This is a genomic window from Vibrio sp. D431a (assembly GCF_030248655.1).
Taxonomy (GTDB): domain Bacteria; phylum Pseudomonadota; class Gammaproteobacteria; order Enterobacterales; family Vibrionaceae; genus Vibrio; species Vibrio alginolyticus.
The window spans coordinates 1-57,671 of record NZ_JAHGAP010000016.1; the positions used below are offsets into that span (position 1 = coordinate 1).

Below are 57,671 nucleotides of genomic sequence, written 5' to 3' on the forward strand. Positions count from 1 at the left end.
TGAAAACAAAAAAGCAGAACCGAGGTTCTGCTTTTAGTCGGTGGAAACATCTCATTTACTTGGTCTGATGAAGCTCATACTTGTGCAGCATTGCTTGCTGGTGCCCAGCAATTTCCGCCACTTGCTCAGAACTCTCAACCATAGACTCAAGCTGCAGCTTTGTGCGTTCGCCAAGATCAGAAATATGTGTGATGGATTGAGATACATCTGCCGTCGCTCGTTCTTGTTCTTCTGTAGCAACTGAGATTTGCTCAACACGTTCTTGAATGTGCTTAACCGCGAGGTTGATATCAGAGAATGTCGATTTCACTTCATTGCTGGACTGTAGCGCGTGGGTCATTTCTTCTCTTGAATCATTAACTGCTTGGCGCGAGCGCTCTGCGGCAGTAATAAGCTCGCTCATCATTTCTCGGATGTTCGTAGTTTGTTGAGAGGTATCACTTGCAAGTTTGCGAACTTCATCAGCGACAACCGCAAATCCACGCCCTTGCTCACCAGCACGGGCAGCCTCTATTGCCGCATTGAGAGCAAGTAAGTTGGTGTTGTCCGCGATCCCACTGATCATATCCACCATTTCACGAATCTGTTTAACACGCTGGTCTAGCTCTAACATTGACTGTTCATTTACATCCAAAGAGCTTTCTAATGACTCCAAACGTTCGCGGTTTTGTTCCACGACTTGAACCCCTTTTTCAGTGTGTTGGGTTGCAAGGAGCGAGTCCTGTGAAGATGCATTTGTCACCATTGCTATTTCACGAATAGAGGCTTCAAGCTGCGTTATGGTCGTGATCATACTCGACAACGCTTCATTTTGTGTTGCCAACCCATCACTTGTTTGTTCGGCTGCACTGTGACTTACTTCTGCCGTCTGATAAAGCGTTTCACAATTGCGCGTCACCGTTTGAATGGAGTCATGTGTGGAATCGATTACTTGATTCAACTTTCGTGCTACTTCTTTCAGCTCATAAGGGCCGACTTCTTCTGCCTTGTCACGAAAATCATGTTCGGTAAGTGCTGAAAGACGCGTTAGTACATTCCTTAACCCTCGGTTTGTCCATGACTTGAGACTAAACCAAGTAACCAGAATAATAAAAGAAATCACACACGCCGCAAACACGAGCACAACGCTGACCGATTCAATGGTCTCGTTGACCACCCGCTCTTTTTCATCGATCAACTGACCAGCGGTTTGGGAGATTTGATCAAGTAACCGCATGGTTTCATCCGCAAGCATCGAAGCCTGTTTAAACTCTGAACGTTGCAATTCCCCTTGTTCTAGTTTGGCGAGGATCAAACGCAGCACGCCCTTTTCACTAAAGCCTTGTTTCACCATCTCATATGGTGCGGTTAAGCTTGCATATTCACTTACTTCAGGATGGAAAGATTGGAAGTCTTCATAGGCGAGTTTAATACCTGCTATGCGATTTCGCATTTCTCGGTATTCTTTTTCGGCTTTGTTTAATTCTGAGTGCATCATCATGACTAAGAACGTACTTTCCATTGAGCTTGCAGAAGCAATGAAACGGTTAGCGGCATCGCTCGACTCAGGATTATCAGCACTAAGAAACGAACTGATTCGATTCATTTCCGGACCGATAGAGCTAAGCCCATAGCGAAACCCACCAACAGCGGCATCAATATCCATTTGAATTTGTATCACCGAAGATTGCTTCAACAAAATGGACTGCGTGATGTTATGTAAACGCGCTAGTTTGGTGTCTAACTCCTCCGAGAGTTGCTGAGCTACACCAGACGCTTTCACAACCAAAGTTGTGCTTTGAGTTGCAAGAGAGTCGATTTGCTCTTTTATGAGAGGCAACTCTTTCGGCTCAGTAATCTGCATACCATGGTTGAGTAGCTTAACCATCTCCAATACATTCCTGGTTAACTTTGCGTTTGCCATCGCGATTGGTAATGCTTTTTGCGACAAGTCTTCAAATTGTTCCCCTACCTGTTCCATTCCTTTGAAACTTGAGACAGAAAGGGCTATAACAAGAGCAATGATAGTTAAAAATGTTGCACTGACAGCCTGAATCAGTGAAAGTGATGTGCGTGAGCGTTTTCGCTTTGCCATAATCAATTTTTATTCTTTCTTAAGGTTGAATCGGTTCTGCAGTGATTCCGTCACATTTGTGAGACAAAACCGTGATTTGCAGCCCATACTATGGATTGGTTATGACACTAATATTTCAGTTGTGAGTCATAGAGATGACAGGTGGTGATTTGCGTCGAGTATATTTTCCTTTGATAATCAGTGTGCTACTAAGCGCCTGCTCTTCTGGGCCTGAGCCTAGTGAGCAATCACAGGTGACAACACCTACAAATCAGCTATTGTCGGACAACCCTGACTTGTTCGACTTTTACACAGAGTGGCACGGCACGCCTTATCGCTTAGGCGGGACACAGAAATCTGGAATTGATTGCTCAGCATTTGTACAAAAAGCGTTTATTGAGGCTTATCAGCTCTCGTTACCAAGGACAACGAAGCAGCAATCAAAGCAAGGTGTGGAGTTAAGTTGGACGGATGCCAAGCAAGGGGATCTAGTGTTTTTTAAAACAAGACGTACAACTTATCATGTCGGAATTTACTTGGGTAACAAGCAGTTCATGCATGCATCGACGTCTAGAGGTGTGATTATTTCAAGAATCGACAACCCATACTGGGCATCTAAGTTTTGGCAAATAAGAAGAGTTACAATGTAACTCCTCTCACTCTTTAACCGGACATTGCTGTAAGTTAAAACAATATCAGTCGTAAGTCGCAACAGCATTATCGAACAGATTTTTGACCAGAGCGATGTATTCATCAAGGAACGTGATCTGTTCATTGGTCGCTTTTTTATGCCATACCCCAGCCAATATCTCACCAAGATCTTCAACAACTGCATCAGCCTCTTTCAACAATTTGAAGCGTACGCTCGAGTGAAGTTCTGGATTTTGCTCAAAAATCGCCATGATGTTTGAAGCCACCATATCGGTGACAACATCTTCGATGCTTTCGGATCCAGTGTCGCCAATTTCGGTCGTAAAAATATCTAGATTTAGAGACAAGTGCTCGATAAGAGCGAGATATCCATCGGTTTCTAAAACCACTGTTTTTCTCCGTTTATTGCAAGCCTTCGAAGCTGAAAGCAGAATAGTTTCAATAGTAAGACATGCCGAGAAAATTTCATTAACTTATTTCATATTAACAAACATTCACGAACCAACTGGATGATTTTCAAACAATTGAGCTTTGCTTCACTGAATTCGGATACAGGGTTTCTTCAAACCTTTTTATATTTCAGTCATTTTCATGCAAACAGGTTTGGTTACGACCATTTTCTTTTGCACGATACAGCGCAGCATCGGCACTCTTTAACCATTGAGTGTGAGTTTCAAAATAAGGCTTATACTCGCAAACACCAATACTTATCGTGTAATTAATCAAAAAATCTTCCACTTTCACGATCTCTTGCTCAATTCTTTTGCGCAAACGCTCTGCGAAATAGCAAGCTTGCTCCTGGTTTGTGTGAGGAAGTAGTACCGTAAACTCTTCACCACCAAAACGACCGCAGATGTCACTGCTTCTTGCTGTTTTTCTCAACAAGGCAGAGGTTCGACGAATGACTTCGTCCCCTGTCGGGTGACCATAAGTATCATTCACCTTCTTAAAGTGGTCGATATCGAATATTACTAATGAGCATGGTCCGTCGATAACTTTTAAGTGAGCAAACTCATCTTTCAATGATTGCTCCCAATAAGCGCGATTAAATAAACCTGTTAAACCATCTTTGCGACTGATTTCCGACAAATGTTGATTTGTTTCTTTCAAATGAATGCGATTTCTCGCAGTTTCAGAAACATCATTGACTTGAATCGCTATGTGGCTGACCTCTCCTGAGAGCCCAATTAACGGCGTGATCACGATATCTTGATACATAAAATCACTGCTGTTTGAAACCGGAGAAAAATTGTTGAACTTAAAAAGGTACGGTCTGTTTTCCCAGCTAGAAAAAGAACGAGTTTCCAGATCGGCGGCAGCTTTTATCTTGGTTTCTAGCCAAGTTCTTGGCAGCTCTTCAAAATGCTCAAATAAACATTCACCAAGAATTTCTTGTGATAGAACGCCACTGTATGACTGCATAAAACTGTTCCACACACACACTTTATACTCTTGATCCAAAACAATAAGCCCTGAATCCATCGTATCGAGAATTTGTGTGACCCAATGAAAGTCTGCTATGTCCAGCGTGATATCGGACATTAGATTAGCTCCATGATTTCATAGATTATTTCTACGGATGGCTTATCAATTAAAAACAGTACCTCGCACTCGAAATCGAGCGCTTCTGCCATGTAGGTGTATTCGATAGTAAAGAGCTCGCCCAACTCGCCTTGCTCTTCACAATAAGGTGTTAAGGTATCCACAATGCCTGGCTGACGAAGTGAGAACTGCTTGTCGAGTTGATCGCCCAACGATGTGAGAAATGACGAAACCAGTAGGTTAGAGATATTCAAGATGATTTCATTATGAGGCGTAAACTCAAGGAGGTAACCTAATTTTTCCCCAATCTGATTGATATCCCTACCACGTAAGCACACCAGTGCCTCTCCGTGAATACCACCACCGACAAACCTCTGCGCTACCGCAACGGAACTGTCACGCCCAACCACATCAACCAGTGTCATATGAAGCTCGCCGTAGGACAAAGGTCCAACATGAGGAACAGGAAGTTGGATGAACTCATGTAAATGGTCGGCCATAATCGCAGCCCCTTTACCAAGGGCAATGTTCGCAATTTCACGGAATTTGGCTAGTAAGGAAAGCTCTTCGCAACCCTGGTTTTTAGAATCAACCGAATGACTAGGTTTGAACGCATAATGCAGCCCTAATTGTTCGTATAGTGGGAGCACCTGCTCTTCTGTCAGAGGCTTAGCGATAAAAGCTTGAGCACCAAGATCGAGACAGCGCTGTTTTGCCTCTTGTTGAACATCTCCAGAAATAATGACGATTTTGGTCGGGTACTGACTAACAGGTAATGATTCGAGGACCTCAAAACCATCCATTATGGGCATCGTTAAATCGAGAAACAAAATATCGATATTTTGCTCAGCAAGAATATTAAGCGCCTCATAACCATCTTGCGCTTCAATAAGATGCAATGATGTATCTTGTACGATAGAACGCGCAATAAGCTTTCTTGCAACAGCTGAGTCATCACATATCAGTATTTTCATGCCACCAATGGAACTAACGTCAAAAAAATCATAATACCTGTTGTAAACGTTCATCTCCATATGCTAAGCCAACAAATCAGAGGCTTATAAGCGATTTGATTCACATTTATACAAATTGACTACACTAAGAGGAAGGTTTCTTTACTAAGTATGCTCAACATAGCGCCAACTCCCTGCTATTTATCCTAAACTATTGGTGGTCAAATAGATTCGCGAGGTTTTGTATGTGGCAAGCAATATCGCAACAGCTTTCTGATACTTTATTGTTCGATTACCAGATCACGGAAAAAGTAAGGCTGTCTGGTGGGGATATCAGTGAAAGCTACATGATCAATGATGGCGAGCAACGTTATTTTGTGAAAATTAACGACCGCGAGTTTTTGTCTAAATTTGAGGTAGAAGCTGAAAGCCTGCATCTTTTGCGTGAAACATCCACCCTATTTGTACCTGAGGTGGTATTGGTTGGTAAAACCAAAAATGCCTCATTCCTAATTCTTAACTACCTTCCAACGAAACCATTAGAAGATGGTCCCAACAGCTTTAAATTTGGGCAGCGATTAGCTCACCTACACCAGTGGGGCGAGCAAAAAGAGTTTGGTTTTGATACCGACAACTATCTCGGTTCGACTCTACAGCCCAACAAATGGCACAAGAAATGGTGTGTATTCTTTGCTGAGCAACGTATAGGATGGCAATTACAGCTCCTTAAAGAAAAAGGCGTCACCTTGGTTGATATCGATGACTTTATCGATGTCGTAAAACAGCGGCTAGCAAACCATGCTCCGGAACCTTCTTTGTTGCATGGCGATTTATGGAATGGAAATGCGGCACTCACTGCATTCGGTCCTATCTGTTACGATCCTGCGTGCTATTGGGGGGACAGGGAGTGTGATATTGCGATGACAGAGCTTTTTGGTGGATTTCAACCAGAATTTTATCAAGGCTACGAATCGGTTATGCCACTTTCTTCAAGCTATGAGGAACGTAAAGATATCTATAACCTTTACCATGTTCTCAACCATTGTAATTTGTTTGGCGGCCATTACTTGGAACAGGCTCAACTGGTTATTAATAAAATCATTTCTTATTAATTTGGAAGCCACTGCATATTTCAAGATGTAAAATCTCGAGGCACATCACTACAGAAAATCACCCTAAGCTCAAGGTTGAGTTTGGGGTCAAGTTTTGTACTTATTTCGACTCAATTAGCAACAACTCTGCCTAATATCAAAGGAGACTTAACTTTGGATTGTGCCTATTTTCCTTGTAGGCAAAGTAAGTAAAGGGCTGTACTTCATTGATGAATAGTGTGTTTAAAAGCCCTGCGAGATTAGGAGTTGTTGTATGAAAAATTATACCGAAAGGTATGTAAAGTGCCCGCATTGCGGACACTCTATCGGCATTACATTAGATGCAAGTAATGGTGACCAAGAGTTTTATGATGATTGCCCAGCTTGTTGCCACGCTATCCACCTAAATATGCGAGTGGATGAGTTACAAGATAAGGTCGAACTATTTATCGATGACAATTACGAATAACAGCTCGAGCATGTGAACATCAGAAATATAAAAACGCTTAAATGAAAAAGGAGCACTAGGCTCCTTTTTCTCATTCTAAAGCTGTTTTGCTGCAAGAACGCGCTCAACAGTATCAACAATTGCTTGAGTCTGAGGATCAAACTCAATATTAACACGCTCCCCTACTTGTCTCACTCCGAAAAGCGTTCGCTGCAAGGTTTCTGGAATTAGGTGTACCGAAAAACGACACGCTTCAACTTCACCAATAGTTAGCGAGCAGCCATCTAAACCAATGTAACCTTTCGCTAATACATATTTCATTGATTCTTGCGGCAGTTGGAACCAAATCGTGCGGTTATTGGGCGTATCGATGATATCGACAATATCTGCCGTTAAACTAATATGACCAGACATACCATGCCCGCCTATTTCGTCACCAAACTTAGCCGCGCGCTCAATGTTTACGCTATCCCCTTCCACCAGCCGACCTAAATTAGTAAGAGCCAATGTCGCTTGCATTAAATCAAAACTGATAAGGTTGCCTTCGATCTTAGTCACAGTTAGACAACATCCGTTGTGTGCAACGGATGCACCAATTTCTAACCCTTTACAAAGTTCATCGCTTAACTCGACAACGTGCGTTTGAAAGCGTTCTTTTTTATCAATTTTAACGACCTTCGCCGTACCCTGAACTATTCCTGTAAACATTTCTTTTTACCTATTGATTTAATACCAACTGTAGTCGAAGACTAAGCCCTAAACACTGCGCTACAGGTCGGAAATAAAGACCGCAGACGATAAAGCCATGGCTTAATGAACACTGGTTTGTTCTCATGCATACTTCAACATTACCATGATTTGCTGCTGTTCTCAGTAAAAGCGTATCCTTAGCTTGGAGAGCGTCCAGTCAGTGTTATCGACTATTCACTACCTAGCTATGGAATATAAACATACAATTGTTTATCATTTGCGCGGAGTTTCTCCGAGGCATTTTTTCACCTTATCGTGACTAAAATCAACCATCAGATCCGTTCACCACATCTTTTGCCCTCGAGTACTCTCATTCTTTCAACTTATTGTTCCGCTCTGGAGTATTTTTCGTGCATCGCTATAAAGAAGAAGCATCAAGTCTTATCAAATTGGCGACCCCGGTATTGATCGCATCTGTCGCTCAAACTGGTATGGGGTTTGTTGATACCGTAATGGCTGGCGGCGTTAGCGCCACCGACATGGCTGCGGTTTCTGTCGCTTCAAGTATTTGGCTACCATCCATTTTGTTTGGGGTGGGTTTATTAATGGCATTGGTCCCTGTTGTCGCACAGTTAAATGGCTCTGGTCGTAGAGTGAAAATCCCGTTTGAAATTCAGCAAGGCGTCGTTTTGGCATTGCTGATCAGTGTGCCGATAATTGCAGTCCTGCTTCAAACCCAGTTTATTCTCGGGCTGATGGATGTTGAAGCACTGATGGCTGAAAAAACGGTGGGATACATTCATGCCGTTATACTAGCAGTACCCGCTTTTTTACTTTTCCAAACGCTTAGAAGCTTTACGGATGGTATGTCATTGACGAAACCGGCAATGGTTATTGGCTTTATCGGTTTGCTGCTCAACATTCCTCTAAACTGGATTTTCGTGTACGGCAAGTTTGGTGCACCTGAATTAGGCGGTGTTGGATGTGGTGTAGCAACCACGATTGTTTACTGGGTCATGTTTGCCATGCTATTGCTGTATGTGATGACATCAGAGCGGTTGAAAAGCATCAACCTATTTGGAGAATGGCATCGTCCACAATGGAAAGCGCAAGTTCGTCTATTCAAGCTCGGCTTTCCTGTTGCAGCAGCGCTGTTTTTTGAAGTGACACTGTTTGCTGTTGTTGCACTGCTCGTTTCACCACTAGGTCCTATCATTGTGGCAGCGCATCAAGTCGCGATTAACTTCTCCTCGTTGGTATTTATGCTACCAATGAGTATTGGTGCAGCAGTAAGCATTCGTGTCGGCCATCGACTTGGTGAAGAAAACGTAGATGGCGCGCGCGTAGCGTCACGAGTCGGCATTATGGTTGGTCTAGCATTGTCCGTTCTCACAGCGATTTTAACCGTATTGTCTCGTGAGTGGATCGCCGAGCTTTACACTAGCAACCCAGAGGTAATCACTCTAGCGATGCACCTGCTCGTATTTGCCGCTGTTTATCAATGTACGGATGCGGTTCAAGTGATCGCAGCTGGTGCATTACGCGGCTATAAAGACATGCGAGCTATCTTCAACCGTACTTTTATTGCTTATTGGATTCTTGGGCTGCCAATTGGTTACGTCCTTGGCCGTACAGACTGGATTGTCGAGCCAATGGGAGCACAAGGCTTCTGGCTTGGTTTTATCATCGGCCTATCTTCTGCGGCCTTTATGTTAGGCGTCAGAATGCGTTGGATGCATCGCCAAGAGCCAGAAGTGCAATTGAACTTTTCAGTTCAATAAAAAGTAAAAAAAGCCAGCTTCCGCTGGCTTTTTTGATCGAATAATCACACGGTTGAGTATACTTATAACAAGATTATGAAGCGGTTGATTTTGCTCTCTAGACAACGGATACGAAGTTATAAAAAAGGATATTTGTGCGGTCTATTTTATTGTTCTTAATCTTGATTCTTAATGGTTGTGATAACTGGTTCAATCCAGAGAACGCCATGTTTGATAAGTATCATCAACGTGTAGCCAATGTATTGGAAGCTCCTGCTATTCCAATAACATTACAGTCTACGGTAACGATTCCTGCGAAACGCGTTTTGTTCGAGCCATTGCCAAGGCTATCTATTGGCCTGCTAGAGAGCTATCAATTACGACAGTGCGGACTCTTTAATTTACTTGCCGAGAAAAACTCACAACTTGGAAAGGTGCAGGATGCCTTTCATGATTTTGATTATCAAACTGCCCTTTTAAGAGTCATGAATCGATGTTTATCCGAATTTCCACTTAGCGATGAAGAACGCGCGACATTGACAGAGCTTTACGCAACCAAGTGGCAACATTTAGACATTCATCTCGACAACTTACTACTCGTAAGTGATGCCATGCAAAAGCAACTAACTGCCTCTGATTGGCTATCTCAAGACACGACGAATGATATTGCACGCATTAACGATGTCTATCGTATTTTCAGCGAAATGTATGATTTACCCCACCGCGCGGTCTCACGTCTACCCGATGTGGAAGTTACGCAATATCAAGAAGAGTTAGAGAAATCTCGTTTACTCGGACGACTTTACTATTCAATGGTAAATACATCCCTTTGGTTAAAAGCGACAACTCAGCTACTTGAGCAGAACCAGAGCAATGTATTGTGCGGGCCGAACAGAGACACCACTCAGTTCCGCTACTTAAGAAATGTCTTTCAATCCATTTACGTTGAAGAAGTGCAACCTTATTTGGCTTATTTAGACAGTACCTATCAACAACTTAATGATGGTGCCACTTTGGTGGAGAACCGTATGCAACTCCATGGTCACCAGTATGGCATCATTGAGGCACATAGGACATTTAGGCAAGAAACCCTAAACCACGTTCAGTTTTGGCAGGGTCTCTTCAAACGATGTGGCGTAACCGTTGGCAACTAGTAAGTGCAGAGCGTTCTATTCCTTCAACCTTTCACGCAAGAATCGAGCAAAACGTGGTTTACCAGTATGTGTAAAACCGTTATATCTAAATGTAATGGTTGAACCAATTTTCGGAGGCTGGCGACGCACTTCATCGGTAAATCCGCTACCGATGTAAAACTCAATGCCATTTGGTAAGCGAACTAACATTGCTCCCATCATACCTAATAAGCGCCCTGTTCCTGGCTTATAACCCACAACTAACGCTTCATCATCTGCGTATCGTTTTAGTTTAAGCAAATCACTACCGCGTCCAGCCTGATAGCGGCTTGATACCTTCCGCAACATCACCCCTTCACCGTCGGATATTGAAATTTTATCCAACTGTGTAAACAGATGAGCTTCATTTTGAATCGCTCGGTGCTCGACATATTTGATATGAGGCTGGTCGACTTCAAGCACTAAGTCTTTGATGTTGTAATAACGCTTCCGATAATCACCAGCGGAATATGGCATATCAAAGATCATAAAGTCGATATGTCGCCAAGCAGACTCTACAGGAGTTTTATCTAATACCGTTTGCTGAACAAGATGGAAGTTACCTCTCCCAGCCCAAAGTTCACCGTCCAACGGATAATCAGGTAAAGGTCCTGTAAACCAATCTGGGGCGTGGATTCGATTACCATTTCTCGTCACGAGATGTTGCCCAGTCCAATAAGCGCGAACACCATCAAGTTTTTCGCTATACCAATATTCAGACACATCAATGCCATCCTGATAGCTTTGTGCAAGAGAAACTGGTGGTGCGAGAGACGTATCCGCTTGAAGCTGTGAAGACGCTGCCATAACAGCCAGCGCAATTAATGTCATTTTTAATGGCATAAGAAGACCTTGTACAAAAAATCGTCTTTATTGAAACGTAAGTCCTCTCGATGACCTATTTATTACTAGTTGTTCTTCGACTCATAACAATCAACATTAGTAATAATTTGCAAAGATAATCATAAACTTTAGACAGGTTTTGCATTTAGTCGTTACACGTTATTCACTTAAGGCGGATGGTTCGTCAATCGAGTTGGAATCTAATCATGACGAGATACCCCGCTCTAATGACTTCTTTAGGTTCAACACCTCTTATAAGCAAACCATTTCTCTGTGCATTTTTGATTCTCAATTTGAGAATCAGTCCTTTCTCAAATTGAACAATATCATCAACAGCGCTTAAACTTTTGATTTTTAAATAGTTTAAAATTGGCACGTTACCTGCTCTATATCCAATTAGAAAAACAAACGGAGACAGAGTCATGGAATTACGCAGACTAGAAATCAATCAAGACAAGTTAGCCATTGAGTTTTTTGGTGACTTAGACGCAAGCGGCTGTCGACAAGCACAACATCACATTGATGAAGTAATTCACAACAATCATCACAAAGAAGTCGAAATTAACCTACAGCACGTCCAATTTCTTGATTCTTCAGGGATTGGTGCCATTGTTTACTTATATAAGCGTCTAGTTGAACGTGAAAGAAGCATGAGTATTGAAAACGTATCAGGCCAACCTTTAGAAATCATGAGCTTGCTTCGTATCAACCATGCCATTCCCGTTAACTCAAAAGGACACTAAAAATACCGGTTTAAACGGAGGTTGGCATGGTAAATCTTTTACGACGATATGCAGTAAGCGGTCTTGTTGTCGGCATGTTTGGTTGTTCGTCGTTTGACTACCCAGAACACGGGAAAGGTGGCTTGGCGGAAAGCTATCAAGATATCTCGATCGAGAATTATCAGTTTTCCCCAGTAATGCCTGACGAGCCTTTAGGTCCAGAACATGGGTTAAGGTTTGATTGGCAATTGACCAAGTTACATCTAGACGCACTAATCCAAGAGGGCGCGCGCTGGTGTTTTCCTGCGGCAGTTGTTCAGGCCCTTGAAAAACAAAATAGAATTGCGCGCGAGTTAGAAGGTGGGCTTTTACTCGACGCTGCCAACGACCTTGTGATTCAGCGTCGACGCTTAAACCAGCTCGAACAACAACTCGACTACGTACTGAGCCAAACAACTTGCACACCGCCCGATGATATTGAAGCACTACGTAGCGACCTAAACATAGTCTCGGATATCTATGCACTACTTAATATCGACAACCAGTTTGCTGTCGATTCAGCAGAAATCAACCCGAAGTACATGGGACATTTGGCAGAAGCAGCCTACATTTTACGTGACCACCCCAACCTATCTCTTGTAGTAACGGGGCATGCGGATGCAACTGGAACACCCGATTACAACCAGAAACTTGCTCAAGCGCGTGCGGAACAAGTAAAGCGTTACCTAACCGTATTTGGTATCACTTCAGAGAGAGTCACTACCAAATCTGTCGGAGATAACCTGCCACTCTATGAAGGTGAAACATCCGCCGTGCGTTTAACTAATCGTCGAGTAAGCATCGAGGTTATTAGCCCTAATTCAGATAGCGATACCTCAATAAACCGCAACTCAACGGCAGGAGGCGCGCTATGAACACGATGAAACCATTTATCCTCTTAATGTTGTTGTGTCTGGTTGCGTGGGTACCTTCTTCCATAGCGGATGAGAGCAATACTGTTAAGGTCGGTGATTTAATACAGATTAACTTACCCGGAGAGGCGTCGTTAAACCAAGGGTTTCAGGTCGATCGTCGTGGACGAATTAATTTACCAGAAGTCGGCCCTGTATTAGTGGCCGGCTACAATGAACAACAACTCCAAGACGTGATTATCGACAGGCTAAAGACCGTTTATCGTGACGTTAACAACGCTCGAGTTTTTATTAAACAGCAACAGTTGTTAGTGTCCGTTCAAGGCTACGTGGTCAAACCCGGTGAATATACCTTACCTTCTGGGTCCAACATTCAAATGTTTGTGTACGAAGCTGGCGGCCTGCGCGCAGGGGCTCAGCTTGATAAAATGATCGTGAAACGTGGAAATAAAAACATTGAATTTGACTACAAACGCTTCCTTGATACGGGTGACAATAGCCAGCTGCCAAAACTAGAATCACTGGATGTCTTATTTGTCCCCGCTTCCCCACTCGTAGGGAATATTGAGCAAGAGTTTGATGCAGCAAAACTCGCGAATTCAGGTGACAGCGCAGATTCCGCTCGTGCAATCAAAGTCTTTGGTGAAGTCAACGCACCTGGCTCGTTCTCATACAAGCCAAACACCACGCTAGTTGATGTCGTAATGCGAGCTGGCGGCGTGACACGATATGCCAGTGTTGAGCAAATTCGCGTGATAACAAACAATAACCCAACCATGTTTAACCTGAAAAAGTACCTTGATACTGGAGACCAAAGCCTACTGCCAGAGATCCTGCCAGGTGCCACCATCTTTGTCCCAAAACAGGAAGAAGAAATCAAAGCAGGTGCAAATGTGGTTTACGTGATGGGTGAAGTCGCCCATCCTGGGGCATACGAAGGCAAGCAAGGCGCTAGCTTCATGGATATCCTCGCCAACGCTGGCGGGCCCACTCGCTACGCAGAATCTCGCCAAATTCGCGTTATAAAAGCCGATGGCAAAGTCATCAAATTCGATCTTACCGCGCATACAGAAGGACTATCTTCAGCCAGACCACCAAATGTTGGACCAGGAGACGCGATTTTCGTACCGGAGAAAACCGATTTCAATGAGAAGTCTTGGTTAAAAGTAGCACCTAGTCGAGCGGTCGCAGTGATGGGAGAAGTTGTTCGCCCTGGACGCATCGAGTGGTCAGACGAAATGGATTTGATTGATCTGCTTGCACACGTTGGAGGCCCAACTCGACGAGCTGATACCACCAAAATTGAAGTCGCCAATAACGGTCAAATGACACAATTTGACTTAGACCAATACATTCTGGATGGCTCACCAACATCAAGCCTACCTCAAGTTTCCGCTGGTACAGTCGTAAGGGTACATGCATTGCCTGACGACCCATCCGATAATAAATCGCAATGGGTAAGCCAAAGCTCTGACGCATCGATATACGTTTTCGGACAAATCAATGCACCTGGGCGCTATCGTTTCACTGAAGATATGCATTTTCTGGATATTTTGTCTGCCGCCGATGGACCGACAATTGATGCAGATATTCACAACATCCGTGTCACACACCGAGGCCTAGGTTATGCCAAAGTGAGTAAATTGAATTTATCGATGTACTTTGAAACAGGCGATGAGTCAATTCTGCCCCACGTTCGTCCTGGTGATACCATTTACATTCCAGAAAAAAACAAAAACTGGTTAGATCGTTCAAAAGAGTCCACGGTACGCGTATTAGGTGAAGTAAGAGACCCGGGGCGATACGTATTCAATGACAACATGACTGTGCTTGATCTGTTAGCGGAAGCAGGAGGACCAACTGACAATGCCTACCTTGAAAAGATCAGTGTGGTCAATATGTCTTGCTGCCAAGGCCAAGCCCGAACATTTGATTTGGTGAACTTTAGTAAAACAGCCAACATTTATGAGCTGCCAGTCATTCGCGCAGGCGACACGATTTACATTCCCCATAAAGACGAAAGCTTTGTTGAAAAAGCGAGGGCCGGATTAAGAGATATTTTACAAATCACCACAACCATCGTGTTAATAGGAGCGTTGTAATGACTATTCCTGCAACTCACGCTGAGATTGAGCAAATTTATCTTCAGAGTGAACAGAAAGGCCACAAAACGATTTGTGTTGTGGGTTGTAAATCTGAAGATGGTGTCACTTCCGTGGCGTCATCTCTTGCAGAGCGCTTGGTTTTAGCAGGCCACAATACTTTGTATGTAGACCTTAACTTATTCAAACCCGCTTATCACACTGTTCACGAATTTGATGATGACGAGAAGGTTGGCCATTTGATCACACGAGAGAATACACATCAAACTTTAGTCGGCCTCTCAGCTCCATCTCTCGCCAGTACTCAGTTAGCGTACCGAGACCCAACAACGCTGAAACAAAACATTGCACAATGGTTAACGCAGTACGAGCGCGTCGTGATAGATACATCACCACTTCTTAGTGTCAACCGAAGCAATATTGCGCCTCAAGTGATTGCTGGCGTATGTGATGCTACTTTGTTAGTAGCGCATTATGGCTCTACGACTGCAACCCAGCTCGAGCAAGCCAAAAAGCTACTCGATGCTAGCGATGCAAACTTGATTGGTTCTGTACTGAACATGAAGCACACTCCAAGCCTGAAAGATGAGTTAATCCGCCAAGTTTCCAAGCTGCGTTTCTTACCAAAAAAGTGGAAAGAAAAACTGTCTCAGCAAATTAAAAAAAGCGAACTGTTTATGTTATAGGGAGCGCTATTATGACGATAAATAATACATTGACTATCGAGCAAGAATTAGTGGATGAGCATATTCTTCAGCAAATGATCAAAGATACGTGCGCCGAAATCATCCCTACCTTGATTGATCACTATGTCGAAGAGTCACGCGATCGCATGGAGAAAATAGAGCAAGCATTAAGCACAAAAGACCTTCAAACATTAGAGTTCGAGGTTCACACACTGGGCAGTTCTGCTCTCGCTCTAGGCAATCGAACGCTTTCAAGACAAGCAAGAATGATTGAGAAGTACTGTGTCGAAGGAAAAATACCAAAAGCATTGGAGCTTTGTGAAACACTTCCTCAACTCGCCAATGAATCGTTTGATGCGTTAGAAAAGCGAAAAGCTCAAGGGTTTGAGTAGTATCAGTGTCTTACTCCCTAGCGAAGCATCGCGTTTGATAAAGCGCGATGCCGACATCATCTCAGAAATTTAGGCTCCAAATTCAATCACCCTCGCCAAGCCACACACCTTGAAATTATTTGGGCATAACTTAATCAATTAAAAAGTATGGATTTTTCGCAAATTTCCTACCTTGTGCTAATACTTAAATAACGCTTTTCTCAAATTGAGAATTTTCAGCACTAGAGAGCTATAAACCACTCATAATGCCAAATAGTAGTGCTGACAAAAATCATAAAAAATGAAACAAACTACGTTGGGATGGGACTATGAGACCAAGGGTGTTACTGGTAGAGGACTCTACTTCACTAGCCATACTTTATAAGCAGTATGTGAAAGACGAACCTTATGACATTTTTCATGTCGAGACAGGTCGCGAAGCGATTCAATTTATTGAAAGAAGCAAACCTCAGCTCATCATTCTCGATTTGAAACTGCCCGACATGTCTGGCGAAGACGTGTTGGATTGGATCAACCAGAATGACATTCCTACGTCCGTTATTATTGCTACGGCACACGGCAGCGTCGACTTAGCCGTTAATCTAATTCAAAAAGGTGCGGAAGATTTCTTAGAAAAGCCCATAAACGCTGATCGCCTAAAAACATCAGTCGCATTGCACCTCAAACGCGCCAAATTGGAAGATTTGGTGGAAAATATTCAGTCCAAGTTTGATCGCCACAACTATCACGGATTCATCGGTTCAAGCCTCCCGATGCAGGCGGTATACAAGACCATTGATGCTGTTGCGCCAACTTCTGCCAGTGTGTTTATTGTGGGAGAAAGCGGCACAGGTAAAGAAGTTTGTGCTGAAGCCGTCCACCGCCAGAGCGACCGTAAAGACAAGCCTTTTATTGCAATTAACTGTGGGGCTATTCCACGAGATTTGATGGAAAGTGAGATTTTTGGTCACGTTAAAGGGGCCTTTACTGGAGCAACAACAGATCGAAAAGGTGCGGCGACGCTGGCACATGGTGGTACGCTTTTTCTTGATGAGCTGTGTGAAATGGAACTTGAGATGCAAAAGAAGTTGCTCCGTTTTCTACAAACGGGCACTTACACCCCTCTTGGTGGCACTCGAGAAATGAAAGTAGATGTGAGAATCATTTGTGCCACTAACCGAGATCCATTAACAGAGGTAGAAGAAGGTCGTTTTCGTGAAGACTTATACTACCGTGTGCACGTTATACCTATCGATATGCCCCCATTACGTGAACGAGGAAGTGACATTGTCACGCTTGCCAAGTACTTCTTGACCACTTACGCCAAACAGGACAAAAAGAAATTCTCAACAATCGACAGCGAAGCTCAACATATCATCAAGCATTACGAATGGCCGGGTAATGTAAGGCAACTACAAAACATCATACGTAACATTGTGGTGCTTAATAACGACGAAAAAGTCACGGTGAACCACCTACCCGCTCAACTTACTAAAAAGTCTAAAGTGACGAAAACAACGACGCCTGCGCATGTTGCTCAAGAGTCAGCAAACATTGCACCAATCACACCACCACCTGGTTATACTGAGGAACCTTCACCTTCTGCGGTCGAACCGTCGATTACCGCAGCGGAGCAGCCTGGTACACCGTCCTCTGCTGCTACCTCACCGTACTTTAACTCTGATGGAACCATTCGCCCTATGTGGCAAGTAGAGCGTGAAGCAATTCAAAACGCAATTGCGTACTGTGATGGCAACGTCCTCAACGCCGCTGTCATGCTGGAGTTAAGCCCATCGACGGTTTACCGAAAAAAACAAGCGTGGGAAGCGGATGAAATTAATCTCGAACAATCTTGATAAACCTGCCATTGGTGAAATTTGGATCTTGCTTGATAGCCGTCTATTCGGCGGCATTGAAAGTCACGTTATCGAGCTAGCTCGGGGATTAATAGCCTTTGGACACAAAGCTCGAGTTGTGCTAACCACTGAGTATTCACCAGCTGCTCAGATTGTACAGAAGGCAAAAGAAGCCGCGATCCCTGTGAGTTACTTAAACTATTTGTCTGGCGAGCCCAATAAAGCTTTAAAAATTAAACACCTAACAAGCGCCGTCGCCAATCACCAACCCTCAGTGGTTCACTCCCATGGTTATAAAGCGTCGATTTTGTCGCGCTGCGCCAAACTGCTCACCCGTACGTTTCCTCGTTTGATTTCAACTTATCATGCTGGTGAATCGTCCTCAGGGAAGCTATGGCTATACGATTGGCTTGATAGAAGCTCAGGCTGCCTATCTGACCATTGCTTTGCTGTCAGTCCAAGTATTCAGCGCAAAGTTTTTTGTTCTTCAGAACTGCTGAATAACTTTGTTTCGATTCCCAACAGTCAACTCAACTATCAGGAGATCGCTTTTGTCGGCCGATTGAGTCAGGAAAAAGGCGCCGATCAATTTATTGAGGTAGCGAGGCTCTGTCCAACATTACAGTTTAGTGTGTACGGTGATGGCCCAGAAAAAGAATCGCTTAATCAAACTGCCCCTCCAAATGTGACTTTCTTCGGCCATCAAACCGATATGGAAGGTGTTTGGGAAAATATCAGCGTACTTATCATCTCTTCTCGTTATGAGGGTCTTCCAATGGCGGCGCTTGAAGCCATGTCGAGAGGCATTGCCGTGATGAGCTTACGTGTAGGTCGTCTTCCAGATATTATCCAAACGGGTAAAAATGGTTTTATCGTCGAAGACATTCCCTCTCTTGCTAAATGTCTTCATGACTGGATGTCGATTGGTGAAGCGCAACAATCACTCATTCGCCAGAATGCTCGACAAACCATCATTGATGATTTCTCAGCGCAAAGTGTGATTCCCGTATTGCTACAAAAAATATCAAATTGAAACGGATCACTAATCCATATTGGTTCTCAATATGAGAATGATGAGTTCCAAACATAAATATCATATAAGATTCAATCACATAAACTAATGGCATATTTTGGCATCTCTATTGCAGCTCAGCAGTTAACGCAGATTAATGATGAGACAGAGGTGACTTATGACTACGCCAAAACGCATTCTATATGTTCATTATGGTGATAATTGGATTCGCGGCAGTGAAGTGGTGCTTCTGGATCTCATTTCAGGAATCGACCGCGATAAGTTTGAGCCATTCGTATGGTCCAACTGCCAACCATTAATCGATAAGTGCCAATCGCTCGGAATTGAAGCGGAACATTCAACCTTCAATTTGGTGGGTGGTTGGAGCGCTCCGCGCTGGGATATTAGCGGGTGGAATAGCCTTATCAAACAAGGCTCAGCATTGATCGAAAAGCACAACATCGACTTGGTACACGTCAATAGCGGCGGCCCTTGTCAATGGATGTGTTTGGCTGCTCGCATGAATCATATACCACTTGTCACGCAACTTCATTGCCATTATACATTGCGCGATCGCTTCTCTCTCGGACTTCACCTCTCTCCAAAATTGATTTGCGTTAGCAAAGATGTTGGACGCGAAATTCTTCAGGACGGCTACCCGCAAAACCAACTTCATGTCGTACACAACGGCGTGTCACTTCAAGGCGTGGATACACCCATCGACATTAAAGATCGCCTCGGAATCCCATCACAGGCCTTTACCTTTCTGTCGGTGGGTTCGCTGATTAAGCGCAAAGGGTTTGACCGCCTTATTCGGGCAATGCGCATGCACAACTACCACCACCACAACCCTCACCTTGTTATTGTTGGTGACGGCGAAGAAAGAGAAGCATTGCAACAGCTTGCCGCAGATCTTGGTATCCAAGAACGAGTGCACTTTGTCGGAGAGCAACACAATGCTGGAGCGTGGATGTGTGGTAATGCAGACGCTTTTATTAGCGGCGCCTATGAAGAGGCCTTTGGTCTCGTGCTCGGGGAAGCGGCTTTAGCTCAACTGCCCATCGTGGCTCCTAAAACGGGAGGCATTCCTGAGTTGTTCGAGCATAATCACTCTGCATTGCTGTACCAGAACAGTGGAATGGCGAGCCTGTTAAACGCGATTCAACAAGTCATGCAAGACGCGGCATTAAGAAACAAGCTGGCGGAAAACGCTTACCTACATGCTAGCCAGCACTTAACGACGACTGCATCTATCAACGCTATTGAACGTATTTACGAAGGTGAACTTAATAATAACGCCATTACACCAATGCCAATGACTCACTGCATGAAGCCTCTTTCACGCTGGTTGAACATCAATTGAGGAGCGCGGTCATGAAACGTGTATTGATGTTCGACGCCATCCCAATGCAAGGTGGATCCAAAATCGCGAATGCAGAGCTCCTTAAGCAGTGCGATAAGCTGAATGTGATTGGTTATCTACTCACTACAAATCCAGAGCATTGGGCGTCACTGCTTAGTGATACACCGCGTGTGCAAGTCATAAAAATAAAACCATCACCATTTAACTCGACTCATGGCCTGACCTACTGGTTGATGAACGCTTACTACTTTCTCCGACTTCTCTACGCGTGCATGAAGCTTCCAAAGATAGATAGCTTTTTGGGCCTATCTTGCCCAAGTAATGATATGCCTTTGTACTTACTACGATTAATTAGCAAAAAGCCTGTGGTACAGATGGTTCATGGCCCTATTGGACGATCGAGATCTGCTGGCTACTGCTTAGTAAAAGCATCGGCAATTTACTACTTGGCAAACACCCGCGAATCAATGGTAGAAGCATTACAGGCCTACCTCAAAACAGAGAAGCCAGCCACCGAACGCTATTGGTGTGGTTTGAATACATCTACGTTTGTTAATGGATTATCGAAAGAGCGCTGGCCAAAACAAGCGAATCCGATTTCAAGCCGCGTTTTCTGGGCAGCTAGCTTACTAAAATGGAAGAACATCGATCTTTTGCTTGATGCTTTAACACTTGATGAGTCGAAAAAGATCAAATCCACCGTGTGTTACATCAAACCTAACGTGGCAGGTGTGGAATATTCAACACCGGACTTCAACACACAAGGTGTTGAATGGCATGAGTGCCCAAACAACTTAGATGAATTGCGTTCACAGTGTGGTGTGTTTGTTTCCACCAGTCTCAACGAACCTTTTGGGTTATCTATTTTGGAAGCGCTCGCTGCAGGTATGTGTGTCGTCATTCCACATGATGATAGTTATTGGGACCGCGTGTTAACTCACGGCCGAAATTGTATTAAATACACGCCTAACAATGTGGCTTCGTTACACAACGCAATTCGCCTTTTGAATGAATCGCCGTGGATGAAAGTAACGATGGGTATCGAAGCACTCAATGTTTCTCAACTATACACAGCCGAACGTTGTTATTTGCCAATCGCCCAGCACCTTGCTGCCGAAATTGCTACCAACAATGATTGCACACTCAAGACACCGCGAGACATCAAAGGATATGATCATGTCTAAAGCAATGACCAACATGACGCTATTTGCTATCGCCTTAGTGATCAATAAAAGCATCAGCCTAATCATGCTGCCTGTATTGCCCCACTTTCTCTCACCAGAGCAAATGGGCAAGCTTGAGCTTCTAACAACCTTTGGTGTTGTTACGACCTTGTTTGTCAGTTTCTCTTTGCATGAAGCGCTGTATCGATTCGTCGGCGTTGAAAAGGATCAAAATACGCGCACAAGCCTACTAAACCAGCTGTACTCACTTGCTTTACTCATCGCTGGCGTCGTCGCTCTTAGCTTGCTCACTATCATTTTAATCGCCCCCATTCCCGCGCCTTTTACGCGAGTCGAATTTGCTATTGTTATGTTTGCTATCGTTCTAGAAGGCAGTATTGCAATCGGCACTGCCTGGTTAAGAACACAAGACGACAAAGCAAGAACACTGCTTAACGTCATGGTCACTACCACCATTTTTCAGGTCATTTTTATCGTCGCGGCGCTGTCTGTTCATCCCCATGTTATTTCTGTTTTGTGGGGGGGCTTGTTGGCTGCTATTACTCAATTTGTTTGGCTGCACATCGTTAACCGTTACAATGTCACCCTTCCTAAACTGACATTGGCAAAACAATACCTAAACTACTGCCTACCAATGATGATGGCGGGTTTAGTAGCATTTTGTCTCAATGGCGCTGAGCGCTGGTTCATTGGTGCCAACACTTCTCTTGCGACGTTAGGGATTTACGCGATAGCGGTAAAATTTGCAGTGGGCATGTGTATTTTAGTGCAGCCGTTTGGCATGTGGTGGATGCCACGTCGATTTAACTACTTAGAAGGGCGCAAGAACACTGAAGCAGTGCGCATCACTCATCTAGGCATGATTTACATTACAGGTTTAAGTGTTGCAGTCGGCACATTAGCAATGGTAATGATCACTTACCTGTTACCAGAAACCTATCATGAGGCGGTACTGTTCAGCTTGTTCTTACTGCCTATCGCCATGCTAAAAGAGTGGAGCGAACTCATTAACATCTCCATTTTGTACAAGCGTCGTACTCGCTGGCTACTGGGTATAAATGTCGTCTCTGCGTGCGTTGCGATTGCTTTGCTGTTTGGCTTATCTTCTCTGGGCATTTATGGCGTATTCATTGCGCTTTATTACGCACAACTGTGTAAGTTGGGCCTGACTTATGTAGTAGGCCAACAATGTATGACGTTGCCTTTTCACCTAAGTCTGATGGTTTTATTACAGATTATATCCGGTGTGGCACTGTTCCTGCTTCACTCTTCACAATCAATAGGAATCGCCATCGCAATTTGCATTTTGACATGCAGTTTGCTGGCAGGGATAGCCACTCGCTACATGAGTAAAGAGACGCTAAATGCTCTCACTCGATACATAGTGAAAAGGCGTGGACAGGTGAAGAGATACTCGTTATGAATGAAACCAAGGTGAGAACAAAACAGTCCATCGCAGCACTGACGATCACTGTCTGTATCGGCCTGCTTTGGATTGTTATGCCTCATCCCATTTTGATTGTCGCGTTGTGTTTCGCACCACTCGCGTTACTGTTTGTTCTCAATCAAACGTTTTGGCTTGTCACACTGTTCGTTATTTTTTCATTCTTTCGTATTCACGAAGCCTTTCCTGTTATCTATAACTTCAAGATCCCATTACTGTTATCACTGGGGGCACTCGCCGCACTCGCTTTTCACCTTCTTATAAGCCGCCAGATTACAGCTTTTTGGCACCCTTCATTAAAGTGGCTGTGTATATTTTGGGGTCTGGTGATCATCGGAATCATATTCGCTTCCAGTCGTGATATCGCAATAACGGTGTTCAAAAACACCTATTGGAAAATCATCATTATGACGTTGGCCATCACCTGGCTTATTACTAAACCTTCACAGCTCGCACAGATGTCAAAAGCAATTATTTTCGCCGGATTATTGATTGGTCTAGTGGCATTACAAAACGCAGCGAATGGCATTGATTTAGTCGAAGGAACGCGCGTGTCAATAGGACGATCCATAGGTTCCGTACTTGGCGATCCTAACGATTTGGCACTAGTGCTGATGTTTCCCCTTGCCTTTACCGTTAGTCAATTGATGGAGAAGCATTCCCCCAAGCATCTCAGGCTCTTTGCCCTTATCACCTGTTTGGTTTTGTTCTTTGCGATCATTGAGACTCAGAGCCGCGGTGGGTTACTCGGTTCACTGTCTGTATTTGCCTACTTTGCTTTTAAACACATCAAAAGCAAAACATTAGTCTTGGTATTAGGCGCTATCGCAGCGATCGTACTCTACGCATTCGCTGGTATTTCAGGACGAGAATCGGGGGGGGCCGCTGAGGATGGTATAGATGCCTCTGCGATGGGGCGACTTTATGCGTGGGAAGCGGCATTTAAAATGGCGCTGCATCACCCGTTGACTGGCGTAGGTCTAGATAACTTCTACTTTAATTACTATTTCTATAGCCCACACTGGGATGGTATCAACCACGCCGTCCATAGTACTTGGTTTGGCGTGTTAGCAGAAACGGGTTTTGTCGGGCTCGCGGTGTTCATTACTTTAATTGTGTCATTGATCCGCACCTCTTTGCATTCCATCTCATTGCTGACACCAAAATCAGATTACACCCTCTCTGTAGGAGCAAACGCCGTGTTAAGTGGGCTTATCGGTACCATCGTATCAGGTACGTTTCTGACTCAAGGTTTCACTTGGCCAATTTACATTCTAGCGGCGTTAACGGTTGTCGTTAGCCGAATCGTTCAAAGTGATTGTCAAAATGAGAAATCCTAGTTTCAAACATAAACAAAACCCATAACTCACTGTTTTAAAATGGCTAATTCCTTGGCACGCATTGTGATTACTCACTTAATTAGTAATCAAATAACCAAGACTCAAGGAGAGCCACATGACGGACATCGTAGTATTTGGAGAAGATTTTGGTGGGTTACCCTCTTCCACTCAGCATATTGTCAAGCAACTAGCAGCGAACCATCGAATCCTTTGGGTGAACTCCATTGGCCTTCGTCAACCTAAGCTGGATTCTAAAGACATACAGCGTGCGTTAAACAAACTCACTCGTGTATTTCATAACGTAGGCTCACACAAGCCAACATTGGACTCTGAAACAAACCCAAACATTCACATCATCAACTTGCTCACCATTCCTGCCCCTAGTTCTGCATTAGCAAGAAAAGTGGCCGCTAAGATGATGAAACACCAACTCAATAAACAATTACAAGCTCTTGGTTTTGATAAGCCTGTATTTTGGACGTCGCTCCCGACTGCTGCCGATCTTTGTGCAGAAATGAACCCACGTGGACTGATTTACTATTGTGGCGATGACTTTAGCGCTTTAGCTGGTGTTGACCACGACACGGTGGCCAAGCACGAACGTACTCTTGTTAATGCGGCCAGCGTTATCTTTACGGCAAGCGAAACGCTCTCCACCAAGTTTCCATCACATAAAACCGTCACTTTGCCTCATGGTGTCGACGTTAGTCTGTTTTCTGAGCCAGCACCGAAGGCCAAAGACTTGCCTGACAACGGCCGCAAAGTGCTGGGCTTTTATGGTAGTTTGTCTGAATGGTTAGATTACGACTTAATTGCCCAAGTCGCAGACCAAGCACCTGACTGGGATCTGGTTTTCATCGGCCCCAACGAACTCAGTGACAATCCGCTACCTCAAAGAAGTAACGTTTACTATCTCGGCCCAAGAGCTCATCACACTTTGCCAAGCTACTCTCAACACTGGGACGCAAGCTGGTTGCCCTTTGTTAATAACGCTCAAATCAAAGCGTGTAACCCCCTCAAGCTTCTTGAGTATTTGGCAACGGGAACCCCCGTTATTAGCACGTCGTTTCCTGCATTAATGCCGTACAAGCATATGCTCCACATAGTTCAAAATGTCGAAGATGTATGCGCCAGTCTCGATCACCTGATACCACCCCCGGCAAACTCAAAGCAATATGTTCAACAGCAAAGCTGGGAAGCAAGAGCCACCCAAGTTGAGAAATTAGTGAGGACGCTATGAACGATTTGAGAGAGAACCTTAGTGTATTACTACATGGCGCTTGGCGACGTCGTTACATGATCGTTATACCAATGCTTGTCTTACCGGTGCTGGGTTTCATCGTAAGTAAGCTGGTTCCGACGACTTATGTTGCTCATACCAGCATGCTTATTCAAGAGACAGCGAAAATGAACCCGTTCCTTCAAGACCTTGCCGTCTCAACAATGCTTAAAGACCGATTGAGCGCACTCAGTACTCTGCTAAAAAGCCGACACGTTTTGTATTCTGTCGCAAAAGAACAATCGCTGATCAATGACGAGATGAGTGCAAAAGAGCAAGAGTTCATCATAAAAGATCTTGCGTCGCGCCTGTCTGTTCAGCCACTCGGTAAAGACTTCATTCAAATTCAATTGCAAAGTGGTAAATCAGAAGGAATGGAGTCGATGCTGCTCTCTGTCAGAGAGCATTTTGTCGAACAGCTTTTGGCTCCTGAGCGTTCTTCGATTAAAGATTCGAGCCATTTTTTGACTATCCACATCAACAAACGCAGGGAAGAACTAGACAAGGCAGAGCAAGCCTTTGCAGAATATAAAAATACTTACTCAGACGCGACGCCCGAAATGCAAGCTCAAAGCCTTACTCGCCTTGCTAGCCTCAAACAAACGCTAGCCGAAAAGGAGGCGGAGCTTGCTGGTGTTTCACGAAGTCTAGGCAGTTTGGATCAACAACTATCCAAAACGAACCCGGTTATCGGTAAACTGGAAGAGCAAATCATCGACATTCGTAGTGAACTTACCCTGCTTCGCGCTAAATACACAGAGGCGCATAGTTTGGTGCAAGGTAAGTTGCGAGAATTAAACCGGTTGGAGCAGGAACGCTCGGTACTCTTGAACTCTAAACAACCAGAACTAAACAGTGCTCAACTATGGGATATCGCGAGCAATACCACAGTAAACAGTCTTGGCGAAGCACAGCCTCTACTTGTCTCCCAACTACATCAATTACAAATGATGCGCGGACGTTTTGAAGCACTTACGGAAGAAACCAACAGCTTGCGAGACATGATCCAAGAATTAGAGCGAAATGCGCACCAATTTGGGAGCACAGCAACAGAAATCAACCGCTTAGCTCGTGACGTCGCAGTGAAGAGAGAAATGTATGATGAACTCGTCGAACGCTATGAGATGGCCCAACTAACGGGTTCTTTGGGAGAGTTTGAAGAGAATAAGCGCGTAAAAATCATTGATGAACCGTTCACGCCAACGATTCCAACTAACTTACCTAGTTTTGTATTTGTCATTTTAGGATTTATTGGTGGCGCTGGTTTAGGCATTGGATTAGCGACGATACTAGAGTTAGCCGATAACTCTATCCGCTCTAAAAGAGCATTAGAAAAACACCTTGGTGTTCCTGTCATCACCACTTTACCTAACGTAGTGTACGGAAACTAACCGCCATAAGAACTCATTTACAAGCACTCGGTCGGCGAGTGCTTTTCTTTTACTACTGCCTTATACAGCCTCATAGCATGTCCACTAATATGAATCTCAAATTGAGAATAAACATAAAGCCTCACAAACATCAATATTAACTTATTGTTTTTAAATGATTAATTTTTTGGCACGCAGTCTGCAATTCCTAAATAAACAAAGAACTCAACGAGGGTTTGAAAATGGAATTCAGACAAAAACACAATAACACTAAGCACAGCAAAAAAGTGATATTACACGTCGTGCAACACTTAGCTCCTGGTGGTTTAGAAACGCTCGTACTAGAAATGCTTCGTTTTGCGCAGCCCAACCATTCCGTTTTTGTCGTGAGCTTAGAAGGAAGCAAAGAACATGCACTACAAGGCTGGCAAAAACTATTGTCCTACCAAGGCCAACTGCACTTTCTTAATAAGAAACCTGGATTCAGCGGAAAAACCATCAGTACGCTGACTTCCATGCTCAAAGGACTTAAGCCTGATGTGGTCCACACTCACCATATCGGACCACTCTTATATGGTGGGATTGCGGCACGTTTAGCGCACGTACCTGTAGTTATTCATACCGAACACGACGCATGGCACCTTAATAACAAAAAATCAGCTCGACTGCAGTCCCTTTTGCTAACGATGATTCGCCCGCAAGTAGTTGCCGATGCTAACTTTGTCGCCGAACAAATCCAGACAAAACTGAATTACCGCAAAGTCTGCACCATACATAATGGGATCGATTGCCAGAAATTTCAAAGCGGTAACCAAGCAACCAAGAGAAACTTGTTTGGGCTTCCAGCCAACAAAACCGTGATTGGAGTGGCTGGACGTTTAGAAGCAGTTAAAGGCCATAAAGTGCTTATCGAAGCCTTTTCTCATCTTGCGCCAAACACACACCTAGCCATTGCTGGAGATGGTTCTCAGCGAGCTAAATTGGAAGCACAAGTTAGAACGTTAAAACTTGAAGATCGAGTAACCTTTTTAGGTTTGGTGGACGATATGCCCAGCTTTTACCAAAGCCTAGATTTGTTTTGCTTACCATCACTTAAAGAGGGCTTTCCTCTCTCAACCCTCGAGGCTCAAGCATGTGACATTCCTTGCGTCGCGACGGATGTTGGCGGCGTGAAAGAGACGCTCTGTCCGAACAACAGCACACTGGTTGAAGCAAATCGCGTGTTTTCGTTGGCCGAAGCGTTATCACAGCAACTGGAATCATCACGCCATTCTCCTCGAACTTTTATTCTCAAACACTTTGATATCAGAGACATGGTGAGTCGCTACTCACGTTTGGCCAAGGAGGCTAGCTATGAATGATTTACTTTGGATTATAGGGTTTGGTTTATCCGCGTTTTTGATTGTCTATCATCACGTTGGGTATCCACTGCTCCTTAAGTGGCTTCCTTTAAAACAGCAAGACGAAACCAAAGCACCATTTGTAAAGCGAGCTTACAAAGCCTCCAAAACAGACAGCCAGCTACCCTCTATTACTGTCATCGTGCCCGCCTACAATGAAGAACAATGGATAGCAGAGAAGATCCGTAACCTTGCGAGCCTAGATTACCCAAGGGATAAGTTAAGAGTAGTGATCGCATGTGATGGCTGCACAGATAACACAGCCGAGATTGCTCAAGCGACAATTCAAGAAGCAATCTGCTCTGATACTCTGTTCATTATTAATGATCACCAAATCAATCGCGGTAAAGTTGCCCTACTAAACGAAGAAATGCGTCATGTTAGCTCGGACATTACCGCACTGAGTGACACGTCGGCATTGATTTCTTGCGATTCTCTGTTGCTAGCTAGTCAGCATTATCAAAATGAGAACGTAGGAGTGGTTAACGCAACATATCAAATAATGAGTACTGATAACCAAGGTGAAGCGGCGTATTGGCGATACCAGTCTCGAGTAAAGCATCAAGAATCCTTGTTAGGTTCAACGATTGGTTCCCACGGTGCGTTTTACACTTTCAGAACCCACTTATTTGAACCACTGGAAGTCAGCACCATTAATGACGATTTTATTCTCCCTATGAGAATCGTTTTGCGAGGCTATAGCGCTATTTACGAGCCAAACATGCTGGCTCTTGAACTAGAACAGAGCTCAGACAACGCAGATTTCAAGCGGCGCCTAAGAATTTCAGCGGGTAACATGCAGCAGATCATGCAATTAAAGCAATTACTGCTACCTCGTTATCGTGGCACTGCCTTTGCATTTCTATCGGGAAAGGTTCTGCGCTTAGCAACACCCTATTTGATGATTGTTTGCTTTATTTGCTCACTACTACTGGCACACAATCCACTGTTTCAAGTAATGCTGTTCGCACAAGTTGGCATTTACAGCATCGCGCTTATCACTTACTTGATGCCAGCACTTAACACAATTAAACCTTTTAAGCTGATTAGTTACATCGTCATTGGTCATCTCGCCAACTTTATCGGCGGTATGAAATATTTACTCGGAATGGAAAATGGACGTTGGAAACGCGTCAACCAATAAGGAAAGCATCATGAAAAACTCACGCTACGATTCAAATGTATGCCACGCGAAAAGAACGTTTGATGTACTGGTTGCAATGCTTATTTTGGTCGTCACTGCACCACTTTTCCCATTTATCGCGCTAGCGATCAAAACCACATCGAAAGGCCCTGTGATTTATCGCCAATTGCGAGTAGGACGCTGCACACCAGAAAAAATGGATCTTTTTCAAATCATGAAGTTTCGCACCATGTATATTGATGCAGAGCAACGCTCTGGCGCAGTATGGGCAACTGAAAATGATCCCCGCATCACGCCAGTAGGACGCTTTTTACGCAAAACGCGTTTAGATGAACTACCTCAACTGTTTAATGTGTTGAGAGGTGAAATGTCGATGATTGGGCCGCGCCCAGAACGCCCAGCTTTCTACCAGAAATTAGAAGATGAAATCCCCTATTTTGTAGAGCGCACATATGGCGTGTTACCGGGTATCACAGGCTTAGCTCAGGTTAACCAAGGCTATGATGCATGCATTGAAGATGTAAGACGCAAAGTTGGGTTTGACCACAGTTACGCACTAAGCTTAGGTTCGTTTTACTCTTGGATTTCAATGGACCTTTCAATCATGAGCAAAACATTCGTTGTGATGATTGACGGACGAGGTCAATAACTTCCGGTTCTGGTAACGGTCACTCTTGCCACTGGCGTCGCATCTTTTCTATCGTCGCTGGTGGCACATCATGAATGCTTTGATACGCTCCGTGGCACACTTTAATTTCCACCTCGATGCGCTTCTTCATGCAGTAGTCCATGTAACGCTTCATCTCCCAATGTCGAACAAACGTATTGCTGACAATCACGACTCTCCCTTTGTTCAACCACTTTCTAGTTTGCTGAAAACACCACTCATGCGCTTGAGGTAATTGAACTGGTTCAAAGTGATAATCACCTTCATCATTTTCAAAATACATGTCAGCTTCAAAATGCTTAGCACCAAGCTCTATCGCTAGTTGTTTTGCTAAGGTTGTTTTACCTGAACCCGGAAGTCCACGAATAAGAATGAGTTTAGCCAGTGACATAATGCAGTTTAATGAGGTGGGAATAAGCCTAAACTGTAACGAAATTATTGGAAAAGAAAAGTAGAAATAAAAAATGCCGAGCACATTAGGCTCGGCATTTAAACTCAATCATGGATCGCGTTGTATTTATTTGTAAGCTGGCAGTTCAGTTCTTAACCCTTTCACCAAACTGACACACATCAACAGCAGAACAAAAGTAAACGGTAATCCTGTTGCAACAACGCCTGATTGCAATGCTTGCAGGGCTTCTTTACCACCAACCCAAAGCATTACGGCTGCAATTGCACCTTCAATACACGCCCAGAAAATGCGTTGCGGTACTGGTGCATCAATCTTACCACCGGCGGTAATACTATCGATAACCAGCGAGCCAGAGTCTGACGATGTAATAAAGAATACCAGAATCAGCACGATAGAAAGCATTGAAATCACTGAGCTATACGGAAGCGCATCGTAAACATGGAACAGAGTCAATGAAATATCAGTTAGGCCATTTGCACCTAGCTCACCAACTTTATTCACCACTTGGTCAAGCGCGATACCACCAAACACAGACATCCAAATCAAAGTAACAACTGTAGGAATAACGATGACTGCGAATAAGAATTCTCGAACCGTACGACCTTTAGACACACGCGCGATAAACATACCAACAAACGGTGACCAAGATACCCACCAAGCCCAGTAGAATACCGTCCAGCCGTGCATCCAAGTTTCATCTTCACGACCGTGAGGGTTACTCAATGGAATAATATTTTCAATGTAAGCCATTGTTGTGTCGCGTAGCGAGCTCCACGCCGTATCAAACGTGATGAAGGTAATGAAAATAAGCAGCGCAAACGCAACCACCATATTGACGTTACTCAGTAGCTTAACACCACCATCAATACCACGAATCACTGATAGCACCGCGATAAAGGTAACGAAGGTGATCACAATCATTTGTGTACCAATGCCACCTTCTAGACCAAAGACATGATTAATACCACTGGTCGCCTGCTGAGCACCCAGACCTAGCGACGTTGCAAGACCAAATAGCGTCGACAAAACGGCAAGGATATCAATAACGTGACCTAACCAGCCCCATGCACGGTCACCAAAAATTGGATAGAACGCCGCGCGCAATGAAAGTGGTAAACCTTTGTTAAATGCAAAAAACGCTAATGCTAGTGCAACGAGTGCGTAAATACTCCAACCATGCACACCCCAGTGGAACATAGTGGCACCCATCGCGAGGGATTTTGCTTCTTCGGTGTATGGTACTGCGTTCAGTGGCATTCCCCACCAATCAGTGAAATACGCGGTCGGCTCAGCCACACTCCAGAACAGAAGACCAATACCCATACCCGCGGCGAAAAGCATCGACAACCAAGAAACGGTTGAGTGATCCGGCGTTGCTTCTTTGCCTCCTAAGCGGATTTTACCTAGCGGAGAAAAAAGAAGAGCAACGGCGAACAATAAGAAGAAGTTTGTCGACCACATAAAGAACGCATCAAACTGTTCGATAATTCCGTTTTTTAGACCGTTTAATACGTCACGAGCAGTGGTTGGCTCAACAAGAAGAAGTGAAATCAGGCAGAAAACAACGAGCCCCGCACTAATGCCAAAAACCGGGTTATGTATATCGAATCCCCACTTTTGAACGTTATCCTGTCCAACCTGATAATCGGTTGTATCAATACTATATTTTTTAAATGCATTATCCATAAATACAAATTTAACGTGAATTTGAAACGCCCCTCAGGTGAGAAGAACTCCAATACCGCCCTCCATTAATTTGAACTCTAAAGTTTTAAAGCGGGACGAATTTTAGCAGCAATCACATATTTTTGCAAAAAGTCGTGATTTATTGCATTTTAAGCTCAATTCAAGACAGATGAAGGGGAAATAATATCAACACAAAAATTATGAGGTCTAACGATTGATTTTGTCGTAGGTTGTAGACTAGAAAAGACACAAGAAATACTTAAGTTCATAGCCAGTCACTGCGCAAATAGAGAAGACCTGCGCTGATTTGGTTTCACAATTAACGACGAAACCAAATCAGCAAACCTTTCATCCAGCGAGCGTTATAAGAAATGGAAGGTGATGTTCCCTGTTACGCTGCTAACGGTATCGCTATCGCCTTCAATATCCACGCCAAACGCTTGATAACTCGCGCCCACAGACACATTGTCAAGCAAGAAGTATTCGGCACCAACACCATACATGTAAGAGACGCCATCATCTTTGTCTAAGTTTCTCAGTCCGCCGTCATAATCAACGTTGAATGCATTGATGCCGCCTTTTGCGTAAACGTGTAACGGGCCGAAGTCGATACTAGGTTTCGCCGCTAAATAGAATGAATCAAAATCAGCACTACCCCTGCTGCCACTCAAAGATAAATCCACTTTGCCGTGATTAAAGTAGCCTGCTTCAATGCCAATGAACGGCAAAATACCAGTACCGACATGAATACCGTAGGTTGTATCATTTTCGCTGTCGATATCGGACTGACCAATTTGGCCACCAGCGTAAATCCAAGAGTCAGCCATTGCTGACGTTGAGCACAACGTTAGAGCGAATAACGAGAGTGTTTTTTTCATACTATCCCTTCCTGATCGATTCCTAAGCGAAACATTACGCAAATATGCGCATTTAATCGCCACTATATATTGGAAAGCATAGGCATTTTAAGACTTTAAAAGTGAATAATTTATGTTCAACTTTTGTTTTGTGACTTCCAGACAAAAAAACACCGACATAAAGCCGGTGTGTTTCATATGGTGTTAGAAAGCTTGACGCTTATAGGAAATGTAGTGTTGCGTTAACAGAGAACGTGCTGATATCGTCTTTACCAGCAGTGTAGTTCATGTAGCTAGCACCAACAGACATCGGGCCAAAAATGAAGTACTCAGCACCCACACCGTACATTAGGTCCAAATCGTCATCGTCTTTGCCGCCTTTCACTTTTTTGTCCCACTGATGGAAACCACCTTTTGCGTACACGTGTAGCGGACCGAAGTCGATGCTTGGCTTAAGTGCTGCGTAGTAAGAAGTTAGCTTAGTGTCTTGACCATTTACGTTGAACTCACCGTGTTGTGTTACACCAGCTTCAACACCAATGATAGGTAGAATGCCTGTACCAACGTGAACAGAGTATGATGTGTCCGTCTCACCTTTGTAGTCAGACTGACCTACTGTTGCACCACCGTAAATCCAAGAATCCGCCATTGCCGCAGAAGATGCGCCAAGTAGCGCCACTGCTAATAGAGTTTTTTTCATCATCTACCTTTACTCTTTATTATTCCCACGTCTGCATAACTCAGTCGTTGGTACTACAAATAAAGGGAGGCGAACTATTGCCTCCCAGAACTAAAAAATAATGCTTATTGAGTTACTAGCAATTAGTGTACCAGCAACTTCTTAAGCGATAATTACAAATCTGACACTATTTTACTGGTTGATTAGCAAGCATCAATCGCGTTTTTGACTCGTTTATCAGAAACAGGATAAGGAGTGCCTAATTGTTGAGCAAAGTAACTCACGCGAAGTTCTTCAATCATCCAACGCACTTCTTTTACATTTTCAGGAATGGCCACACCTTTCGGGATCTTGTTCAGCAACTCTTTATAGTCTTGAGTCACAGATTCAATCTTCAGCATATGTAAACGATCTTTGTTTGGATCGATAGGCAACTTCTCCATACGGCGCTCTATCGCACGCATGTAGCGAAGAATATCCGGCAAGCGTTTCCAGCCACATTCCGTGGCAAAGCCTTTGAAGATCAAGCCTTCAATTTGTGCTTTGATATCGGACAGAGCAAACGCCATTGTGAAGTCGATCTTGCCTTTTAGCTTCTTATTGATGCTAAACGCCGTGGTCAGAATAGTCTCAACCTGTTGAGCGATCTCTACAACGGTGTCACCCAATTCAGCACGAACGTGTTCTTTCAACGCTTCGAACTTCTCTGGCTCCCAAACTAAACCACCCTGCTCTTCAATAAGCTTATCGACACCGCAGGCAATGCAGTCATCTATCAGATCAAGCACTTTGCCGTAAGGGTTAAAATACAACCCCAACTTCGATTTGTTCGGTAAGTTAGCGTGCAAATATTTAATTGGAGACGGCACATTCAACAAAATCAAACGACGCTGACCAGCACGCATTGCCGTTATCTGCTCGTACTCCGTTTCGTAGAGTTTGATTTCAACGCTGTCTTTGGTATCAACAAGCGCCGGATACGCTTTTACATCGTAGCCGCCACGTTTTTGTTGATACACTTTCGGCAATTCGCCAAAACTCCACGTATGCAGACCTTGCTGTTCGATATCGTCATCCGCAACTTTGGAAAGCGTTTCTTGAACTTTGTCTTTCAAACTTTCTTTCAGTTCATGAAGGTCTTTGTTTTCCTTCAGTTTGCGATTTCGATGATCAACCGCGCGGAACGTGACTTTCAAGTGCTCAGGTACTTGTTCCAAGTTCCAGTCTTCACGCAGTACCTCTACGCCCGTCATGCGTCGCAACTCTTTCTCTAATGAGTCTAACAGCGGCGCTTCCATTGGCGTAACGCGTGCTAAGAATGCATCGGCATAGTTTGGCGCAGGCACAAAGTTCTTACGAATTGTCTTTGGCAACGATTTAATCAAGCTGACCACAAGCTCATGGCGCAAACCAGGGATTTGCCAATCAAAGCCCGCTGGTTCAACTTGGTTCAAAATCGGCAACGGCAAATGCACTGTGACACCGTCACTATCATCGCCTGGTTCAAATTGGTAACTCAATTTGAGCTTCAAACCATTTTGATGCCAGAAGTTCGGGTAATCCAAATCGGTCACATGGCTAGCATCACCCTTGAACAGCATCTCTTTTTCAAAGTTCAGCAGTTCCGGGTTTTCTTTAGATGCTTTTTTCCACCACGTATCGAAATGCTTACCAGACACCACTTCGGTGCCAACGCGTTGGTCATAGAAATCAAACAGCTCATCATCATCCACCAAGATGTCACGACGACGAGATTTGTGTTCAAGCTCTTCCACTTCTTGCAGAAGCTTACGGTTTTGCTTAAAGAACGCGTGTTTGGTTTCCCATTCACCCTCAACCAATGCACTACGAATGAAGATTTCGCGACTTACGATCGAATCGATACTGCCGTAGTTGACCAAGCGTTTCGGTACGATTGGTACGCCGTAAAGCATCACTTTTTCGTGCGCCATCACCGCAGCACGTTTCTTCGACCAATGCGGTTCGCTGTAACTGCGCTTAATAAGGTGTTTAGCTAACGGCTCAATCCATTCTGGCTGAATCTTGGCAATAATGCGGCCCCAAAGTTTCGAGGTTTCCACCAGCTCGGCTGACATAATCCATTTAGGTTGTTTCTTGAATAGACCTGATGCAGGGAAGATATGGAAACGAGCATTACGCGCGCCTTGATATTCATTCTTTTCTTGGTCTTTCATGCCGATGTGCGACAGCAAACCAACCAAAATGGCACTGTGTACGCCATGGTAAGAAGCGGGCTCATCGTTAAGCTTGAACTCCATCTCACGCATCGACTGATGAATTTGGAAGTACACGTCTTGCCACTCGCGAACGCGCAAGTAGTTCAAATAGTCTTGCTTACACTGTTTGCGGAACTGATTGCTAGACAAGGCTTTTTGCTGCTTTTGGATGTATTCCCACAAATTCACAAATGTCAGGAAGTCCGACTCTTCATGGAAGAAGCGACGATGTTTATCGTCTGACGATTGTTGTTTGTCGGAAGGACGTTCGCGTGGATCTTGAATCGACAAGGCAGCTGCGATGATCATCACTTCTTTAAGCGCACCATATTTTGGCGCTTCCAATACCATACGCGCCAAGCGCGGATCGATTGGCAAACGCGCTAATTGGCGACCAATGGAAGTCAGGCGTTTTTTCGGATCTTTTACCTCAGAGTTAATCGCACCAAGCTCTTCCAGCAAACGCACGCCGTCTTGGATGTTACGTTTATCCGGTGCTTCCACAAACGGAAACGCTTGAATATCACCCAAACCAAGTGCCGTCATTTGCAAGATAACCGACGCTAGATTGGTACGTAGGATTTCAGGATCAGTAAACTCTGGGCGTGACTCAAAATCTTCCTCTGAGTACAGACGAATACAGATACCCTCTTCCACACGACCACAACGACCTTTACGCTGGTTCGCACTCGCCTGAGAAACTGGCTCGATTGGAAGACGCTGAACCTTAGTACGGTAACTGTATCGACTGATACGCGCCGTACCCGGGTCGATAACGTACTTAATGCCCGGAACAGTTAGCGAGGTTTCTGCCACGTTGGTTGCCAGTACAATTCGGCGACCAGTGTGAGGTTGGAAAATCTTATTCTGCTCACCTGCCGACAAACGCGCGTAAAGCGGCACAATTTCCGTGCTCTTCAGATTACGTTTGGACAATGCATCTGCGGTATCACGGATTTCACGTTCACCGTTCATGAAAATCAGGATGTCACCTAAACCTTCATCGCACAGTTCATCTACCGCTTCGAAGATGCCTTCAAGCTGGTCACGATCATTGTCGTCATCACCGCTTAGTGGGCGGTAACGTGTTTCTACCGGGTAAGTACGACCCGATACTTCAATGATTGGTGCATTGTTGAAGTGTTTTGAGAAGCGTTCTGGGTCGATGGTTGCCGACGTGATGATCACTTTCAAATCAGGACGACGTGGCAGCAACTCTTTCAAGTAACCCAAGATGAAATCGATGTTGAGGCTGCGCTCGTGCGCTTCATCGATAATGATGGTGTCGTATTGATTCAAGAAACGGTCATGCTGAATTTCAGCCAACAAGATACCGTCCGTCATCAATTTGATTTGGGTATTTTCAGAGATCTGATCGTTGAATCGAACCTTGTAACCAACAAACTCACCAAGCTTGGTTTCCATCTCTTCGGCAATACGGTTAGCAACCGAACGCGCTGCAAGACGACGAGGCTGAGTATGACCAATCAGACCAAATTTACCGCGACCAAGCTCAGCACAGATTTTTGGTAGCTGAGTGGTTTTACCAGAACCGGTTTCACCCGCGACGATAACCACTTGGTTTTCTTCGATCGCTTTCGCAATATCGTCACGTTTTTGGCTTACAGGCAGGATTTCTGGGTACTCAATCGTTGGTTTGTAGTTGCTGCGCTGCTCTGCAACCATCATGGATTTTGCGATGTCTAATGCGATTTCGTCGAACACAGCATTACGCGCTGCGTCCTTCTTAATTTTGCTTGCACCAGAAATACGTTTACTCAAGCGGAAACGGTCGCGCATCATGCACTGATTCAGCGCTTTACGCAGAGATGCAGCACTATTCACTTGAGCCTGAGGTGTTTGAGCTTGTTTCGCTGTCGCTTTTTGCGCACCATTTGACGGTGTCGCTTGCTCTTCAGCTAGATTCTTTTTTGGGGGCTGTGACGAAGTCAAAGCGTTTCCTATTCTTTTCATTACAAAAACTGCGCGGATTGTATCACACAAGATCTGTAACAAGATAACCGAAAGCTCATTCAATTTTTTCGAACATGTTCAGCGAATCGCTAGGCTTTTGAACTCACTTACGTTGCTTATAATGGCTCCCATAGTCGAAAGCACTTATTTAAGGAATAACCATTATGTCTCGTGTACTAGCTCTAAAATCAAGCATCCTTGGCGATTACTCTCAATCAAACAAATTGGTTGAAGACTTCATCAAAAATGTAGACCAAGACAAGCTTACTGTTCGTGATTTGGCTGCAAACCCACTACCTGTTTTGGACTTCGCCGTTGCGACTGCACTGCGCGCTACGGAAGATCTTTCACAAGAACAGCAAGCGGTAGTCGACTTGTCTGACACCCTTATTGAAGAAGTAAAGGCCGCAGACACTTTGGTTATTGCCGCTCCAATGTACAACTTCACCATCCCGACTCAGCTTAAAAACTGGATTGATTTGATTGCTCGTGCAGGCGTGACATTCAAATACACAGAAAACGGCGTTCAAGGTTTGATTGAAGGTAAAAAGGCGATTGTAGTAACGACTCGTGGTGGTATTCATAAAGATTCACCAACTGACAACGTTACGCCATACCTACGCACTGTACTGGGTTTTGTAGGAATCACTGATGTAGAATTTGTTTACGCAGAAGCGCTAAACATGGGTGAAGATGCGGCTGCAAAAGGCATTTCAGAAGCGCAAAGCCAACTTGCAACAATGGCGTAAGTTAGAATAAACCAGAATACAAAAGGGATTGGTTCGCGCCAATCCCTTTTTGGATCCTGATGCCTTGAACGTATTTATAGGGTCTCTTACATCGTCAAAGACGATTCACTTTCTCCAAGTTGCGTATTGCATCGAGGTAGACTTTTTCTAAAGACCGCTCAGCTTCGCTTATCATATTCTCGATCATCGCATTAAACGCGGCATCGCTACGGATTTCTATATTGTCTCCCGCCTTAACGTCAAGAGAGTTGACGTACAACACCAACCATTCATCGCCCTCCAAGTGCCCTTCTCCGTGAATGGCAAAAAAGCGTTTGGCAAATTCAGCGTTGGTACAATTTATCGCTTCAATTTGAAGATTGAATGAGGAGTCGATACTCATGGTGCTTATGCCATCCGATTCATCAGATGCATCACAAACAGCCTTAACTCTGGCACGATATACGAAATTTCTCGTTGAAAGCAGCATAGTATTATTCATCATTACTCATAATGGGCGATAAATAAGTCAGTTGCAAATCCGACCTATATGCATCTCGCGATGCGCTAAAACTCGAACTGGAAATAAATAGTATTGTAGTTGCTCCCACCTTTAATTCGCCCAAACTGGGAAGCGCTTTCAAAAATCGCCGAGCGGTGATGCAATGAATAGCCCACCCACATATTGTTCCAGCTCTTTTGGTTGAAGAGATCGCCTACATTGACATCAAACGAGAAATCTAGGTAGTTGAGCAACTTGCTTGGTGTATAACCCTTGTCTTCCATTTCTGTGCCTTCAATATAGGTAATGCTATCAATGTATGACACACCTTCCGCTACACCAAATCGCCAAGTCGTAGGCCAATTAACCGTATAATAAGCCTTAATCGCCATGACGTATTCTGTGCTCGCAGACTGAACACTGGACGACCAGTGATGAACCAACCCTGGCGTTAAATAAATATCAAGAGGAAAACCAAACAGCTCATCCGTTAATGGATGCCCATAAAACAATGAAGTAAGTTGATTGTCGTATGGGTCTTTTTCTCTCTCAAAGCTAAATATTTCACCGATGTTCGAAGGCGTCGCCCAACCATGCGCAATACGTAGATATGCTTTATTGCTCAGTGTCGGTTTCGGAACTTTGCTTTTATCGTTGAAAAAGCCAAAACCGACAAACACTTCTCCCTGATATCGATCTTCTACAAGCTGACTGTTGTAGGCGTTATCATCTAAGCGAGTAACACTCGTCTCACCCAATAAATACAAATTTGAAGTTACATGGTAACGCGCTTTAATACCAAGATTGGTGTCAAGCCCAGCTCCAATTCTCTCGCCAGTAATATCCTTAAAGGAATAATATTCACTATTGAAATTAGCGTCTTTGTATCGAATCGTAATCGATGGCTCTAATTCCCAATCCCCAAATACATAATTGGCAGCAAGGCGGTAATTAGAGTGAAACTGGAGTTCGTCGTCCGCCATCAACTCTACTTCTGCGCGCCAATTGTCGTTAATGCTATAACGCACTTGCCCACCGAAATCGACTCTGTCCCCTTCATTAGCATTTTGTAGTGACATGGGAATATCGACAAATCTCAATCGCATGAGTGCGCTCGCACACCAGTCAGAATCACTCTCGTTATACAAAAAAGCGCCACCTTCAATGCCATTGATATACACATGTTCGTTTTCAAAGAACATCATTGGTACAAATGTACTCACCGTAGAGTCATTATCGGCGGTATAAAACGGAATCGATGCTGTGCGATACATCGCAGCAATCCCCCACGTTTGTTCTTCTGAACCATGCGCAGAAGAAACTGCCGCAGCTAAAGGTAAAGCGAGTGTTGTTAGAATTAATCTCTTCATGAGTTCGAAAAATGTTGGTTGAGAAGCAGGCAAACATCAATGATTTGCCATTAAAAGCTTATGTTCTGCTGATGATAGCCGTTACAATGGCAAATGTTGTCATCCTCGTGACAGTTTGAGTCCCAAGATCATATTAATATTGCACGACTAGGTGAGCTTGTTTGCGAATATTTTACCATCACAACAAGCGCTTAAACTCTAGCTTAGTTCTAAATCAAACATAATGAAGTAAAAAGTGAAAGCATCAGAACTCATCTCTACCTTGAATCATTTACCCGCAGATACAGACCCAGACATTGTGATGGGAGAAGCATGGCTGCCAGAGAGGTTGATAGGGACTCAACTCGATGGTGACATGTTGTTTTTGCACTTTGATAATGCACCAGAAGATGGTCAAGGTGACGAAGAAGGGCGTGGCTTCGTCGAACACGAAATCGACCTAATTAGAACTCGGCTTCAGCAAATTTTGGATGAAGACAGTGATAACGCGTCAAAAGCCGATGCGATGCTTGGTTTGTTCCTTATGGGACATGAACTTAGTAGCTCGCAAGTTATCGAAATATTAGAAGAAGAAGCTGACACATAAGGAGCCGTTTTGCCAGCATTGATGAACACGACTGAAATTTCTTCACTTCCTCTTGTCGTTGCAGGTCCGATCCTACGTAAAGTGACTGCAACTGAAATCAATATTTGGCTAGTCACCACCCAACGCTTGGAGGGTATGGTGCAAATTACGGATGAAAATGCCTCCATCCTTTATCAAGCCCCTTTAAGTGAACAAAAAGAACAGCTTCAAATCGGCCTCAATGCGTGGTGTTGCTTACTTAAATTAGAAGGCGAGTTTCCAACCCATCAAGCGTTACGCTATCAAATAAAAACGCAATATGGATTAGTGACGGAACTGCTCCCTCACCTGACTTATGAGCGAGATAATACGCCAAACTTGGGTATTGAGTTCCTCGTTAGTGAAAAAGCGGATTATCTCCTACATGGCTCTTGCCGTAATCCCCATCACTTCAGTGATGATACATTGGTCGCTGCGGATCATAAAATCGCGTCTCAATCCATTGAAGAAAGACCGGATATGCTCATCATGAGTGGTGATCAAATCTATGCAGACCATGTTGCAGGCCCCACTCTCGATGCCATTGAGCAAGTCATAGCTTTATTGGGTTTGCCAGGCGAAGAATTCGATCAAGCTCCGATAAAAAATACCAATGACCTCTACCAACACCCTGCTTGCTATTATGGTCGAGATAAATTGTTGCCCCATTATGTGAGTGATGACAGTTTACTAAGTAAGTTTTTTCCACACCGAGGGACACCAATATTCAGCGCCAAAGAGTGTGAGAATCACCTAATAAGCTTTGCTGAGTGCTTTGCAATGTACTTATTGGTTTGGTCTCCGACCTTGTGGAAGTTTGTTCGAACGGATCGTTTATTAGAAAACGAATTTACTGTCGGCGGAGAAGTTCTTGAACCGAAATGGCAGCAGCAATGGCGCGAAGAAAAAAAACAAATTGATAAATTCGTCGCAGGTCTGGACAAGGTTCAACGCTTACTCGCTCACATTCCAACCTATATGATCTTTGATGATCACGATGTCACCGACGATTGGAATCTCACCATAGGCTGGGAACAAGCCGCATACAGCAACACGTTTGCAAAACGCATTATCGGTAATAGCTTGATTGCTTACTGGCTTTGCCAAGGTTGGGGAAATGCGCCAGAAAAATTCAATGATGAATTTATGAGCCTCGCTCAACGCTTTATCGATGAGCGAACCTCGCAAACCCAAGATGCATTTATTCAATATTTGTATCGCTTTGAGAATTGGCACTACACCATTCCTACGACACCAAAAGTTGTCGTGCTAGATACACGAACCAGACGCTGGCGTTCTGAGTCTAAAATGAACAAACCTTCTGGCTTAATGGACTGGGAAGCGATGATTGAGTTCCATCAGGAGCTCGTGCATCAAGACAAGGTTGTTATTGTTTCTGCCGCGCCAATGTTTGGTGTGAAATTTATCGAAGCACTACAACGTGTGGTGACCATGCTTGGTAAACCATTGATGGTTGATGCTGAAAACTGGATGGCTCACCCCGGAAGTGCGAATACTCTTATTAGTATTTTCACACACACAAAGACACCAACTAACTTTGTTATTCTCTCTGGCGACGTGCACTACTCTTTTGCATACGATATTAAGCTCCGCTATCGAAAAAACAGTCCGAATATCTATCAAATCACCTGTAGTGGAATTAAAAATCAGTTCCCTACACAACTGCTCAATATGTGTGATGGCCTAGATAGACTGCTATACAGCCCTCGCTCACCTTTAAACTGGTTCACAAAACGTAAACGACTCAAGATTTACAAACGCGCACCAAGTACGCACAACTTTTATCGCTTGGTTAACCATAGTGCCATTGGTGAGCTACGCCTTGATGATGAAGGCAAACCAAGTCAAATTAGTATTCTGACGAGTGATGGTGACGAAGTTCATTTTCCACCGACACGTGCTGAAAGCTGAGTATCAATCCCAAAATGACTTGCCCTTTGTAAGAGGCAAGTCACCTTAAACTAACTCAGGAGTTTAGGTTTTTTGGGGAGAAAGTGGCCGTGCTTAAATGTCAACGGCGTGCTAAATTTGGTATCGCACCTTGAGATCTTCCGTATTTATTACCATGTTAACCAAATAAACAATAGCTCGGTGTTCATTATGTTTAATTCTCTCACATCATTATTTAAACAACTCATTGATGGCTCTGATTTAAGCCAAACCAACACACTTTCCCCTAACATGGCTATCGCGTGTTTGCTTTGTGAAGTTTCTGGTGCAGACCATAGTGTCGATGATAGAGAACAAGAAACAAAGCGCTCTTTATTGATGAAACTGCTTTCGTTAAATGAAGAAGAATCAAATACTTTGTTAGAGCAAGCGCAACAGAAAATAAAAGATTCCGCTTCGCTGTACGACTTTACCTCTCAACTAAGAGAACTGACTCAAGAAACTCGTTACAACTTAATCAAAAGCATGTGGGAAGTCGCTTACGCAGACGGCGAAATTGACCCGCTAGAAGACGCGGTGATCCGTAAAACAGCAGAGCTACTCTATGTTGATCACAGCGAGTTCATTCGAGCGAAGTTACAGTCTCAGTAAAGTGAGGAGATGAGTATATAAGTCGCTGGCTAACTCTAAGCTACCCCTAGGATGACAACAGATATCGCTTCTGTAGCCATAAAAAAACGCGCACTCTGCGCGTTTTTCAATAAGCCAACGACATTGTTATTAAAATACTGGTCAAGGTATGTGTTTAGCTCTTTCCACACTAAACAGACTGCATGACAAAACAACAATGGTTGGATGATAATTTAATTACAAGCTAGCTAGGTTCGAATAACTAAAACATGGTCAAAGCAAGCTTAGCTAAGTTGTATGCATCTACATAGCCAGAGTGTTGACGCCCTTCCCAGTCTATTCCTTTTGCTTCTTGAGCGGCTCGATGGCCTATACGTTTATCTTTAAGACGATTTTGAATACGGTAGAGTGTCGCTAAGTTGATGAACTCTGTGAACGGTGCTTCAATACCTTTTTGCTTACACTCTTCTAGAAGAATGAGGTCATCTCGCCCCCAAGATGCAAAGATTTTGTTGCGACCACCGAAGTTCTTAACCATGGATTTAAGCACTTCTTCTAGTGGGCGTCCTTGTTTTTCAATCTTACGTGGTGTGATGCCCGTTAACTCAGCGCAGAACAGAGACACTTCATCGTGTTCTGGTTTCACGTAGTATTGAGCACGCTTGACTATCTCACCTTTAGACAAATCTATTTCAGCTAACCCCACTTCGATAATTTCACCCGTGCTGCCGATGCCATTTTCGTTCCAGCAACACATTTCTAAATCGAAGCATACAATACGGTTATGGTTCATAGTTTGCCTTGGTTCCTAACATAAAAATTTAAAGCGTGCGATTCTATCGTAACACGGCGTAAAACTCGAATTTGTGCGCCCATTTAATCGCCGATCGACACATTATTACGGCCGTTTTTTTTACTCAAATAGAGTTGACTATCCATTTTGTGATACAAGCTCTCAGGATCTTCTTCTTTATGGATAACCGCACCGATACTCAACGTACAGATGATTGACGCATCACCATAATCAAAAGCCGTACTTGCCACAACACTCCGTAATTTTTCTAGGTAAGCTTCTAGCACTGCTCTATCAATGACTTTAGAAATAATACAAAACTCGTCACCACCAGCTCGGTAAAACTTATCTCCCGGTTTTAAATTAGCACTGACCAGCTTAGTGACATGTTGTAACGCTTCATCTCCACCTAAATGGCCGTGTTTGTCATTAATCACTTTGAAGTGGTCGATATCAAAACCAACCAAGGCGAAGTTAACACCTTTGTTTATCTGATTAAGCAAATGATCGTTGAATGCTCGGCGATTCAGTAGTTGAGTTAGAGGGTCTCGCTCTGCCATTCTTTTTAATTCAACGGTTTTGAGCTCCAACATGACCGCTAAGCGCTCTTTTTCTCGAGACTGTAAATTCACAATCCAACTGATCAAAAAGGCGATTACCAATCCGGCTAGCGTCGTGCCCGCTAAAATAGAACGCTCCCAAGCTGAGACTGCGTCAGAAAGCTTAAAGTCAATACGCCATTCACGGTTAGGCAGTTGAATGGTTCGGCTTATAACGGTTCCTCGAATGTTATCCCAGCTAGCACTTTGAAAGAGAACAGGGTCATCTGCTGCGTCGAATCCCAAGTCTTCTACGCGCACCGACATATCGAGCTCCGTCGCGGTTTTCGTAATCAAATCCTCAAAGTAAACCGTACTTCGGATAACGCCGGTCACTACTCCTAATAAATATTTGTTCTCGAAGTCGAACACTGGATGGAACACCAGCAACCCAGTCTTAGGTATGGACTTGTCATAACCATCTTGCAGTAAGCGAACTTTATCCGAGACATTCGCTCGCCCATTTTCGGAAATATCATCCAAGATTAAATCGAAGCGTTTGCGCGAAAAATAGAAACCCAATAGAGAAAGGTTTTCCGGTGTTCTTGGGTAGATATCCGACGCGATGAAAATTGGCTCATTGTGTTCAAAAATGTACCCGTAGGTTTTGGGACCATCTTTAGGAACGGTAAACGGTTGGAAGTTTGGAAATTTTTGACGGGTCTTTAAAATATGTTCATCAAGATCTTCGAATTCGACCTTTTGCATCCATTGAAGTCCAATGAGACTTCGCGAGCTGTTAATCACTTGTTCCGCATACATCGGAAACGATGGCCAATAGCTTCGCTCAATCGAATGGAAAAAGTTTGCGCCCGCACCAATGAACTTTAGATCATTCTCGACGTTTGCTTTAAGTGATTCTGCTTGTCGGTCGGCTAAAGTATCAAACGTAGTCTGTGTATACCGTTGCTGCATTGTATAAGCAGCACCAACTACACCAGCAGTGACACATAAAGTCGCCAAAAAAGCTAAAATAGAGTCTGAATGTCGTTTTATAAAGCTCTTATGAGCGGTGCTTTGTGTCATATCGTAATTTTTGATACTTCCGTAAGTTAAACTTCGGGATCTATTGAAATACTGCGTTAGCAATGCACAAACATCAAGCAACAACCTATATTGGGGAGTCTGATCGTCGATTTTTCACGCTGTTCGTACGGTATAGTCACGAATTATTACAGCCTTAAGCCTTGAATATGCTACCATCCGTCATCATTTTAATGTCTAAACTTGGTGCAAGATCGCAAAGACGATCGTTTTAGTGAACAAATATGAGCCAATACTGAGCACCAATAAATCAATAGAAAGAGAAAAAACGTCATGAACATTGATTTGAACCTAATTCCTCAAACGTTCGATATGCTTCACGCTGGCCTAACCGCATCGAGCGTTTTGCTTCTTCTAGTTGCAGTGTCGCGCAAATCAAAAGTGGTCGAGAAAGTGGTAGAAAAACCAGTCGAGAAAATCGTCGAGGTTGAGAAACCAGTTGAGAAGATCGTTGAAGTAGAAAAAGTAGTGGAAGTAGAGAAAGTCGTTGAAAAAGTGGTGGAAGTTGAATCAAAACTTGCAACCGCGTCAACGGACTCTGCAATGCAGCTGCTTTCTATCATGCAACAAGAAGCTCGCCTGATTGACTTCCTAAAAGAAGACCTAACGTCATTCTCTGATGAAGAAGTAGGCGCAGCCGCTCGCGTAATCCACACTGGCGGTCAGAAAGTACTGAACGACTACGTGACGCTAGCGCATGTTCGTAACGAAGACGAAGAAACTCGCATTACGGTTGAAGAAGGCTTCAACCCACAAGAAATCCGCCTAACTGGCAACGTAACAGGCAGCGCGCCATTCAACGGCACGCTAGTTCACAAAGGCTGGAAAGCAACATCAATGACGTTGCCTAAACTTGCTGAGAACTACGATGCTTCTGTGATCGCTCCAGCTGAGGTTGAGCTGTAATGGAACACATGAACCAAGAAAACCATTCTCAAGAAGCGTCTGTTGAAACTCAACAGACGCCTAAATTCAGTGTTGGTATCGACTTAGGTACAACACACTGTGTCATGTCTTTTGTTGATACACACAACGAGGACGCTCGCGTTGAAGTGATGCCTATCCCGCAGTTGACTGCGCCGGGCACGGTAGAGACTCGCAGCCAATTAGGATCTTTCCTATACCAGCCGCACGAGCACGAAATGAACCCGCAATCACGCGTTCTTCCGTGGTCGAGCGAGCCAAAAGCTCTGGTTGGTGCAATTGCACGTAACCTAGGTTCGAAAACGCCAATTCGCCTTGTTGCAAGTGCAAAATCTTGGCTTTGCCATGCTGGTGTGAACCGTCGTGATGCTTTCCTACCAGCAGGTAGCCCAGAAGAAGTGGAAAAAGTATCCCCTCTTCGTGCGACAGAGCTTTACCTAGAGCACCTAAAAGACGCTTGGAATCACACCAATCCAAATCACAACCTTGCCGATCAAGACGTAACTATTACAGTTCCTGCTTCTTTTGACCCTGCTGCTCGCGATCTAACAGCAGAAGCAGCACGCAACGTTGGTTTTGTGCACCTAACGCTTCTAGAAGAGCCACAAGCTGCGCTTTACAACTGGATCGATAACAGCGACGACAAATGGCGCGACGAAGTTGAAGTTGGCGACATCGTGCTTGTGGTCGATATCGGTGGTGGTACAACCGACCTTTCTTTGGTTGAAGTAACTGAAGACGATGGCAACCTAACTCTGAACCGCATCGCGGTAGGTGAACACATCCTACTTGGCGGTGACAACATGGATCTTGCACTTGCGTACCGCTTGAAGATGAAGCTAGCGCAAGAAGGCAAAGAGCTACAGCCATGGCAAGTTCAGGCGATGACGCACGCATGTCGTGACGCGAAAGAAGCGCTATTGAACGACAGCGAACTTCAGTCAGTGCCAATCGTAGTACCAAGCCGTGGTTCTAAATTGCTTGGCGCAACGCTGAAAACAGAACTGACTCAAGAAGAAGTACAACAAACACTGGTTGACGGCTTCTTCCCTCAAGTTGCGATTACTGACCACCCTGTTCAACGTAACCGTGGTGCACTAACGCAAATGGGTCTGCCTTACGCACAAGATGCAGGCATCACTCGTCACATTGCTGCATTCTTGTCTAAGCAAGCTAATGCCCTTTCTGCTTCAGGAAATGGCGCAGAAGCAGCAGCTCAAGATTTCAATCCATTCGCTAACATGCCTGGTATGCCAGGTGCGGATGCAGCGCAATCAGCTGACTTCATCAAGCCAACCGCAATCCTATTCAACGGTGGTGTTCTGAAATCGAAACTTCTAGCAACTCGTCTAGAAGACACGATCAACGAATGGCTAATTGAAGCAGATGCTGAAATGGCAAAACGCCTAACAGGTGTAGATCTAGACCTTGCGGTTGCTAGCGGTGCGGCTTACTACGGCTCTGTACGTCGTGGACAAGGCGTTCGTATCCGTGGTGGTATTGCTTCGGCGTACTATGTGGGTATCGAAAGTGCGATGCCAGCGATTCCGGGCATGGCGCCTCCAATGGAAGCACTTTGTGTTGCACCATTTGGTATGGAAGAAGGTTCAAGCGTTGACGTACCAAGCCAAGAGTTTGGTTTGATCATTGGTCAACCGGTTAACTTCCAATTCTTCGGCTCAACCGTTCGTCGTGATGACCTAGCAGGTACTCACCTAGACTACTGGGCACCAGAAGAGCTTGAAGAGCTTCCAGAAATCCAAGTAACGCTGCCTGTATCTGAAGGTCGTCGTGAAGGTGAAGTGGTTCCAGTAACCCTAGCCTCTCGCGTCACAGAGCTTGGTACGCTTTACTTAGAAGCCATTGCCGCTGATAACGGTCAAAAATGGCATGTTGAGTTCGATGTGCGCGAAGACGCGAAAAGCAACTCAAACGAAGAAGAATAAATAGAAATCAAACGGCATCCAATCGGGTGCCGTTTTTAAATACACGAAGGTTTGTATGGCATCTCCTCGTTTTCTTGTTGGTATTGACCTTGGCACCACAAACACTGTGGTGGCGTATTGTGAAATCACCGACAACCTTGAACAATCCGAAGTATCCCTATTCGACATCGACCAATTGATTGGTCCGGGTGAAGTGGTTCGTAAACCATTGCTGCCCTCTTTTCGCTATCACCCAGCGGTTGGTCAAATCTCCCCTTCTGACCTAACACTCCCTTGGGAAAACGAACCTGTATCTGGCGACATTAGTAATGTGATCGTGGGTGAATGGGCTCGTGAATTAGGCGCTAAGGTGGAAGGACGTCAGGTATCCAGTGCTAAAAGCTGGCTATCGCACCAAGCAGTGGATCGTAGCTCAGACATTCTTCCTTGGGCTGGTGCACAAGATGTAGATAAAGTATCTCCCGTCATTGCCAGCGCAAGCTACCTCAACCACATTCGTCAAGCATGGAACTACCGTCACCCTAGCAATAAGTTAGAAGACCAAGATGTGGTTGTGACCGTTCCAGCATCGTTCGATGAAACCGCTCGTAAGCTCACGCTTGAAGCCGCGGAGTTGGCAGGCTTAAAGAAAATCGTCCTGCTCGAAGAACCACAAGCCGTATGTTACGACTGGTACGCACGCCACCAGCAAACCGCAGCTGATGAACTCAAAGAGTTACCGCTGATTCTGGTGTGTGATGTGGGCGGTGGTACTACCGACTTGAGCTTGATTGAAGCCAGTTTCTCTTCTCAAGATGAACTAGCCCTTGATCGTATTGGTGTTGGCGAACACTTAATGCTGGGCGGTGACAACCTCGACTTAGCATTAGCGCACCTTGCGGAGAGCCGCCTTTCTCAAAATAAAGGGGAACAAAGTAAGAAGCTCACTGCTGCAAGCCTGACTAAGCTGATTCAGCAAACTCGCAAAGCGAAAGAAAACTTGCTTTCAGCGAGTGCACCTGAAGAAGTGAAGATCACCATGCTGGGCAGCGGCTCGAAACTTCTTGGCGGAACAAAGAGTATTGGGCTGAGCAAACAAGAAGTGCACCAAATCGCTTTGGATGGCTTCTTCCCGCTTTCTGATTTCAGTGAAGTACCAGACAAACGCCGCAGCGCCGTTGTCGAGTTTGGTCTTCCATACGTTGCTGACCCAGCAGTGAGCAAGCACGTTGCCGAGTTCTTAACTCAGCACCAACAAGTTGCTCGTGCCGCTCTTGGCATTGAAGACGACAAACAAAATGCCATTCCGGTAGGTTTGCTACTTAACGGTGGTGTGTTCAATAGTGAACTTGTGACTGAGCGTGTCACTACCCTACTGTCCGATTGGCGCGGCGCTCCGGTTACGGTATTAGATAACCCACATCCAGATTGGTCTGTTGCACTAGGTGCTGTTGCGTTTGGTAAAGCACGTCGTGGTGCACAGCTAAAAATTGGTGGTGGCGCAGCGCGTTCTTACTTCTTGCATCTTCAAGAAAAGAACAAGATGGGCAAAGCGCTCTGTTTGCTCGCAAAAGGTACAGAAGAAGGTCATGAGATCCGCTTAAGTGGTCGTCGCTTCTCGCTTACCCTAGGTGAACCCGTTCGCTTTAACCTGCTGACTTCTACCCACGACACCTTAACCAATAACACCTCCATTCAAAACGGTGTGATGGTGGACGTTGATCCTGACTTATTTGCTCCTCTGCCGCCTTATATCACCACCCTTGAAGGTGAAGGTGCCGAACTGCAAGCCAACCAGAAAGAGCGCGTAGAAGTGCAACTGGCGTGTCAGTTGACCGAAGTCGGTACGCTTAAGATGGAATGTGTCAGCGCAGAAGACGATAGCAAACGTTGGGAGCTGGAGTTCGAAGTTCGTAACAAGCAAACCGATGACAGCGAGCAAGTTAAGCTTCACCCTAAACTGAATGAATGTAAGGAGCTGATCGCTCGCCTTTACAGCGGTAACAAGAAAAGTGCAGAAAGCAAAGAGATCAAAACCTTAGCCAAAGATCTTGAGAAGAAACTTGGCAAACGTGACGAGTGGGATTTCACGACCCTACGTCAACTGTTCGATACCTTTGCACAAGGTCGTAAGCGTCGTCGCCGTTCTGAACAACACGAGAAAAACTGGCTTCGTTTGGCAGGTTTTGCACTGCGTCCTGGCTTTGGCGATCCAACCGACTCATGGCGTATTGAGCAAGTTTGGGGTCTCTACCAACAAAACATTCAGTTTAAGAACCATCAAGGTTGGACCGACTGGTGGGTGTTCTGGCGTCGTATCGCAGGTGGCTTGAGCCAAGAGCAACAAGAGACCATCTTGGCGGACATCGCGAAATACCTACATCCTGGTGCGATGAAAAACCCACAATCCGCCAAAGCGGCACAAGATATGGGTTACGAGTCGATGGTACGTTTGTCAGCCTCTCTGGAGCATCTAGAAGTCGAAGACAAAGTTCTATTGGCAACGTGGTTCTTGAGCAAAGCCATCAACCATAACCAGTTTGAACAAGCACACTGGTGGGCAATGGGGCGCTTGGCATCACGTACGCCTTTGTATGGCAGTCAGCATAACGTCGTTCCTCGTGAACAAGCGGAACAGTGGTTGCCTAAGCTGTTAGAGCAGAACTGGCAGAAAGAGCCAATGATCGCGTTTGCAGCTGTAATGATTTGTCGTAAGACGGGCGACCGCCTATTCGATATCTCTGACGACTACCGTGAGCAAGTGCTGGCTAAGTTGAAGCAAAGCAAGGTGCCTGAATCTTGGATATCACTGGTTGAAGAAGTCAAAGAGTTATCTGAGAGCGAATCGAAGCGTATCTTCGGTGATGCACTGCCAAGCGGTCTGACGCTGGTAAACAACTAAGCTCCCATGCTTATAAACGCAACAAAGCCCTTCGAGTGAAGGGCTTTGTTTTATCTGATTCTGCTTGCTGACGATAGTCGACTCGTTAGTTCATTTCCGTATTGATTACCACATCACGCGTTTCATTATCCATATCACTGATGCCGACAACTGAGATTTCACGGTCAGATAAATTCTCAATCATGCTGTCTTCTAACCCACCGTCCGTCATCCACGCATAGAATTTTTCTGCAATACGATCCGAACCTTCCCCGACAAACGTTAATGTGACCTTCTTCATTTGTGACACTCCATCAATTTACGATTCAGCCACTTAAGCGTAGTATGTTTCACAAATATCGACATAAACTAGGACTAACTTCTTTTATGAGTATCGAAAAATTTGACGCGATTTATCAGCGCGCTGCCGAGCGTAAAGGTGGTGAAGATCAACTTGAAGCGCTTTTGTCTCATCCACTAAGCAAAGAAGAATTGGCAGCGATTCCCGACGACCGTTGGCTAGCCGCTTTTTCGATGAAGGTATTCCAAAGTGGGATTTCGTGGAGCGTGGTTCGCAACAAGTGGCCGAACTTCGAAGAAGTGTTCTTTGGGTTTAAGATTGAGCCGCTATTGATGCTGTCAGATGAGCAATGGGAAACCAAAGCAACCGACAAACGCATCATTCGCCACCTCACTAAAGTCATGTCGATTCCTGCCAACGCTCGTATGATCCACGAAGCAAAAATCGAATATGGCTCGTTTGGCAAAATGGTTGCTGATTGGCCGCAAGAGAAAATCACCGACCTATGGGCGTATTTGAAGAAACGCGGCAATCGCCTAGGCGGAAATACTGGCCCTTACACACTTCGTCAAATGGGCGTTGATACCTTTATCTTGTCTAGCGACGTGGAAGCTTACCTGCGTAATTGCAAGATCATTGAAGGTGGGAAAGATACGAAAAAATCGCTCGATGCAACCAACAAAGCGTTTGTTCAATGGCAGCAAGAAAGTGGTAGAAGCCTGTCTGAGATCAGCCAAATCATTGCGTTCAGTACCGGCGATAATCGCATTTAATCCAGACTGAACCCAAAATACAAACGGTGCACTGATCATTGGATTTAGTGCGCCGTTTTTATGTTCATTGGTTCAAGTACACACTTACTTTGAAGCCAGTGATTCCCACTCAGTCAGTAGCTGCATAATACGGTGAGAGTCTTCCCATGTTGCACAAGGTTTTTCTAACGAGGTACGCCCCTCTTCAACCGCTTGGCGAATATTGCGCACTTGATAGAAGAAAGCGTCCCCAGTTGCCGGTACAGACACTTCCCGCTTCGACGTCTCGTAAATTTCCACACTAAACTGGTTATCTTGCGTTGGTAGCCATGGGTTTGAATCTAAGGTAATACAGCCTTTGCTACCCAGAATGGTGAACTGGTGTTTCAATCCATGATCTTCGGCAGTATGTACGCTCACCGTTTGTTGCTCACCAAATTGCATCATCAAGCTCGACTCACAGATATTCCCATCATTACCTCGTCGGCCAATCGCTTTCATTGAACGGTTCTCAAAGGTTTGTTCACCCAACATGGTTTTAACCACCAAATGCACTAATGACATTGGATAGCAACCTAAGTTATACAAAGCACCTTTGCTGTCTGGATTAACAAACTGCGCAATCGACGCAATATAAGACGTATGGATGGAGCGAAGTTCACCAATCTCTCCCGATTTAAGCACCGAAACCAACTCACTGATCAATGGGTGATGCAAGTACATTAAGCCTTCAGCAAAGAACACCTTGTGCGCTTCTACGGCTTGAAGTGCCAGCTCGGTTTTTTCCATATCTACCGAAAGTGACTTTTCACACAGGATCGCTTTGCCCTGCTCAGCCGCTTTGACGATAAAGTCATGATGAAGGTGATTTGGCAATGCGATATAAATAATGTCGACTTGCTCATCAGCAATCAACGCATCGTAATCGTTGAACGTATTCTCGATGCCATATTGCTCAGCGAATGCCTGTAAGTTCTGCTCCGAACGCCCAGCAACCGCGTACAGTTCACTCTTGTCATCTCCTTGGATTGCCTCAGCCATGACTCCTGAGATAAAGCTTGTGCCTAAAATGCCCCATTTCATGTTCACGTCTCCTATTGAGCTTGGGTTTCGAATGCTTGAACTAACTCTGCCATTTCAGCCGCAATAAACGCTTGTGTATGCGGCATAGCAAAATGCGCTTCAATCGCGGCGCGGTTTTCATATCGCTCCCAAAGAATCACACGTTGTGGAGCTTTAGAATCGTAGGTCGCATTCGCTTGCAAGCACCCCGCTTCGCTTTGCATATCAAGGCAAAATTGTTCAATGGCTTCAACCACTTGTTGTCTTGGCTTATCGGCATTCATTTTCAGTTCGGCGGTAACAAAAATCGTCTCGCTCATGATGGCTCTCTTTCTCCATTCTTAATCATACGCCCACTGTAATTAACCTCATTTGATTGATAAACTCTGCTTTAGTTATTTCTTTATCAACTCTGGGTGTGCAATGGATAAATTAACAAGCATGAAAGTTTTCGCTTACGTGGTCGAACACGGCAGCTTTCGTAATGCAGCACACCACTTTGATATTTCACCGACCATGGTTGGCAAGCACATGAGCTTTCTTGAGCAAAGCTTAGGTACGCAGCTGATTCATCGCACCACGCGCAAACAGTCCTTGACCGAAGCTGGCAGACTCTACTATCAAGAGTGCCACCGCATTATTGAAGACATCACCAACGCAGAGAACCTAATCCAGACGCTGATCAACCGCCCAACTGGAACAGTAAAAGTTAACTGCCCAGTTACCTATGGTAAAAAGGTGATTGCGCCCATCGTGGCTGACTTCTTAGCAGAATTTCCCGAACTGAACGTTGAGTTAATGTTGGATAACAGTTTGATTGACCCATATCGAAGCGAAGCAGACGTGATTATTCGTATTGGTGAGTTGGTCGATTCATCGTTAGTTGCAAGAAAACTCGGGCAATACGACATGACTTACTGCGCCTCACCCTCTTATCTTAAGCTGCATGCCCCTATCCAATCGCTTGATGACCTTGAACATCATCATTGTTTGGGATTTCAGTACCACCAAGGGGAAAGCCAACAGGTGGTGAACATGCCATCTAATACCTTTGGAAACAGCAACACCCGATTAACGTCTAATAATGGTGATGTGCTTAAGTTTGCCGCGTTAAAAGGCTCTGGTGTTCTTCTTCAACCAAAGATCTTAGTTGAACAGGAAATTCAATCTGGTGCCTTGGTAGAAATTCTCCAGCAACATGCTCCCAAGCCAAAACCTATCCACCTGCTTTACCGTTCAAAACAGCTTTCCCTTAAAAACCGTACCTTGGTCGATTTTGTTCTTTCTCATGTGAATCCATAACGTCACCCCATAAAGCGGCGACAATTTAACCATTTAATTAACTTTTGTTGTCGATATGACAAATATTATTGCTTGTTAATTGTCTTTATTTTTCATGTTGTTAGTCAGAGACACCCATTAACTAGGCATAATTTATTGATTCACACCAATTGCATTGCTCTGACAAAGTGACTAGGATTGCCGCCTTTCCTGAGTGAACTATCAAAAAATATCGAGAAATTTAATCTAATTTCTCTTCCTGTTCGTGTGCAATCACAACATTTACACTCATTTCAAATTGCATAAGCACATTCCTTTGCTTATGAAAACGACATTGATTTCTCAACGCTTTTAGTCACGTATGTGGCTTTTTGGCTTGAGAGAGATTTTTATTCAAGGTAGGTCACAAGGACGCTACCCCTTGACTGCATTTACTGGAGGATAAGATGCCTAAAGGTCTAATGCTGACTGACTTAGCCATCGCTGGCTTACTATTGATTTTGGCAAAAGTCATTCGCGTTCACGCGCCATTACTACAGCGTATGTACATTCCATCGGCGGTTCTCGCAGGATTATTCGGTCTAATTTTTGGACCAGCCCTGTTAGACGTACTGCCTTGGACCGATACGTTTACCGCTAACGCAAGCCTATTAACTGCTGCACTTTTTTCTGCGTTAGGTCTGGCAACGGATGTTCCATCACCTAAAACCGTCGCACAGCGTGCTGGCTCATTGTGGGCGTTTAACCAAATCGCTTCTGTTTCTCAGTGGTTGTTTGCGGCAATGTTTGGTCTAGTTCTCACAACCTTCTTCTGGCCAGAGATTAATCCCGGCTTTGGTGTGACAATGTCTGCGGGCTTTATGGGTGGTCACGGTTCAGCCTCTGTTGTTGGTGAAATCTTCACGGGACTTGGCTGGGAAGATGGCTTCACACTTGGCTTAACCTTCGCAACCGTGGGTATCTTCATCTCGATTTCTGTCGGCATGCTCATGCTGCAATTCGCATTGAAGATGGGTTGGATTCGTAGCTTTACGACATTCGACAGCATGGACGAACACGAACGCAAAGGCCTTGTTAAGCCTGATGATCAAGAGCCGGTAATGAAAGACACCATGTCTTCCCTGTCGGTTGATTCTTTCGCGATTCACGCTGCGCTAGTGGTTGTCGTAACCGCTTTCTCTTATGTCGCCGCCAACTATTTGTCTTCTTTCCACGATAAGGTGCAGATCCCGACGTTTGTAACTGGCTTCCTTGGCGGCATGCTCGTGCGAATCGTCGCGAAACAAACGAAAGCTTCACGCTATCTTTGTGACGGTGCATTCAAACACGCTGCGGGCATCAGTACCGATTATTTGATTATCTTTGGTATCTCAGCCATCAAGATTACCGTCTTAGCCCAGTATTTAATGCCGATGGTAGTGCTTGCAATCGGCGGTATCGCCTTCACACTATGGCTAATCTTCTGGGTTGCCCCACGTATCATGGGAGAAGATTGGTTCGAGAAAGGCATTTTCTCTTGGGGTTGGTTAACCGGTACGGTTGCCATGGGTATTGCCTTGCTTCGTATTGTTGATCCAAAAATGCGTAGCAAGGTGCTTGATGATTACGCCATCGCTTATGTCCCTGGCTCAATCACTGACATCTTCATCATCTCTTTGATGCCAATCGCGATGTATAACGGCATGCACTGGCAAGCGCTTGGTGTAGGATTAGGTTACATCGCAATTGTCTTATTTATTTGGCGATTCATTTTTAAACGTAACCGCAGTGCTCTGACACACGAATCTTAGTCGCTTTACTCGGGAGGATTTTATCCTCTCGAGTTCATTCCTTGGTTTTTATCAAAATCACTCCTCATCTCGAAGATAAGCAACTTGTTTTATATTTGAGATTTGCAATCCCGATCTCTTACTATCATTCTTTTTTAATACTTGACCTGAAAGTTTCTATATCAGAATAGCCGCCTATTCGTTTCTAAAACATGGAGAAAGGCTGTGCGTCGCTCTCAAGGATTTACTCTTATTGAACTCATTGTGTGCATCATCATTCTTGGTATTGTAAGCGTCGTTGCATTTCCTAAATTTCTTGGCTTACAAAAAGATGCCAGAGTTGCGGTTCTATATGGAGCCAGAGAAGCACTCATGACCGCCAACAACTTTGTCTACACCAAAGCAGTGATTCAATCTCAAGAGACAGTAGATGGCGGCATACAATATAACATTGATCTAGATAATGACGGCCATAACGACCTAATTGGTTACTTTGGATTTATCAAAAATGTTATTCCAGCAAAAGAGCTAGCAGGCTTTGATCCGCAACTCACTATTAACACTTGGTATGGGGTAGATAGCCCAGACGAGCCCTACTTCCTTATTGGTTTTGCAAACAAGCCTGTTGGTCCAGAACATATGTGTTATGTCGAAGTTTACTACCCAGAAACTCCTGGTGGCCAAGTGAAATACAAA

General features: G+C 44.5%; 50 protein-coding genes (1 of these 50 running past the window's edge). 32 read left to right on the forward strand and 18 right to left on the reverse strand.

Going from position 1 to position 57,671, the window contains the following annotated elements:
- Positions 1-55: 55 nt before the first annotated feature.
- Complete coding sequence (locus tag KJB35_RS14900; RefSeq protein ID WP_005377618.1) at positions 56-2,074, reverse strand: methyl-accepting chemotaxis protein; 2,019 nt, start codon at positions 2,072-2,074, stop codon at positions 56-58.
- A 134-nt stretch (positions 2,075-2,208) separates the two neighbouring features.
- Here KJB35_RS14900 and KJB35_RS14905 point away from each other — a divergent pair, with 134 nt between their 5' ends.
- Positions 2,209-2,703, forward strand: coding sequence for an NlpC/P60 family protein (locus tag KJB35_RS14905; RefSeq protein ID WP_199266720.1), 495 nt, complete (start codon positions 2,209-2,211; stop codon positions 2,701-2,703).
- A gap of 45 nt (positions 2,704-2,748) precedes the next feature.
- Here the strand turns inward: KJB35_RS14905 and KJB35_RS14910 are convergent, their stop codons facing one another.
- From KJB35_RS14910 to KJB35_RS14920, 3 genes are all read right to left on the reverse strand, one after another.
- Positions 2,749-3,093: a DUF3802 family protein gene (locus tag KJB35_RS14910; protein WP_005377620.1), complete on the reverse strand. Its 345-nt coding sequence runs from the start codon at positions 3,091-3,093 to the stop codon at positions 2,749-2,751.
- Positions 3,094-3,283: 190 nt separating this feature from the next.
- On the reverse strand, positions 3,284-4,246 hold the full coding sequence (locus KJB35_RS14915) for a GGDEF domain-containing protein (RefSeq protein ID WP_025766666.1): 963 nt from the start codon (positions 4,244-4,246) through the stop codon (positions 3,284-3,286).
- On the reverse strand, positions 4,246-5,220 hold the full coding sequence (locus KJB35_RS14920) for a response regulator (RefSeq protein WP_021033872.1): 975 nt from the start codon (positions 5,218-5,220) through the stop codon (positions 4,246-4,248). Before KJB35_RS14920 ends, KJB35_RS14915 begins: the two co-directional genes overlap by 1 nt.
- A gap of 224 nt (positions 5,221-5,444) precedes the next feature.
- Between KJB35_RS14920 and KJB35_RS14925 the strand changes: the two genes are divergently transcribed.
- Both KJB35_RS14925 and KJB35_RS14930 read left to right on the forward strand, forming a co-directional pair.
- The gene (locus KJB35_RS14925) at positions 5,445-6,311 is read left to right on the forward strand and encodes a fructosamine kinase family protein (RefSeq protein WP_104979169.1); all 867 of its coding nucleotides are present in this window, start codon (positions 5,445-5,447) and stop codon (positions 6,309-6,311) included.
- Between the two features lie 253 nt (positions 6,312-6,564).
- The gene (locus KJB35_RS14930; RefSeq protein WP_017634925.1) at positions 6,565-6,759 is read left to right on the forward strand and encodes a CPXCG motif-containing cysteine-rich protein; all 195 of its coding nucleotides are present in this window, start codon (positions 6,565-6,567) and stop codon (positions 6,757-6,759) included.
- Between the two features lie 75 nt (positions 6,760-6,834).
- Here KJB35_RS14930 and KJB35_RS14935 read toward each other — a convergent pair whose 3' ends face one another.
- Positions 6,835-7,446 carry a riboflavin synthase gene (locus KJB35_RS14935; protein WP_054579486.1) on the reverse strand — a complete coding sequence of 204 codons (612 nt, stop codon included), beginning with the start codon at positions 7,444-7,446 and terminating at the stop codon, positions 6,835-6,837.
- 392 nt (positions 7,447-7,838) lie between these two features.
- Here KJB35_RS14935 and KJB35_RS14940 point away from each other — a divergent pair, with 392 nt between their 5' ends.
- Both KJB35_RS14940 and KJB35_RS14945 read left to right on the forward strand, forming a co-directional pair.
- Positions 7,839-9,209 carry an MATE family efflux transporter gene (locus KJB35_RS14940; protein ID WP_005377626.1) on the forward strand — a complete coding sequence of 457 codons (1,371 nt, stop codon included), beginning with the start codon at positions 7,839-7,841 and terminating at the stop codon, positions 9,207-9,209.
- Between the two features lie 134 nt (positions 9,210-9,343).
- On the forward strand, positions 9,344-10,342 hold the full coding sequence (locus KJB35_RS14945) for a DUF3080 domain-containing protein (protein WP_053303081.1): 999 nt from the start codon (positions 9,344-9,346) through the stop codon (positions 10,340-10,342).
- Positions 10,343-10,357: 15 nt separating this feature from the next.
- On the opposite strand, the gene KJB35_RS14950 is transcribed toward KJB35_RS14945, so the two are convergent.
- Positions 10,358-11,203, reverse strand: a complete 846-nt coding sequence (locus KJB35_RS14950) for a DNA ligase (protein ID WP_054579485.1) — start codon at positions 11,201-11,203, stop codon at positions 10,358-10,360.
- Positions 11,204-11,625: 422 nt separating this feature from the next.
- Between KJB35_RS14950 and KJB35_RS14955 the strand changes: the two genes are divergently transcribed.
- The 16 genes from KJB35_RS14955 (at position 11,626) to KJB35_RS15030 (ending at position 30,036) form a co-directional block, all read left to right on the forward strand.
- A complete protein-coding gene (locus KJB35_RS14955; RefSeq protein WP_213907953.1) occupies positions 11,626-11,946 on the forward strand; it encodes an STAS domain-containing protein in 321 nt (106 codons plus the stop codon).
- 26 nt (positions 11,947-11,972) lie between these two features.
- Entirely contained in the window at positions 11,973-12,839 is an 867-nt protein-coding gene (locus tag KJB35_RS14960) for an OmpA family protein (protein WP_017820663.1), read from the forward strand.
- Positions 12,836-14,938, forward strand: a complete 2,103-nt coding sequence (locus tag KJB35_RS14965) for an SLBB domain-containing protein (RefSeq protein WP_213907952.1) — start codon at positions 12,836-12,838, stop codon at positions 14,936-14,938. Before KJB35_RS14960 ends, KJB35_RS14965 begins: the two co-directional genes overlap by 4 nt.
- Positions 14,938-15,624: an AAA family ATPase gene (locus KJB35_RS14970; protein ID WP_025766671.1), complete on the forward strand. Its 687-nt coding sequence runs from the start codon at positions 14,938-14,940 to the stop codon at positions 15,622-15,624. Before KJB35_RS14965 ends, KJB35_RS14970 begins: the two co-directional genes overlap by 1 nt.
- Positions 15,625-15,635: 11 nt before the next feature.
- Positions 15,636-16,016: an Hpt domain-containing protein gene (locus tag KJB35_RS14975; RefSeq protein ID WP_005377636.1), complete on the forward strand. Its 381-nt coding sequence runs from the start codon at positions 15,636-15,638 to the stop codon at positions 16,014-16,016.
- Positions 16,017-16,324: 308 nt separating this feature from the next.
- On the forward strand, positions 16,325-17,851 hold the full coding sequence (locus tag KJB35_RS14980; protein WP_025766673.1) for a sigma-54 dependent transcriptional regulator: 1,527 nt from the start codon (positions 16,325-16,327) through the stop codon (positions 17,849-17,851).
- Positions 17,826-18,884 (forward strand): glycosyltransferase family 4 protein, encoded by a 1,059-nt coding sequence (locus KJB35_RS14985; RefSeq protein WP_213907951.1) that lies wholly within the window; start codon positions 17,826-17,828, stop codon positions 18,882-18,884. Before KJB35_RS14980 ends, KJB35_RS14985 begins: the two co-directional genes overlap by 26 nt.
- A 157-nt stretch (positions 18,885-19,041) precedes the next feature.
- Positions 19,042-20,226, forward strand: coding sequence for a glycosyltransferase (locus KJB35_RS14990; protein ID WP_285358150.1), 1,185 nt, complete (start codon positions 19,042-19,044; stop codon positions 20,224-20,226).
- An 11-nt stretch (positions 20,227-20,237) separates the two neighbouring features.
- Complete coding sequence (locus tag KJB35_RS14995) at positions 20,238-21,410, forward strand: glycosyltransferase (protein ID WP_025766677.1); 1,173 nt, start codon at positions 20,238-20,240, stop codon at positions 21,408-21,410.
- On the forward strand, positions 21,403-22,833 hold the full coding sequence (locus tag KJB35_RS15000; protein ID WP_025766678.1) for a lipopolysaccharide biosynthesis protein: 1,431 nt from the start codon (positions 21,403-21,405) through the stop codon (positions 22,831-22,833). The genes KJB35_RS14995 and KJB35_RS15000 overlap by 8 nt, the downstream gene beginning before the upstream one ends.
- Complete coding sequence (locus tag KJB35_RS15005) at positions 22,830-24,194, forward strand: O-antigen ligase (protein ID WP_005377645.1); 1,365 nt, start codon at positions 22,830-22,832, stop codon at positions 24,192-24,194. Before KJB35_RS15000 ends, KJB35_RS15005 begins: the two co-directional genes overlap by 4 nt.
- Positions 24,195-24,309: 115 nt before the next feature.
- Positions 24,310-25,434 (forward strand): glycosyltransferase, encoded by a 1,125-nt coding sequence (locus tag KJB35_RS15010; RefSeq protein ID WP_025766679.1) that lies wholly within the window; start codon positions 24,310-24,312, stop codon positions 25,432-25,434.
- Positions 25,431-26,864: a chain-length determining protein gene (locus KJB35_RS15015; RefSeq protein ID WP_005377649.1), complete on the forward strand. Its 1,434-nt coding sequence runs from the start codon at positions 25,431-25,433 to the stop codon at positions 26,862-26,864. Before KJB35_RS15010 ends, KJB35_RS15015 begins: the two co-directional genes overlap by 4 nt.
- A gap of 221 nt (positions 26,865-27,085) precedes the next feature.
- On the forward strand, positions 27,086-28,204 hold the full coding sequence (locus KJB35_RS15020; protein WP_025766680.1) for a glycosyltransferase: 1,119 nt from the start codon (positions 27,086-27,088) through the stop codon (positions 28,202-28,204).
- Positions 28,197-29,387, forward strand: a complete 1,191-nt coding sequence (locus tag KJB35_RS15025) for a glycosyltransferase family 2 protein (RefSeq protein WP_025766681.1) — start codon at positions 28,197-28,199, stop codon at positions 29,385-29,387. The genes KJB35_RS15020 and KJB35_RS15025 overlap by 8 nt, the downstream gene beginning before the upstream one ends.
- A 10-nt stretch (positions 29,388-29,397) precedes the next feature.
- Positions 29,398-30,036 carry a sugar transferase gene (locus tag KJB35_RS15030; RefSeq protein WP_005377654.1) on the forward strand — a complete coding sequence of 213 codons (639 nt, stop codon included), beginning with the start codon at positions 29,398-29,400 and terminating at the stop codon, positions 30,034-30,036.
- 19 nt (positions 30,037-30,055) lie between these two features.
- Here KJB35_RS15030 and KJB35_RS15035 read toward each other — a convergent pair whose 3' ends face one another.
- The 5 genes from KJB35_RS15035 to hrpA form a co-directional block, all read right to left on the reverse strand.
- The gene (locus KJB35_RS15035; protein ID WP_005377656.1) at positions 30,056-30,445 is read right to left on the reverse strand and encodes an ATP-binding protein; all 390 of its coding nucleotides are present in this window, start codon (positions 30,443-30,445) and stop codon (positions 30,056-30,058) included.
- A 126-nt stretch (positions 30,446-30,571) separates the two neighbouring features.
- Entirely contained in the window at positions 30,572-32,152 is a 1,581-nt protein-coding gene (locus KJB35_RS15040) for a BCCT family transporter (protein WP_005377659.1), read from the reverse strand.
- Between the two features lie 362 nt (positions 32,153-32,514).
- The gene (locus tag KJB35_RS15045; protein WP_005377661.1) at positions 32,515-33,030 is read right to left on the reverse strand and encodes an outer membrane beta-barrel protein; all 516 of its coding nucleotides are present in this window, start codon (positions 33,028-33,030) and stop codon (positions 32,515-32,517) included.
- Between the two features lie 199 nt (positions 33,031-33,229).
- Positions 33,230-33,709: an outer membrane beta-barrel protein gene (locus KJB35_RS15050; RefSeq protein WP_021033871.1), complete on the reverse strand. Its 480-nt coding sequence runs from the start codon at positions 33,707-33,709 to the stop codon at positions 33,230-33,232.
- 182 nt (positions 33,710-33,891) lie between these two features.
- Positions 33,892-37,878, reverse strand: coding sequence for an ATP-dependent RNA helicase HrpA (gene hrpA, locus KJB35_RS15055; protein WP_170897092.1), 3,987 nt, complete (start codon positions 37,876-37,878; stop codon positions 33,892-33,894).
- Between the two features lie 185 nt (positions 37,879-38,063).
- Here hrpA and KJB35_RS15060 point away from each other — a divergent pair, with 185 nt between their 5' ends.
- Positions 38,064-38,648 (forward strand): FMN-dependent NADH-azoreductase, encoded by a 585-nt coding sequence (locus KJB35_RS15060; RefSeq protein ID WP_005377667.1) that lies wholly within the window; start codon positions 38,064-38,066, stop codon positions 38,646-38,648.
- 94 nt (positions 38,649-38,742) lie between these two features.
- Here KJB35_RS15060 and KJB35_RS15065 read toward each other — a convergent pair whose 3' ends face one another.
- A complete protein-coding gene (locus KJB35_RS15065; protein WP_262635102.1) occupies positions 38,743-39,132 on the reverse strand; it encodes a hypothetical protein in 390 nt (129 codons plus the stop codon).
- A 62-nt stretch (positions 39,133-39,194) separates the two neighbouring features.
- Complete coding sequence (locus tag KJB35_RS15070) at positions 39,195-40,499, reverse strand: MipA/OmpV family protein (protein WP_054701470.1); 1,305 nt, start codon at positions 40,497-40,499, stop codon at positions 39,195-39,197.
- A 235-nt stretch (positions 40,500-40,734) separates the two neighbouring features.
- On the opposite strand from KJB35_RS15070, the gene KJB35_RS15075 reads away from it, so the two are divergent.
- The 3 genes from KJB35_RS15075 (at position 40,735) to KJB35_RS15085 (ending at position 43,665) form a co-directional block, all read left to right on the forward strand.
- Entirely contained in the window at positions 40,735-41,085 is a 351-nt protein-coding gene (locus KJB35_RS15075) for a hypothetical protein (RefSeq protein ID WP_005377676.1), read from the forward strand.
- Positions 41,086-41,094: 9 nt separating this feature from the next.
- Positions 41,095-43,035 carry an alkaline phosphatase D family protein gene (locus tag KJB35_RS15080; RefSeq protein WP_213907950.1) on the forward strand — a complete coding sequence of 647 codons (1,941 nt, stop codon included), beginning with the start codon at positions 41,095-41,097 and terminating at the stop codon, positions 43,033-43,035.
- 189 nt (positions 43,036-43,224) lie between these two features.
- Complete coding sequence (locus KJB35_RS15085) at positions 43,225-43,665, forward strand: TerB family tellurite resistance protein (protein ID WP_017820644.1); 441 nt, start codon at positions 43,225-43,227, stop codon at positions 43,663-43,665.
- A 241-nt stretch (positions 43,666-43,906) separates the two neighbouring features.
- On the opposite strand, the gene KJB35_RS15090 is transcribed toward KJB35_RS15085, so the two are convergent.
- Both KJB35_RS15090 and KJB35_RS15095 read right to left on the reverse strand, forming a co-directional pair.
- Positions 43,907-44,437, reverse strand: a complete 531-nt coding sequence (locus KJB35_RS15090; RefSeq protein WP_054701434.1) for a 3'-5' exonuclease — start codon at positions 44,435-44,437, stop codon at positions 43,907-43,909.
- 83 nt (positions 44,438-44,520) lie between these two features.
- Complete coding sequence (locus KJB35_RS15095) at positions 44,521-46,062, reverse strand: sensor domain-containing diguanylate cyclase (protein ID WP_005377686.1); 1,542 nt, start codon at positions 46,060-46,062, stop codon at positions 44,521-44,523.
- 291 nt (positions 46,063-46,353) lie between these two features.
- Between KJB35_RS15095 and KJB35_RS15100 the strand changes: the two genes are divergently transcribed.
- From KJB35_RS15100 to KJB35_RS15110, 3 genes are read left to right on the forward strand one after another with little or no spacing between them, the layout of a single operon-like run.
- The gene (locus tag KJB35_RS15100; protein WP_005389474.1) at positions 46,354-46,986 is read left to right on the forward strand and encodes a DUF2760 domain-containing protein; all 633 of its coding nucleotides are present in this window, start codon (positions 46,354-46,356) and stop codon (positions 46,984-46,986) included.
- Positions 46,986-48,950, forward strand: a complete 1,965-nt coding sequence (locus tag KJB35_RS15105) for an Hsp70 family protein (RefSeq protein ID WP_025766687.1) — start codon at positions 46,986-46,988, stop codon at positions 48,948-48,950. Before KJB35_RS15100 ends, KJB35_RS15105 begins: the two co-directional genes overlap by 1 nt.
- Positions 48,951-49,005: 55 nt before the next feature.
- Positions 49,006-51,831: an Hsp70 family protein gene (locus tag KJB35_RS15110; protein ID WP_025766688.1), complete on the forward strand. Its 2,826-nt coding sequence runs from the start codon at positions 49,006-49,008 to the stop codon at positions 51,829-51,831.
- Positions 51,832-51,916: 85 nt separating this feature from the next.
- Here KJB35_RS15110 and KJB35_RS15115 read toward each other — a convergent pair whose 3' ends face one another.
- Positions 51,917-52,111 carry a hypothetical protein gene (locus KJB35_RS15115; protein ID WP_005377692.1) on the reverse strand — a complete coding sequence of 65 codons (195 nt, stop codon included), beginning with the start codon at positions 52,109-52,111 and terminating at the stop codon, positions 51,917-51,919.
- An 86-nt stretch (positions 52,112-52,197) separates the two neighbouring features.
- Here KJB35_RS15115 and KJB35_RS15120 point away from each other — a divergent pair, with 86 nt between their 5' ends.
- On the forward strand, positions 52,198-52,884 hold the full coding sequence (locus tag KJB35_RS15120) for a DNA-3-methyladenine glycosylase I (RefSeq protein ID WP_005377694.1): 687 nt from the start codon (positions 52,198-52,200) through the stop codon (positions 52,882-52,884).
- Positions 52,885-52,968: 84 nt separating this feature from the next.
- Here the strand turns inward: KJB35_RS15120 and KJB35_RS15125 are convergent, their stop codons facing one another.
- Together KJB35_RS15125 and KJB35_RS15130 are read right to left on the reverse strand one after the other, a co-directional pair.
- Positions 52,969-53,946, reverse strand: coding sequence for a Gfo/Idh/MocA family protein (locus KJB35_RS15125; RefSeq protein ID WP_025766690.1), 978 nt, complete (start codon positions 53,944-53,946; stop codon positions 52,969-52,971).
- An 11-nt stretch (positions 53,947-53,957) separates the two neighbouring features.
- Entirely contained in the window at positions 53,958-54,245 is a 288-nt protein-coding gene (locus KJB35_RS15130) for a putative quinol monooxygenase (protein ID WP_025766691.1), read from the reverse strand.
- A gap of 103 nt (positions 54,246-54,348) precedes the next feature.
- Between KJB35_RS15130 and KJB35_RS15135 the strand changes: the two genes are divergently transcribed.
- From KJB35_RS15135 to KJB35_RS15145, 3 genes are all read left to right on the forward strand, one after another.
- Positions 54,349-55,227: a LysR family transcriptional regulator gene (locus KJB35_RS15135; protein WP_025766692.1), complete on the forward strand. Its 879-nt coding sequence runs from the start codon at positions 54,349-54,351 to the stop codon at positions 55,225-55,227.
- A 425-nt stretch (positions 55,228-55,652) separates the two neighbouring features.
- Positions 55,653-56,996: a sodium/glutamate symporter gene (locus KJB35_RS15140; RefSeq protein ID WP_213866544.1), complete on the forward strand. Its 1,344-nt coding sequence runs from the start codon at positions 55,653-55,655 to the stop codon at positions 56,994-56,996.
- A gap of 204 nt (positions 56,997-57,200) precedes the next feature.
- Positions 57,201-57,671 carry the 5' portion of a type II secretion system protein gene (locus KJB35_RS15145; RefSeq protein ID WP_005377704.1) on the forward strand. It continues 21 nt past the right edge of the window, so only the first 471 of its 492 coding nucleotides appear in the window; it begins with the start codon at positions 57,201-57,203; its stop codon lies beyond the right edge, outside the window.

Excerpts from the sequence above, each read along its gene's own strand:
- KJB35_RS15115 (WP_005377692.1), bottom strand. The coding sequence starts at position 52,111 with ATGAAGAAGGTCACATTAACGTTTGTCGGGGAAGGTTCGGATCGTATT.
- KJB35_RS15035 (WP_005377656.1), bottom strand. The coding sequence starts at position 30,445 with ATGTCACTGGCTAAACTCATTCTTATTCGTGGACTTCCGGGTTCAGGT.
- KJB35_RS15120 (WP_005377694.1), top strand. The coding sequence starts at position 52,198 with ATGAGTATCGAAAAATTTGACGCGATTTATCAGCGCGCTGCCGAGCGT.
- KJB35_RS15065 (WP_262635102.1), bottom strand. The coding sequence starts at position 39,132 with ATGATGAATAATACTATGCTGCTTTCAACGAGAAATTTCGTATATCGT.
- KJB35_RS15045 (WP_005377661.1), bottom strand. The coding sequence starts at position 33,030 with ATGAAAAAAACACTCTCGTTATTCGCTCTAACGTTGTGCTCAACGTCA.
- KJB35_RS15040 (WP_005377659.1), bottom strand. The coding sequence starts at position 32,152 with ATGGATAATGCATTTAAAAAATATAGTATTGATACAACCGATTATCAG.
- KJB35_RS15060 (WP_005377667.1), top strand. The coding sequence starts at position 38,064 with ATGTCTCGTGTACTAGCTCTAAAATCAAGCATCCTTGGCGATTACTCT.
- KJB35_RS15125 (WP_025766690.1), bottom strand. The coding sequence starts at position 53,946 with ATGAAATGGGGCATTTTAGGCACAAGCTTTATCTCAGGAGTCATGGCT.
- KJB35_RS14960 (WP_017820663.1), top strand. The coding sequence starts at position 11,973 with ATGGTAAATCTTTTACGACGATATGCAGTAAGCGGTCTTGTTGTCGGC.
- KJB35_RS14920 (WP_021033872.1), bottom strand. The coding sequence starts at position 5,220 with ATGAAAATACTGATATGTGATGACTCAGCTGTTGCAAGAAAGCTTATT.
- KJB35_RS15135 (WP_025766692.1), top strand. The coding sequence starts at position 54,349 with ATGGATAAATTAACAAGCATGAAAGTTTTCGCTTACGTGGTCGAACAC.
- KJB35_RS14970 (WP_025766671.1), top strand. The coding sequence starts at position 14,938 with ATGACTATTCCTGCAACTCACGCTGAGATTGAGCAAATTTATCTTCAG.
- KJB35_RS14950 (WP_054579485.1), bottom strand. The coding sequence starts at position 11,203 with ATGCCATTAAAAATGACATTAATTGCGCTGGCTGTTATGGCAGCGTCT.
- KJB35_RS15105 (WP_025766687.1), top strand. The coding sequence starts at position 46,986 with ATGGAACACATGAACCAAGAAAACCATTCTCAAGAAGCGTCTGTTGAA.
- KJB35_RS15090 (WP_054701434.1), bottom strand. The coding sequence starts at position 44,437 with ATGAACCATAACCGTATTGTATGCTTCGATTTAGAAATGTGTTGCTGG.
- KJB35_RS14985 (WP_213907951.1), top strand. The coding sequence starts at position 17,826 with ATGAAATTAATCTCGAACAATCTTGATAAACCTGCCATTGGTGAAATT.
- KJB35_RS14900 (WP_005377618.1), bottom strand. The coding sequence starts at position 2,074 with ATGGCAAAGCGAAAACGCTCACGCACATCACTTTCACTGATTCAGGCT.
- KJB35_RS14930 (WP_017634925.1), top strand. The coding sequence starts at position 6,565 with ATGAAAAATTATACCGAAAGGTATGTAAAGTGCCCGCATTGCGGACAC.
- KJB35_RS15030 (WP_005377654.1), top strand. The coding sequence starts at position 29,398 with ATGAAAAACTCACGCTACGATTCAAATGTATGCCACGCGAAAAGAACG.
- KJB35_RS15110 (WP_025766688.1), top strand. The coding sequence starts at position 49,006 with ATGGCATCTCCTCGTTTTCTTGTTGGTATTGACCTTGGCACCACAAAC.
- KJB35_RS14905 (WP_199266720.1), top strand. The coding sequence starts at position 2,209 with ATGACAGGTGGTGATTTGCGTCGAGTATATTTTCCTTTGATAATCAGT.
- KJB35_RS15085 (WP_017820644.1), top strand. The coding sequence starts at position 43,225 with ATGTTTAATTCTCTCACATCATTATTTAAACAACTCATTGATGGCTCT.
- KJB35_RS14915 (WP_025766666.1), bottom strand. The coding sequence starts at position 4,246 with ATGTCCGATATCACGCTGGACATAGCAGACTTTCATTGGGTCACACAA.
- KJB35_RS15000 (WP_025766678.1), top strand. The coding sequence starts at position 21,403 with ATGTCTAAAGCAATGACCAACATGACGCTATTTGCTATCGCCTTAGTG.
- KJB35_RS14955 (WP_213907953.1), top strand. The coding sequence starts at position 11,626 with ATGGAATTACGCAGACTAGAAATCAATCAAGACAAGTTAGCCATTGAG.
- KJB35_RS14965 (WP_213907952.1), top strand. The coding sequence starts at position 12,836 with ATGAACACGATGAAACCATTTATCCTCTTAATGTTGTTGTGTCTGGTT.
- KJB35_RS14995 (WP_025766677.1), top strand. The coding sequence starts at position 20,238 with ATGAAACGTGTATTGATGTTCGACGCCATCCCAATGCAAGGTGGATCC.
- KJB35_RS14980 (WP_025766673.1), top strand. The coding sequence starts at position 16,325 with ATGAGACCAAGGGTGTTACTGGTAGAGGACTCTACTTCACTAGCCATA.
- KJB35_RS15025 (WP_025766681.1), top strand. The coding sequence starts at position 28,197 with ATGAATGATTTACTTTGGATTATAGGGTTTGGTTTATCCGCGTTTTTG.
- KJB35_RS14935 (WP_054579486.1), bottom strand. The coding sequence starts at position 7,446 with ATGTTTACAGGAATAGTTCAGGGTACGGCGAAGGTCGTTAAAATTGAT.
- KJB35_RS14975 (WP_005377636.1), top strand. The coding sequence starts at position 15,636 with ATGACGATAAATAATACATTGACTATCGAGCAAGAATTAGTGGATGAG.
- KJB35_RS15095 (WP_005377686.1), bottom strand. The coding sequence starts at position 46,062 with ATGACACAAAGCACCGCTCATAAGAGCTTTATAAAACGACATTCAGAC.
- KJB35_RS15130 (WP_025766691.1), bottom strand. The coding sequence starts at position 54,245 with ATGAGCGAGACGATTTTTGTTACCGCCGAACTGAAAATGAATGCCGAT.
- KJB35_RS14990 (WP_285358150.1), top strand. The coding sequence starts at position 19,042 with ATGACTACGCCAAAACGCATTCTATATGTTCATTATGGTGATAATTGG.
- KJB35_RS15015 (WP_005377649.1), top strand. The coding sequence starts at position 25,431 with ATGAACGATTTGAGAGAGAACCTTAGTGTATTACTACATGGCGCTTGG.
- KJB35_RS15050 (WP_021033871.1), bottom strand. The coding sequence starts at position 33,709 with ATGAAAAAAACTCTATTAGCAGTGGCGCTACTTGGCGCATCTTCTGCG.
- KJB35_RS15010 (WP_025766679.1), top strand. The coding sequence starts at position 24,310 with ATGACGGACATCGTAGTATTTGGAGAAGATTTTGGTGGGTTACCCTCT.
- KJB35_RS14925 (WP_104979169.1), top strand. The coding sequence starts at position 5,445 with ATGTGGCAAGCAATATCGCAACAGCTTTCTGATACTTTATTGTTCGAT.
- KJB35_RS15070 (WP_054701470.1), bottom strand. The coding sequence starts at position 40,499 with ATGAAGAGATTAATTCTAACAACACTCGCTTTACCTTTAGCTGCGGCA.
- KJB35_RS15020 (WP_025766680.1), top strand. The coding sequence starts at position 27,086 with ATGGAATTCAGACAAAAACACAATAACACTAAGCACAGCAAAAAAGTG.
- KJB35_RS15005 (WP_005377645.1), top strand. The coding sequence starts at position 22,830 with ATGAATGAAACCAAGGTGAGAACAAAACAGTCCATCGCAGCACTGACG.
- KJB35_RS15140 (WP_213866544.1), top strand. The coding sequence starts at position 55,653 with ATGCCTAAAGGTCTAATGCTGACTGACTTAGCCATCGCTGGCTTACTA.
- KJB35_RS15100 (WP_005389474.1), top strand. The coding sequence starts at position 46,354 with ATGAACATTGATTTGAACCTAATTCCTCAAACGTTCGATATGCTTCAC.